Genomic DNA, 57,671 nt, shown 5'->3' with positions numbered 1-57,671 from the left:
AAGTATATATTTGAGTATATACTGACCGATCAAAACCACTGCTCGCAGCACACGAGCGTTCACAGGGGAAGACGATGAATGCCGATACGGTCCGCACAGCGCGGTTGTTCACCAATGGCGGCAGCCAGGCTGTCCGCCTGCCCGCCGAATTCCGCTTCGAAGGCGACGAGGTCTACATCCGGCGTGACGCGCGCTCGGGCGAAGTGGTCCTGTCGCCCAGGGTCCGCAAGAGCTGGGCGAGCTTCGTCGCGCTGCGCGAACAGATGCGCGCCGAGCTGGCTGGCGAAGGATTGGACAGCTTCATGCGGGACCGCGCTCAGCCCAGCGGGGATCCGCAACGCGATCCCTTCGAGGGGTGGCACGAATGAGCCTGGTCTACATGCTGGACACCAACATCACCAGTGCGGCGATTCGAGGTGACCCGGCGGTTGGTGCCAAGCTGGACGCGCTGCCGCAGGAGGTCTGGTGCATCTCGGCGGTCACGATGTCGGAGCACATCTATGGCCTCGCCAAGCGACCCGAGGCACGACGCCTGGCTCGCGTCGTTCACGAGTTCCTGCAGGTGGCCGAGGTGCTTCCATGGGATCGGCTTGCCGCCGATGCGCATGGCCAAGTGCGCGCTGAGCTGGAGCGCGGCGGCGTCCCCTTCGATCACTACGACGCGATGATCGCCGCGCACGCGCGCGCCCATGGGCTCATCGTCGTGACGGACAACGAACGCCACTTCCGCAGGGTTCCAGGCCTCACCATCGACAACTGGCTTCGAGTTTGAGCGCCATCGGAGATGCCGGTCGCACGCGTGCCGCACTTTTGCAAGCTGGCGAAGGCCCTCACGCGGATGCGCAGCAGCGCGCAAGGAAGCCGGCCACCGCCTCGTTGACGGTGTCCGCATGAGTCACCGGCCCCATGTGGCCGAGGGCCTCGAAGTCGATCAGCTCGACGTCGGGCAGCACGCCGGTCAGCAGCCGTGCGACCCCGCGCGCCGAGGCCGGCGATCGCGCGCCCGTCATGTAGAGCACCGGCATGTCCAGCGCGGCGAAGGCCTGCAGCGGCGTCGGCTCGGTGAAGAGCGCGTGCGCCCAGCCCGCGACGTTGGCCATGGACTGCGCGATCGGTGCCTGTCGCGCCGGCGGCATGCGCTGCCAGCTGCCCTCACCCATCCAGTAGTCGATGAAGCGCCGCGCGGCAGCATCGGGATCGCCGGCCTCGATCGCCGCCGCCGCATCGGCCGCGGCGAAGCGGATGCCGTCGGCCGCCTCGTGGCCGGGCGACTCCTGCTCCAACAGCGAGAACAGCGTCGGCTCGTAGACCGCGATGGCGCGCACGCGCACGGGGTTCGCGAGCGCGGCCTTCAGCGCCACGGCGGCCCCGTAGGAATGGCCGACCAGGCAGAAGGACTCGCCCGCGGCGGCGAACACCGGTTCCAGCAGCGCGACCTCGTCGGCCAGCGTGACGACGCGATCGGTGGGCCAGGCCGGACTGCGCCCGGCGCCGAGCGAATCGGGCGCGAGCACGCGCCAGTCCGGCGCCAGCCGCTCCATCAGCCCGCGCCACTGCGCGGAGCTGCTCGCGTTGGAATGGAGGCAGATGACCGCGGGGCCGTCGCCGGCCTCGCGCACATGGGGGGCGAGTGAGGACTGCATGGCGATCCACTGTGGCGCAACGGCGGCGCGGCGTCCTGCCCGCGCGTCCTCGGTGCCTGACCGATCGTCCTTCGCCGCCCGCCGGTTAAGCTGCGCGCGCCATTCGAAGGAGGCCCATCACCATGTCGCGCGACCCCGGCCTGCATCTCAAGAACCCCAGTGCGCTGCGCTACTTCTACGAGGTGGCGCAGGCCGGCTCCTTCCGCCGCGCGGCCGAGCGCACGCACGTCGCGGCCTCGGCGATCAACCGGCAGGTGAAGAACCTGGAAGAAGAGATCGGCGCCCTGCTCTTCGAGCGCGGCCGCGGGCGCAGCGGACTCAAGCTGACGGCGGCGGGCGAGGTCTTCATCCACCACCTCAAGCGCGCGATGGGCGAGCTCGCGACCGCGCGGGTCGAGGTGGACGCGCTGCGCGGGCTGCAGCGCGGCACCGTGACCTTCGGCGTCAACGAGGGCTTCTCGCGCGAGCTGCTGCCACAGATGCTGGCCACCTTCCACAAGGCGCACCCGGGCATCAACTACGAGGTGACGGTGGCGAGCTCGCCGCGGCTGGTGGAGCTGGCGCTCGAGGACGAGATCGACTTCGCGCTGGGCTACAACGCGCCGGCGCACGCGGGCCTCACCATCCTCGCGAAGCGCGACGTCGGCTCCTGCGTGATGGTGCCGCGCCGCCACCCCCTGGCCAAGCGCAGCTGGGTGCGGCTGACCGACTGCGCCGCCTACGAGCTGGTGATGCCCGACGCCACCCTGGCGCTGCGCCACACGCTGGACCAGATGTTCGCGCGCGTGGGCATGAAGCCGCGCGCGGTGCTCACCACCAACTCCTACGAGCTGATGCGCAGCGCCGCTTCCGCGGGCCTGGGCATCGCGATCCTCACGCAGTACCTGTTCGGCCGCGACCCGAACCATCCGGACGCGGCCTTCGTGCCGATCCGCGATCCGCGCATCAAGTCGCAGGTGCTGGTGTGCTGCACGCGCGCCGGGCGCCATCTTTCGGTGGCCAGCCTGTCGCTGATCGCGGAGATCCAGAAGGTGCTGCAGAACAAGCTCTGAGAAACCCTTGCTTGCGTTCGAATTACGAGAACGCAAATCGAACTAATCGATTCTTGCTTGCTGCATTGGCGAAGCCTAGATTCGCGCTCATCCCGTGAACGGCGAATGCGCATCGATGCGATGCGCGGCGCGAACCAAGAAGGAGCGAGACAGGCATGTTCAGAGCCATCCTGCTGGAGCGGCAGGGCGATCGATTCGACGCCGCGCTGCGCGAGCTCGACGAGTCGGCACTGCCGGCGCACGACGTCACCCTGCGCATCGAGTATTCATCCCTCAACTACAAGGACGCGCTCGCGATCACGCAGCGCGGGCCGGTGGTGCGCAACTGGCCGATGGTGCCCGGCATCGACGGCGCGGGCGTGGTGGAGCACAGCGCGCACCCGGAGTTTTCCGTCGGCGACCGCGTGATCCTCAACGGCTGGGGCGCCGGCGAGCAGCACTGGGGCTGCCTGGCCGAGCGCGCGCGGCTGAAGAGCGAATGGCTGGTGCCGCTGCCCGACCGGCTCGACACGCGCACCGCGATGGCGGTGGGCACCGCGGGCTACACCGCGATGCTGTGCGTGCAGGCGCTGGAGCGCCAGCGGGTGCGGCCGGACGACGGCGAGATCCTGGTCACCGGCGCGGCCGGCGGCGTGGGCAGCGTGGCGATCAGCCTGCTGGCAGGGCGCGGCTTCCGCGTGGTGGCCTCCACCGGCCGCGCGGACGAGACCGACTACCTCAAGCGCATCGGCGCGGCCGAGGTGATCGACCGCGCGCAGCTCTCCGCGCCCGGCAAGCCGCTGGGCAAGGAGCGCTGGGCCGGCGTGGTGGATTCGGTGGGCAGCCACACGCTGGTGAATGCGTGCGCGACCACGCGCTACGGCGGCGTGGTCACCGCCTGCGGGCTGGCCCAGGGGATGGACCTGCCGGGCACGGTGGCGCCCTTCATCCTGCGCGGCGTGAGCCTGATCGGCATCGACTCGGTGATGGCGCCGCGCGCCGACCGCCTGAGCGCCTGGCAGCACCTGTCGCAGGAGCTGGACCGCGAACGCCTGGCCGAGATCACGCGCGAGATCCCGCTGGCCGCGACGCTGGAGGCCGCGGGCGCGCTGCTGGCCGGCGGCGTGCGCGGCCGCACGGTGGTGAAGGTGGACGCCTGATGTTCGAGCCGGCCTTCGCTTCCGCCGCCCCGGCCGCCGCGCCGCCGCGCGACCTCGCGCCGCTGATGCGGCCCGCCTCGGTCGCGGTCCTCGGCGCCTCGCCGCGGCCGGATTCCTTCGGCCATTCGGTGGTGAGGAACCTGCTCGATGCGGGCTACGCCGGGCGGCTCTACCCGATCCATCCATCGGCGCCCGAGGTGCTGGGCCTGCGCTGCCATGCCAACCTCGACAGCCTGCCCGAAGCGCCCGACTGCGCGGTGGTCGCCCTGCCGGCCGACAAGGTGCTGCCCGCGCTGGCGCAGGCGGCCGCGCGCGGCATCCGCGCCGCGGTGCTGTTCGCCAGCGGCTTCGCGGAACTCGGCGAGGAAGGCCGCGCGCTGCAGGCCGAGCTCGCCGCGCTGTGCGCGCGCACCGGCCTGCTGGTGTGCGGCCCCAACTGCCTGGGCCTGGCCAACCTGCATGCCGGCATCTCGCTCTACAGCGCGCCGCTGCCGGAGCCACTCGTGCGCGGCGGCGTGGCGATCGCCTCGCATTCGGGCTCGGGCTGCATCGCGCTCGCAGGCACCGGCCGCTTCGGCCTCAGCCACCTGGTGTCGGTGGGGAATGCCGCGGTGCTGGACGTGGACGACTACCTGGGCTTCTTCGCCGACGATCCGCACACGCAGGTGGCGGCCCTCTTCATGGAATCGGTGCGGCATCCGCAGCGCTTCCTGCGAGCGGCCGCGCGCATGCGGGCGGCGGGCAAGCCGGTGGTGGTGCTCAAGGTCGGGCGCTCGGCCGAGGGTGCCGCGGCGACCGCGGCCCACACCGGCTCGCTGGCGGGCTCGCACGCGGCCGCGGCCGCCTTCTTCCGTCGCGCCGGCGTGGTGCTGGTGGAGGACATGGACGAGATGGTCGAGACCTGTGCGCTGCTGGCCGAGGCGACGCGGCGCCCGGCAGGCGACGGCGTGGCGGTGATCAACGTCAGCGGCGGCGAGGTCGCGCTGACCTGCGACCTGGCCCAGGCGGCCGGCCTGCGCTTCGCCGCGCTGCAGCCGGCCACGCTGTCGGCACTGCGCGACTGCCTGCCGCCCTTCGCCACGCCCGGCAACCCGCTGGATGCGACCGGCGCCGCGGTGTTCGACATGCGCATGTACGGCCGCGCCATCGACGCACTGCTGGCCGATCCGGGCGTGTCGCTGCTGGGGGTGTCGCAGGACTGCCCCGTGGGCATGGGCGAAAAGGCGGCAGCCAACTACCGCGCGATCGCCGAGACCACCGCCGCCGCGGCGGCCCGCAGCGACAAGCCGCTGGTCTTCTACAGCAACGTCGGCGGCGGGCTGCATGCGCACACCATCGAGCCACTGCGCGGCAGCGGCGTCGCGGCCCTGCAGGGCGCACGCGCCGCGCTGCTGGCGATGCGGCATTTCATCGACTGGCACCGCTGGCAGCCGGTGGCCACGGCACAGGCCGCGCTGCGTGCCGATCCGGGCTGGGCGGAGCGCCTCGCCACCGGCCGGCCGCTGGCGGAGCACGAGGCCAAGCGCTTCCTCGCGGACCACGGCCTGCCGGTCACGCGCGAGGCCCGCGCCGCGGATGCGCAAGCGGCCGCGCAGCGCGCCGCCGACATCGGCTTTCCGGTGGCGATGAAGATCGACTCGCCCGACATCCCGCACAAGACCGAGGCCGGCGGCGTGCGCCTGCACCTGCGCGACGAGGCCGAGGTGCGCGAGGCCTTCCACCGGATGATGGCCACCGTGCGCGAGCGCATGCCCGCCGCGCGCATCGACGGCGTGCTGGTGCAGGAGATGGTGCAGGGCGGCGTCGAGATGATCGCCGGGCTCACGCGCCAGCCGCCCTTCGGCCAGGCGATCGTGGCCGGTGCCGGCGGCGTGCTGGTCGAGCTGCTGCGCGACAGCGCGCTGGACCTCTCGCCGCTGAATGCGGAAGCTGCCCAGGCCCTGGTGGCGTCGACGCGCGCGGCACGGCTGCTCGCAGGCTTCCGCGGCGCGGCGCCGGCCGACCGCGCCGCCTTCGAGGGGCTGCTGGTGCGCCTGTCGCAGATCGGCGCGGCCTATGCGCAGCACATCGAGGCCATCGACCTCAACCCGGTCACCGTGCTCGCGGCCGGCCACGGCGTGCGCGTGCTGGACGCGTTGATCGAGCTTCGCTCCCCCTCTTCCCATCGATCCCATTGACGACAAGCAGGAGACAACCATGAAGTACCAATGCATCAGCGTGTCGGTGGACCGCTGGGTCGCGACGCTCACGCTCGCGCGCCCGCAGAAGATGAACGCGCTGGACGACGACATCCTGCTGGAGATGCAGCACGCGCTCGACACCCTGGAGCGCGACGAGAACGTGCGCGCCCTGATCATCACCGGCGAGGGCCGCGCCTTCTGCGCCGGCTTCGACCTGAGCCCGCGCGAGGAGCCCTTCACCACGGTGCAGGACTGGCGCGAGCACGTGAAGCTGGGCAACGACACCTGGCTGCGCATCTGGCGCTCGCGGCTGCCGGTGATCGCGGCGGTCAACGGTTATTGCCTGGGCGGCGGCTGCGACCTTTCGATGGTGTGCGACATCACGCTGGCCGCCGACGGCGCGGAGTTCGGCGAGCCCGAGATCCAGTTCCAGTCGGCCCCGCCCTTCGCGATCATGCCCTGGGTGCTGGGCATGAAGAAGACCAAGGAGCTGCTCCTGACCGGCGAGCGCATCGGCGCCGAGGAGGCGGTGCGCATCGGCCTGGCCAACCGCGTGGTGCCGGCAGCCGACCTGATGAAGGAGGCGCGGCGGCTGGCGCTGAAGCTCGCGATGATTCCGCCGCCCGCGATGCGGCTGAACAAGGAAGGGCTGAACCGCGGCTACGACCTGCGCGGCTTCCAGTCGACGGTGGACCTGGGCGCGGAGATCTTCACGCTGGTGCTGATGTCCGAATCGCAGGAGGCGCGCGACTTCTTCGAGGTCGCGGCGAAGCAGGGGCTGAAGGCCGCCTTCAAGTGGCGCGATGCCCGCTTCGCGCTCCAGGGCGAGTCCGCATAGGGGCGCGGCCATGAGCGCCACCGCCAAGCTCAGCGTCATCGCCCCCGGCACCCCGGCCGCGCCGTCCGCCCCGCCGGGCCGCGCGATGATCGAGGTCCAGGGCCTGCACAAGCTCTACCGCACCCGCGAGGGCCGCGACATCGAGGCCCTCAAGGACGTGAGCTTCGACATCGCCGACGGCGAGTTCGTCACCGTGGTCGGCCCCAGCGGCTGCGGCAAGTCCACGCTGCTGAAGATCCTGGCCGGCACGCTGCGCCGCAGCGCGGGTTCGGTGAAGGTGCGGCAGCGGCCGATCGACGGGCCCAGCCGCGACGTCGGCGTGGTGTTCCAGGCGCCGGTACTGCTGCCCTGGCGCACCGTGCTCGAGAACGTGCTGGTGCCCATCGAGATCCAGGGCCTGCCGATGCGCGAGTACGAGCCGCGGGCGCGCGACTACCTGCGCCTGGTGGGGCTGGAGGGCTTCGAGAACAAGTACCCGCACGAGCTCTCCGGCGGCATGCAGCAGCGCGTGGGCATCAGCCGCGGGCTGGTGCACGAGCCGGCCTTCCTGCTGATGGACGAGCCCTTCGGCGCGCTGGACGCGATGACCCGCGAGACCATGAACCTGGAGCTGCTGCGCATCTGGTCGCAGAGCCGCAAGACGGTGATGCTGGTCACGCACAGCATCCCGGAGGCGGTGTTCCTGGCGGACCGCGTGATCGTGATGTCGCCGCGGCCGGGCCGCATCAGCGAGATCCTCGAGATCGACCTGCCGCGCCCGCGCACGCTGGAGATGATCAATTCGGAGCGCTTCGGCACCTACGTCTGCGCGATCCGCAGGCACTTCCACTCGATCGGAGCACTGGACGCATGAACACCGCCACCACCACTCTCATCGACGCCGACCCGCATGACCCGCAGGCCCCGCGCCCCGCGCTCGCGTGGCTCGGCCCACGCCCCGAACTGCCGCTGTCCGCCCTGCTCTTCGTGCTCGTGGTGGGCGGCTGGGAGCTGGCCGTGCGCCTGCTGGAGATCACGCCGCTGCTGCTGCCCGCGCCTTCCGCGGTCGCCGCCTCGCTGTGGGAGGGCATCCGCAACAACACCTTCACCCACCACCTGGGCGTGACCTTCTGCGAGACCATGGCCGGCTTCGTGCTCGGCGCCGGCCTGGGGCTGGTGCTGGGCGGCGTGATCGCGCAGTTCCCGCTGGTGGAGCGCACGCTCTACCCCTACGTGGTGGCCTTCCAGACCATTCCGAAGGTGGCGATCGCGCCGCTGTTCGTGATCTGGTTCGGCTACGGCATGAGCTCCAAGATCGTGATCACCGCGACCATCGCCTTCTTCCCGGTGCTGGTGAACACGGTGGCCGGCCTGCGCGCGGTGCCGGCCGAGCAGATGGAACTGCTCACCGCCTTCACCGCCTCGCGCTGGCAGGTGTTCCGCATGGCGCGCATCCCGCAGGCGCTGCCCTACATCTTCGTGGGGCTGGACGTGTCCATCGTGCTGTCGGTGATCGGCGCGATCGTCGGCGAATTCGTCGGTGCGCAGGCCGGGCTGGGCTACCTGATCCTGCAGCGCACCTTCTCGATGGACACGGCCGGCATGTTCGCGATCCTGATCCTGCTGTCGGCCATGGGCCTCGGGCTGCACTGGGCGGTGCAGTGGCTGCAGCGCAAGGTGGTGTTCTGGGCGCAGGCCGAGCACGAGCGCATCACGGGCGCCTGAGTTTTTCCATCTTCTTCCTCAACCCAAGCGGAGATTCGACATGCAGCAACGATTCGGGCGACAGGGCGTGCGCGGACGGCGGCGCGTGCTGGCGGCGGCGGTGGCACTGGGCCTGGGCGCGGCCTGGCTCGCGCCCGGCCCGGCACAGGCGCAGGCGGCCAAGCCGCTGAAGAAGGTGACGATCGCGCTGGGCGGCGTCACCGTGCTCAACGTCACCTACCCCTGGCTGATGATGCCGGTGGCGCTGGACTACTGGAAGAGCGAGGGCTACGACGTGCAGGTGATCGCCGCGCCCGGCTCGGTGCAGGCGGTTCAGCAGCTGGCCACCGGCAACGTGGACTTCGCGCAGGTCAGCTCCAACGTCGCGATCCAGGCCAACGTGACCAACAACATCCCTGCGCGCGTGGTGATGAACAACAGCGTGATCGACTGGGCGATCGCGGTGCCGTCCGAAGGATCGATCCAGCGGGTGGCCGACCTCAAGGGCCAGCGCATCGGCATCGTGAGCCTGGCCAGCGGCGGCCTGCCGCTGCTGCGCTCGCTGCTCAAGGCCAACGGCCTGGACCCGGACAAGGACGTCAACATCATCCCGACCGGTGCCGGCGCGCCGGCGCTGGAGGCGCTGCGCTCGGGCCGCGTGCAGGGGCTGATGTTCTGGAACGCGGCCATCGCCGGCTTCGAGAACGCGGGCGCGAAGCTGCGGCTGCTGCGCAGCCCCGACTGGGCGCGCATGCCCGACTTCTCGCTGGCCACCTTGCAGCGCACCATCGACCGCGACCTCGCGATGGTGGAGGCGATCGCGCGCGGCGCGGCGAAGGCCAGCCTGTACGCCGTGACCAATCCGGCCTGCGTACGCCAGCTGCACTGGGCGCGCTTTCCCGAGACCAAGCCCACCGGCGGCGACGAGGCCACGCTGGCGCGCTGGGACGAGCACCTGCTGGCCACGCAGGTGAGCTCGATGAAGGCCGCCTTCGAGATGAACGGCGGCAAGCTGTGGGGCCGCGCCACGCCCGAGGCCTTCGGCCGCATGCAGGACTTCATGCTCGACGCCGGCCTGATCGAGCGCAAGCTGGCGCCGGCCACCTTCGTCGTCGGCAGCGAGGGCTTCTTCGAGCGCGTGAACGGCTTCGACGCCCAGGCGGTGGTGCGGCAGGCGCAGGCCTGCGCGAAAAGCTGAGGTCCTGTCCGACGGCGGAAGCGCGCGCACACCGCTAGACTGCGCCCGATCGTCCCGGCCGGCCCAGCGATCAGGCGGGCGGGCGGTTCACGATGGGGTCGATCCCGCCACCCCGGCGGGAGCCCCGGCTTCGAGCGAAGGTGCGCATGGCAGACGCCGCCGGCAGTGTTCCCGTTCCTCTTGCAGGGCCATCCTCGTCCGGGACGGTGCCGGCCCTGGACGACGCCGACTACCGCCTGATGGTGGAGGCGGTGAGCGACTACGCGATCTTCCTGCTGGACCCCGAAGGCCGCGTGCGCAGCTGGAACACGGGGGCGCGCCGCATCAAGGGCTACGAGGCGCACGAGGTCATCGGGCGCCATTTCTCGCTGTTCTATCCGGCGGAGCAGCTGGCGCGCGGGTGGCCCGAGCACGAGCTGAAGATGGCGCGCGAGACCGGCCGCTTCGAGGACGAGGGCTGGCGCCTGCGCAAGGACGGCACCCGCTTCTGGGCCAACGTGGTCATCACCCGGCTGCTGGGCCCCGGGGGCGAATTCCGCGGCTTCTCCAAGATCACGCGCGACCTGAGCGAGCGCCGCCGCCAGGAGGAGCAGCTGCGCATGAGCGAGGAGCGATTCCGCCTGCTGGTGGACAGCGTGACGGACTATGCGATCTTCATGCTCGACCCGGCGGGCCACGTGATCAGCTGGAACGCGGGCGCGCGCCGCTTCAAGGGCTACGAGGCGAGCGAGATCATCGGCCGCCATTTCTCCGTGTTCTACCCGCCCGAGGTGCAGGCCACCGGCTGGCCCGCCGAGGAGCTGCGCATCGCCCGCCGCGACGGCAGCTTCGAAGACGAGGGCTGGCGCGTGCGCAAGGACGGCAGCCGCTTCTGGGCCAACGTGGTCATCACGGCCGTGTACGACGCCAGCGGCGTGCTGCGCGGCTTCGCCAAGGTCACGCGCGACCTGACCGAGCGGCGCCGCGTCAGCTCGCTGGAGGACGAGGGCCGGCGCATCAGCACCTTCCTGGCGATGCTGGGCCACGAGCTGCGCAACCCGCTCGCGCCGATCTCCAACGCGCTGGCGCTGATGAACCGCCTGAAGCTGGACAGCCCGCAGCTTCAGCTGGTGAACGACACCATCTCGCGCCAGCTGCGCCAGGTGGTCCGGCTGGTGGACGACCTGCTGGACGTGGGCCGCATCACCAGCGGCAAGATCCGGCTGGAGGCCCGGCCGGTGGACCTGAAGGACGTGATCGCCGAGGCCCTGGAGGCCATGGGGCCGCTGGCCGCGGACAAGTCGCAGCAGCTGCAGGTCGAAGTGGAGCCGGCGGCCATCTGGATCACCGGCGACCGCGCGCGGCTGATCCAGGTGCTGAGCAACCTGCTGGGCAACGCCATCAAGTTCACCCCGGCCGGCGGCCACGTGCACCTGCGCGCCGGCCGCCAGGGCGAGCACGCGGAACTGAGCGTGCGCGACGACGGCCCCGGCATCGCGCCGCGGGACCAGCAGCGCATCTTCAACCTGTTCGAGCAGGGCGAGCAGGACATCGCGCGCTCGCAGGGCGGCCTGGGCCTGGGGCTGAGCCTGGTGCAGCAGCTGGTCAGCCTGCACGGCGGCGAGGTGGCCGCTTTCAGCAAGGGCGTGCCGGGCGAGGGCAGCGAGTTCGTGGTGCGGTTGCCGATCGGGCCGGCCCCCGCGACCCCGGAAAAACCCGCGCCGGCCTGCACCCCGCACGACGGCCGGCCCTTCGTGCTGGTGGTGGACGACAACCAGGACGCGGCCCAGACCATGTCCGCGCTGATGGATGCGCTGGGCTGCCGTTCGGCGGTGCGCCACGACGGCCTCACGGCCCTGGAGGCGATCAAGCAGCTCGCGCCGGACCTGGTGCTGCTGGACATCGGCCTGCCCGGCCTCAGCGGCCTGGAAGTGGCGGAGCGCGCCCGCGCCGAGATCGCGCACCCGCCGCCGCTGATCGCCGTCAGCGGCTACGGGCAGGAGCGCGACCGGCAGCTGAGCTTCGAGGCCGGCTTCTTCGCCCACCTGACCAAGCCGGTGGACGTGGAGCAGCTCGAGAACCTGCTGACGCGGCTGCTCGACCGGCGCTGAGCCGGCGCCCCGCGTCACTCTCTTCGGCCGTTCGGCACATGGACGCAGCCTGTCCGGCGGCGTAGCATCGTTTTCCCTTGCCGCCCGGGTCGCGGCGACAAGTCCGCGTCAGTGAGGCTTCGACATTCAACGCTTCAACGGAGGTCGGAATGAGCTATCACCTGGAAGGTCGCCTGCTGGAGGTCTGCAACTGCAACGTCCTGTGTCCCTGCTGGATCGGCGAGGACCCGGACAACGGCACCTGCGACACCATCGTCGCGTGGCGCATCGACAAGGGCACCGTCGACGGCCTGGACGTCGGCGGCAACACCATCGCCGCCGTGGCCCATGTGCCGGGCAACATCCTGCAGGGCAACTGGACTGCCGCGATCTACGTGGACGACAACGCCTCCAAGGAACAGGAAGAAGCGCTGCTCAAGGTCTACACCGGCCAGGCCGGTGGGCCGATCGCGGACCTGGCCAAGCTGATCGGCACCGTGGTGTCGGTGGAGCGCGCGAAGATCGGCTTCCACGTGAACGAAGGCAGCGGCAAGCTCTCGATCGGCGACGATTATTACGCCGAGCTGGAGCCCTATCGCGGCGCCACCGGCGGGCAGACCGTGCTGTCGGACACCGTGTTCTCCACCGTGCCGGGCGCGCCGGTCTTCGTCGGCAAGGCACCGACCTACCGCTCGAAGAATGCCAAGCTGGGCATCGACGTCGACATCAAGAACCACAACGCGCTTCAAAGCACCTTCGTGTTCGACGCCTGAGCGCCGGCCACCATGGGCGCGATCGCGGGCGCGGCGCACCATCGCCGCGTGTTCCTGCCGCTGCTGGCCGCGCTGGTCGTGCTGGCCTGGGCGGCGCTGTGGGCCTGGGCGCGCAGCCCCTGGGGGCGCTACCTCGAGCACGAGGACTGGACGGCCTCGGGCCCGGCTGCCTTCCTGTGCCGCACTTTGCCCGGCGGCGAATGGTGGCTGCCGGGCCTGCTCTACGCGCTGGCCTGGGTGCTGATGACGGCGGCCATGATGCTGCCCACCACCCTGCCCCTGTTCAACGTGTTCGACCGGATGACCGCGCGCCGCGCGGACCATGGGCGCCTGATGCTGCTGCTCGGCCTGGGCTACATGGTGGCGTGGGGCGCCTTCGGCCTGATCGCGCACGGCCTGCATGGCGGCCTGCTCACGCTGCTCTCGAAATCGCCGACGCTGGCCTGGCACGGCTGGCTGATCGGTGCGGCCACCCTCGGGCTCGCTGGCGCGTTCCAGTTCAGCCGGCTCAAGCACCAGTGCCTGGACAAGTGCCGCACGCCGCTGGGCTTCGTGATCGAGCACTGGCACGGGCCGGCGCCTGCGCGACAGGCCTTTTGGCTGGGCGCGCACCACGGCCTCTACTGCGTCGGCTGCTGCTGGGCGCTGATGCTGCTGATGTTCGCCTTCGGCACCGGCAGCCTGGGCTGGATGCTGCTGCTGGCCGCCGTGATGGCGATCGAGAAGAACATGCCCTGGGGCCGCCGGCTGAGCGCGCCGCTGGGCGTCGTGCTGCTGGGCTGGGCGCTGGTGGTGGTGCTGACCCATGCCTGAAGCGCGCGAAGGCCGGGCGGGCCTGTCCACCGTCGCGCTCACCGTGGTCGCCATGCTGGCCTTTGCCGCCAACTCGCTGCTGTGCCGGCTGGCGCTGCAGCAGCGCGGCATCGACCCGGCCAGCTTCGGCAGCATCCGGCTGGTGTCGGGGGCGCTCACGCTGGCGTTGATCGTGCGGCTGCGCGCGAAGCCGGCGCCGGCCGTGCGGGCCGACTGGCTGGCGGCGGCGATGCTGTTCGCGTATGTCGCCTTCTTTTCCTTCGCCTACCTCAGCCTGACGGCGGGCACCGGTGCGCTGATCCTGTTCGGCGCGGTGCAGCTGACCATGTTCGGCGCGGGCCTGCGCGCGGGCGAGATGTTCGGGCCACTCGCGTGGTCGGGCTTCGTGCTGGCGGTGGGCGGGCTGGTGTACCTGGTGTCGCCAGGCCTCGCCGCGCCGCCGCCGCTGGGGGCGACGCTGATGGCGGTCGCGGGCGTGGCTTGGGGCGTGTATTCGCTGCGCGGGCGTGGTGTGGGCGATCCGTTGGCTGCGACGGCCCGCAACTTCGTGCGGGCAGCGCCGATGGCGCTGGTGCTGAGCGGGGTGCTGGTCTCGCAGGCCCATGCGGACCCTGCGGGCATCGCGCTGGCGATCGCATCGGGGGCGATCACCTCGGGGCTGGGCTACGTGATCTGGTATGCGGCGCTGCCTCGGCTCAGCGCGCTGCGCGCGGCGACGGTGCAGTTGTCAGTGCCGCCGATCGCGGCTTTCGGTGGGGTGCTGTTCCTGGCGGAGGCGGTCACGCCGCGGCTGGCGATGGCGTCGATCGCGATCCTTGGCGGCATCGGGCTGGTGCTGTTAGGCAAGGCCAGAACGGTGCGAGCTCGCGGGTCGTAGCCAAGAATGCGACGCGACAAACCCGAGCACGCAATCCGAAAACTATTGCCCCATCAGAAATCCGATTACAAAGTGAATGTGGAGTTGGCCGTCGACTTGCCACTGGCAGCTCAAATACCTGCGCGACAAGAAAACAAGAGCATCGGTAGTGCACATGGCCGTGCAGTTCGCTTGAAGTAAAGATAAAACAACTCGTGGCTACTGTGGCATGCGCTCTTTGAGTGGCGCAAAAGTACGAACGGTCTGCCGATTCTGCTGTAATTGGACTCACTTAAATACGGTCTGCAAGCCTATGCGATGCGGCAAAAGAGCTTCGGTGCGGATTGCATTTGCACCGCGTTCAAACTCGTATTCGCACATCGTTGTTGTCGTCCAATGCGACGGCTGCCGCAATGATGACAATCGACACGTCCACCGCCTTACCGTGCTTGTCTATGGCTCCGGCACTGAAGACAAATCTATGAAGTGGCCCCTCGTCCACAGATTCAACGGAGACAAGTGTGATCCAGTCATTCGGCATTTTGCCACTTGGTTCGAACACCACACTCTCGACTCCTTCAAACACTAGGCATCCATCTGGCAAGTCTTCGGCCGTGTAGTAGTCCCATTGCGCCGAGCGAATACGTGAGATGCAGTCGATCTGGATTCTCAATTCGCGTTTCCAGCCATTCATGACGATCGCCTTGCATGCGCGGTCGCCCAGATAGATCGTGCGCAGGAATTCTTCTGGCTTCATTTGCAGCCTCCGTTAGTTGATTGGCCAGTGAGCACTTGGACTGTTCCAAGGCACCGTGTTGCCAAGCGGGTCCAGAGATGATCCTTGGCCGGACATGCCTGGCCCTGTGCCCATTGCATGGCCGTGTCCGTGTGGAGTGCCGTTGGGGCCGTGCCCTTTCGGATTCAGTCGCATGTAGTTCGAACCGTTTGGATAGAGGGTATGGGTATCCACGCCGCCAGGGCCACGAGACACAGTTTGGCCACCGACCGGTTCGATCATCACGTTCCCGCGCTGATCGCCAATGAGCCTTCCTGGCTGCACGCCGTCTCTTGGGCAGACTTGGTTACGCTCGTAGCCGCGCAACAGCAAGCCGAGAATGTTGACATCCCCTTGGGTGTAACCGCTGTCTGGACCTCTGGCAGGCCTGATCGTTTGATATGAGAACGAAGGGTCGTAACGACGAATCTGCGCCAGCAAGCCGTTGACTTGTGCACCTGCGACGCCCCCTGAATAGCTCAACGCTGGAGGGGAGGTCGCTCGCGGAGGCTGTGCCTGTAGTCCGTCAGGGTCAAAGTAGTTGAGTGGACTTCCGCTGACATAGCTGAATCCATTCGAACCGCCCGCCAAGCCAATTGGATCGTACTGTGTGTACCGTCCTGTGCGTTTGTCATAGAACCGGTACCGGTTCTGCGACAGCCCGCTTTCTGCATCTTCATACTGGCCTGGGTAGCGCACATTAAAGACAACCGGCGAGATGTTGGTCATCCCGGGATTCGGCGTGATGCTCAGGTCCGCAAACCTATTGGCTGCCAGCGTCGGCGCGTTGTCGCCAAAGGCCGAGTAGCTCCATTGCCAGACCGCCTGACCTTGGCTGTCGGTGAGTCGCCTGGGTGTGTTGAGGTGATCGCTGTGAACGGCGTACAGGTTGCCGTTGATCACCGCGGCAACCGGCATCGGCCCACTGGCCGTTGGCAGGTAGATGTGCTGCACGCTCCCCGTGCTGTTCGCCCCACCCGTGCCCGTCTCCGCCAGCAGGCTGCCGTCCTCGTCGTACATGAACGCAAAGCCCTGCTTCTCCGCTTCCGTGGTGTTCGGCCCCCACAGCTTCGTGAAGAAGTTCAGCAGGCTCTGGAAGAACCCTGGATCGCTCTCGTCGCCTTCTGCCGGCGGGTACAAGGGCTCTGTCTTGAACACCCGCTGCCCCAGCGCGTTGTGCGCATACCGGGTGGTCGGGCTGGTGTCCGTGGCCCCGGTCGTGACGGCGCTCAACCTTCCTTCGGCGTCGTAGCTATAGGTCCGCAGCCCATCGCTGGTCAGATCCCCGTTGGCGTTGTAGCCGTAGGCGATGTTCGTGGTCGTGCCGCCCGTGGTCTGGCTGAAACCCTCGATGCGGTTGCTGCCCGCCGCGACCGTGTAGCTGCGGCTGGTGCTCTGCCCGTTTTGGGTCTTCGTGCTGGCCGTGCGGTTGCCGTTGGCGTCGTAGCTGAACCCGGTGGCATTGCCCGTCGCATCGAAGCCCGTGATCCGCCCCACCGCGTCATAGCCCACGCTCCAGGTGGTGTTCGTGCTGGCGATGCTGCTGTGGTTCGGATCGGCATCCCCCGGCTGCAGCAGGCTCTGCGTCAGGCTGGTGATGCGCCCGGCCGCGTCGTAGACGTAGCTGGCGAACTCGGTGGCCGTCAGCCGCCCGGCCGTGTCGTAGCTGCGGCTGGCGTTGAGGTTGCTCGCGAAGGCCCAGCTCCACGCGGTGGGCTGGCCCATCGGGTTCCAGGCGATGCCCGTGACCATCGGGGTGCCGTTCCAGTTCAGCTGGCTCAGGCGCCCGGTGGCGTCGTACAGGTGCGTGAGCGTGTTGCCGCTCGGGTAGCTGACGGTGGCCAGTTGACCCGCAGCGGTGTAGCCGTAGCCGACCTGCTGGGCGAGGCCACTGGCCAGCGCCTGGGTCTTGGCCACCACGCGGGCGAAGGCGTCCCGGGTGTAGGTGGTGGTGCCGCTGCGGTCGGTGATGGAAGTGAGGTAGCCCTTGGCGTTGGGGCCGTCGTACACCAGGGTGGTGGTCTTGCCGTCGGCGAAGGTGATGAGGGTCGGGCGGCCCAAGGCATCGCGCTGGATCTGGGTGGCCTGGCCCAGGGCATCGGTGATGCGGCTGGGCAGGCCCAGGGCGTCGTACTCCGTGGAGAGGTTGCCGATGTCGGCGCTCGTCTCGGCGGTGGCGCTGCCCTGGGCGTCGCGGGCATAGCTGGTGGCCACGCCCTTGAAGTCGCTGGCCTGGGTGAGGGCGTCCAGGGCGTTGTAGCTCAGGGCGGCGGTGGCGTTGGCCGCGTTGGTGATGGCGGCCACCCGGCGCAGCGGGTCCAGGCCGTACTGGGAGCTCTGGTTCAGGCCGTTGGTGTCGCTGATGCGTTCGCCGTTGGCGTCGTAGCCGAAGGCGCTGCTCTGGTTGGGGCCGTCGGTGCGGGCAGCAACGCGGTTGAGGTTGTTGATGGCGCGCGCGGTGCTCCAGGCGACGGCGCCGGCGCTGTTCCTGACCTGCTCGGACACGCGGTTGCCCATGGCGTCGAGGGTGAAGGTGCCCGAGTCGCCCCGGTTGCTGCTCCAGCCGGTGAGGCGGTGGGCCGCGTCGTAGGTGTAGCTGAGCACCAGGCCGGTGGGAAGGGTCAGGGTGTCGAGCAGGCCGGTGGGCTGGTAGGTGAAGGTGGTGGTGCCGACACCGCCCACGGTCTGGGTCAGCAGGCGGTCGCGCGGGTCGTAGGTGTAGCTGGTGACCAAGCCGTTGGGGGCGGTGCGGGTCAGCACGCGGTTGGCGCTGTCGTAGGTGTAGAGGGTTTCGTGGCCCAGGGCGTTCACCGCCTTGGTCAGATTGCCCAGGGTGTCGTAGGTGTAGGTGGTGAGGGCGCCGTTGGAGTCGGTGGAGGTGGCGGCCAGGCCCTGGGGGTTCCAGGTCCAGCTCCAGGTGCGGGTGGTGTTGGGGGAAGACGCCGTGTCGGTGATGGCCTGGGTGAGGAGGTTGCCCGAACTGTCGTAGGTATACGCAGTGGTGCGGCCGGACTCGGTGACCAGGACGGGCAGGGAGAAGGTGGGGTGCCACTGGGTCGTGACGGTCTGGGCCTGCGGGGTGCCGGAAGCGCGCGTGACCGACAGAGGCAGGCGGCGGGCCACGTCCCAGGTGGTGGTGGTGACCACGCCCTTGAAGTCGGTCTCGCTGGTGATCAGGCCGTTGGCGTCCTGGACGCGGGAGGCGGCGTCGGGTTCGCCTTCGCCTGAAGGCAACGAGCCGCCGGTGACGGCCAGCTTGCCCTTGGCGGTGCCAAAGCTGAAGCTGCGGCTGGTGTTCAGCGGATCGATGACTGTTGCGGCGCCGGCGACCGGATAGCCCACCTGATATCGGTTCACGCCACCAGACAATTCGGTGCTGATGGCTCGCCCTTGCGCATCGTAGGCGAAGTTGCCCCACCGAACGCCGCTCTCGTCATAGATGCCCGTCAGCGCTCTTGGAAACGATCCGTTCTCGTAGACAAAGTTGCGGATCTTTCCGTCAGGGTAGGTGACCGCCGAAAGGCGTGCGCCGATATCAGCGCCGTACCACATCGTCCTCCCGTCCGGCGTGGCAACGCTGATCAATTGGCCATAGCTGTTGTACCCAATGCTCAGACTGCGGCCGAACGCATTGCTCACCGCAATCAGTTGGCCCGCGGCGTCATAGGCAAAGGTTGTTGCCCAGCCGTTGCGTGCCACTTCAGACATCAGCTTGCCCGCCGCATCGAAAGTCAGGGCAGCGTTGTCTTCCGCGCGGTGGTACTGCCAGGTTGCGCCGACCTTGACCAAGGTGTCGGCGCTGTTGGCAGCCTGCCAAGTCGAGGCGTCCTGCGTGAACACACGCTGTTGGCCTTCTGCGTTCGTGATAGAGGCCGAACTGCCTGACACCTGTAGACGCGTGCTGTAGTTGTGGGTCCAGCCTCTGCCCAATGGTCCGGCTGCCTCGGGCGAGCTGCCGCTCACGCTGCGATAGCTGCGAACGAAGCTCAGAGGTGCAGGCCCACCATCGATCCAATCCACTTCGCGACGAATCTTTTCGCCCGTGGCCGGAACAATCGGTGCGCCAAACGACGTCGCGGCATCACATCTCGGCACCTCGAGCGGAATCTGCTTCTTGCAGACCGGCGAATTGTCGACTGTCGAGTTCGCCGACACGTACCCTTGGGGGCAAGGCGTCTGTGGAACATAGCGCACGACGCCGAATGAGCTAACCAAGGGATTGGCAGTCGGTGTTGCGCAGGAGTACGGATAGTTGCCCCCCGCAATCTTGAACGCCAACTGATAGTTACGGGATTGCACCTGGCCCGCCGCGGGCGGTGGCGCAGGCCAGTCGCTGGTTGCCGTGGCCTCGACGCCGCAGGTCGGTGTCTGGTTTGAATCTCTCCAGGCTTGGTCATAGCCCGTGCGCCATTGGACTGCTTCGTCCTCAGAGGTGAAGTCGGCATACCAGACGAACCAGCCACTGCAGCTCAGTGGCGGCGGGTATTTCACATAGACCGCACTCGCGCAGAACTCCCCTGCCGAAACGCCGTAGCGGGCGGTGGAAGGCGCCACGCACCGATCGGTAGCGGGATCGCAGCATGTTCCAGACTGGGGGCCAGCGCTTGGGACGCATTGCTGTGCGCTCGCAGGGGGTGCCCAGATTGACAGCAACCCCGCAAGCAACACGCATAGACCCAGGTAGCCTTGGATTGCGGATCCCGTAGCGATCCACAAGCGATCCAGAAAGGTGCGCTCACCCCCGCCAGCGCGCAATCTCACTGCTGTCGCCATGAATTCCTCCCGACTTCATTGTTGGTTGTTGGCCGCGCGGATCATAGCCACGCCGCTCACAACCGCACAGCAGGAGAAAGTTCAAAGCTGTTGCACAAGCCTGGCTTGAGCGCGTCACTCCGCCCCGAGCTTGAACAGGCTCGTCGCCTCCAGATCCAGCGCCAGCTGCTCCCGCTGATTGAACAGCCGCCAGCGCCACCGCAGGATGCCCAGCGTCGGCCGCTTCTCCGATCGCCGCGCCTCGATCACGTCGGCGACGAGGCGCAAAGAATCCCCGGGCCGTACCGGGTTCGGCCATTTCACGTAAGCCAGCCCCGGCGATGCGAAAGACTCGGAGCCTTCCAGCGCAGCCTTGGCCACCAGGCGCATCGCGATGCCTCCCGTGTGCCAACCACTCGCGATCAAGCCGCCGAACGGCCCTTCGGATGCAGCAGCCGCATCGGTGTGGAACCACTGCGGGTCATAGGCGTTGGCGAACTGCAGCACCTCGGCCTCGGTGACGACATAGGGCCCGGCCTCGATGACCTGGCCCTCGTGGAATTCGGCGAACTTCATGCCGCCGAGCTTAGTACGTCTCGAGGTGCAGGCGGCCTTCGCGCTTCAGCGAGGCGCCGACGGTGTCCCAATCGAGCCCGGCTTCCACCGCCACGTCGCGCAGCGCCAGCACCACGCCCTCTTCCATGCTCTTCAGGCCGCAGACGTAGAAGTGGCTCTGCCCGTCCTTGAGCAGCGCGGCCAGGTCGGCGGCGCGCTCGCGCATCGCGTCCTGCACGTAGCGCTTGGGCGCCCCGGGCGTGCGCGAGAAGGCGAAGTTGATGTCGATGAAGTCCTTGGGCAGGTTCTGCAGCGGGCCGAAGTACGGCAGCTCCTGCTGCGTGCGCGCGCCGAAGAAGAGCATGAGCTTGCCTCCCTCGAACTTGCCGCTCTTGCGCAGGCGCCGGCGCCATTCGGTCATGGCGCGCATGGGCGCGCTGCCGGTGCCGGTGCAGATCATCACGATGTGCGACTTCGGATGGTTCGGCATCAGGAACGATGTGCCGAAGGGGCCGATGACCTGGACCTTGTCGCCCACCTTGAGGTCGCACACGTAGTTGCTGGCGACGCCTCGCACCGGGTTGCCCTGGTGGTCCTGCAGCACGCGCTTCACCGTGAGCGAGACGTTGTTGTAGCCGGGCCGCTCGCCGTTGCGCGGGCTGGCGATGGAGTACTGGCGCGCGAAGTGAGGCTTGCCGTTGGCATCGGTGCCCGGCGGGATGATGGCGATGGACTGCCCCTCCAGCACCGGGAAGGGCATGGCGCCGAAGTCCAGCACGATGTGGTGCGTCTGGTTCTCGTAGCCGGCCTCGGTGCAGTTGAAGTTGCCGACCACCGTCGCGGTGGTGGGGGTCTTCGGCGGGAACAGGTTGGTGTAGGCATGCGCGGCCGACCAGGGCGGGACGGTGGCGCCGTACTGCGCGGAGTTGAAGGGCACCTCGCCCGGGGCGGCCTGCGGCTGGGGCGAGGCCGCGGGCTGGGCCTGCGCCTGGATCACCACCTCGTCGGCGGAGGCCACGCCCTCCGCCTCGAGCTGCTCGGGCGTGAGCTCGGCGGGGAGCTCGTCCCAGGTGAGCTGCTCCTCGATCGAGTAGGCGCGCGCCACGGGCATGGTGCGCCAGTTGTCGATCGATCCCGTCGGGCAGGGCGAGATGCAGGCCATGCAGCCGTTGCACACGTCGGCCCGCACCACGTAGTTGCGGTCGTCGTGCGTGATGGCGTTGACCGGGCAGGTCGCCTCGCAGGTGTTGCAGCGGATGCAGATCTCGGGGTCGATCAAGTGCTGCTTGATGACGCCGACTTGGATGCTGGCCATGTCCATCGTGAGTCTCCTTGTGCCCCCAGGCGGCCGAGCGCCGGGCCGCCCCAAGCCGGCCGCGCCTCCCCCCCGGGGGGTGGAGTTACACGACCGCAGGGAGTGAAAAGCCGGGGGGCTGTCATTCAACCGAAGCGAACGTACTCGAAGTCGACCGGCTGGCGGTTGATGCCCATCACCGGCGGCGCGATCCAGCCGGCGAACTTGCCGGGGTCGACCACACGGCCCATCAACGATGCCACGAAGGCGAAGTCTTCGCCGGTGGGCAGCCACTCGGCCTTCTTCGCGGCCCATTCGGCCTCGTTCACCACGCGGCCCTCGGGCGACATCTTGATGCCGGCGAGCGCGCCGATCTGGCGGTTGAAGGCCTTGTGCGGCACGGTCAGGCGGGTGGGGATGCCGGCCTTCTCCAGCACCTTGTTCCAGCGGCTCACGCCGGCCACGGAGTCCTTGATGAAGTCGTCGCGCAGCACTTCGTTGAGCGCGTTGAGCATGGGCACGTCCTTCTCGACGAGCTGGCCGTTCTGGACTTCGAGCACCTTGTAGGTCTGGCCCTTGAGCACGTGGTCGTCGGTGCGCTTGCCTTCCTCGTAGCGGCCCTTGAGGCCCGAGCTGTAGAAGGTGGCGGCGTTGCTCGACTGGTCGGCGCCGAAGAGGTCGATGGTGACGCTGTAGTGGAAGTTCAGGTAGCGCTGGATGGTGCCCAGATCGATGGCGCCGGCGGCACGCACCTTGGCCGGGTCGTCGGTCTTGAGCTCGTTCATCACCTGCGCGGTGCGGCTGAGCACGCGCGAGACGCCGCTCTCGCCCACGAACATGTGATGCGCTTCCTCGGTCAGCATGAACTTCGTGGTGCGCGCCAGCGGATCGAAGGCGCTCTCGGCCAGCGCCGACAGCTGGAACTTGCCGTCGCGGTCGGTGAAGTAGGTGAACATGAAGAAGGCCAGCCAGTCCGGCGTCTTCTCGTTGAAGGCGCCCAGGATGCGCGGGTTGTTCTCGTCGCCCGACTGGCGCTGCAGCAGGGCCTCGGCCTCCTCGCGGCCGTCGCGGCCGAAGTGCTTGTGCAGCAGGTAGACCATGGCCCACAGGTGGCGGCCCTCTTCCACGTTGATCTGGAACAGGTTGCGCAGGTCGTACATGCTGGGCGCCGTGAGGCCCAGGTGGCGCTGCTGCTCGACGGAGGCCGGCTCGGTGTCGCCCTGCGTGACGATGATGCGGCGCAGGTTGGCGCGGTGCTCGCCGGGCACGTCCTGCCAGGCCTTCTCGCCCTTGTGGTCGCCGAAGTGGATCTCGCGGTTGGCGTCGCCCGGGTTCAGGAAGATGCCCCAGCGGTAGTCGCGCATCTTCACGTGGCCGAACTGGGCCCAGCCCTGCGGGTCGACGCTGACGGCGGTGCGCAGGTAGACCTCGTAGTTGGTCGAGCCCTCGGGGCCGACGTCGTCCCACCAGTTGATGAAGTTCGGCTGCCAGCCCTCGAGCGCGCGCTGCAGCGTGCGGTCTTCGCCGAGGTTGACGTTGTTGGGGATCTTCTCGCTGTAGTTGATCGTGCTCATGACGGGTCCTTTAACGAAGTGAGTTCGGCGATGAAAGGTTGCTCACGCGGCGAGTGAAACGAGGCCTGTTCGGGAAACACCGCGGAACCGGCTTTGCCGGGTCGCTGGTGTTGCCCCCTGGAAGGGGGTGCGAGAGCCACACGAAGTGGGCGAGCCTGGGGGTCATACCCTGTTCAGGTCGAAGCCGGCTTTCTCGCCGGTGCCGTAGACCTTCAGCGCCCCCTTCTCGCCAACGGCGTTCGGGCGGTTGAAGATCCAGTTCTGCCAGGCGGTGAGCCGGCCGAAGATGCGGGTGAGCATGTTCTCCTGGCTGGCGAAGCGCAGGTTGGCTTCCAGCCCGGTGAGGGCGTCGGGCGACATGGCGGCGCGCTCCTCGATGGCGATGCGGATCTCGTCGTCCCAGTCGATGTCGTCGGGCGCGGCGGTGACCAGGCCGAGCTTCAGCGCCTCGTCGGCATCGAGCGCCTTGCCGGCGGCGGCACGGGCGGCCTCGAGCGGCGCGCTCTCTTCGTAGAAGCGGCGCTGCAGGCGGGTCTGGTCGTTGACCATCGGGAAGAAGCCGAAGTTGAACTCGTCCAGCTGGATCTTCGGCGCGCGCTCGGGCTCGTCGGGCAGGGCCAGCATGTAGGCGCGGTCGGCCGCGAAGGCCAGCTCGGCCAGGGTGCCGGCGAAGCAGGAGCCGGACTCGATCAGCGCGAACAGGCTGCGCGAGGAGACGTCCAGGCGGGCCAGCGTGCGGCGCAGGGCGCCGATGGTTTCGCGCACCAGCCAGTGGTCCTTGTTCGCGAGCAGGGTCTGGTCGCTGGCGAGCACGGCCTTCGCATCGCCCTCGGTCTTGAGCAGCCAGGTGCCGATGTCGAGCTCGTTGGTGCGCAGGTTGAGGATCGCGTCATCGAGCTGGCGCACCATCGCGAGCGGCCACCAGGCGGCGCCGGCGGCTTCGATGCCGGCGACGTCGGTCGGCTGCGCGCCGGTGGGCGCCTTGACGGTCAGCGTGGCGGTGCGGCGGGCGCGGTCGATCTCGACGGTGACGTGTTCGTAGCGGATGCTGTCGGCGCCGTCTTCGCGCTCGACGCGGGTGAGCTGCACGCCCTTGGCGCCGGCGGGGCGCTGGCTGCCCTCGGACAGCTTGGCGGCGCGCTCCTGCACGGCGGCGGCGAACTGGGCCGGCTTGGCGATCGCATCGACCAGGCGCCACTCGACCGCGCGCTGGCCGCGCACGCCTTCGACGCTGGTGCAGAAGATGTCGGCCAGGTCATGGCGCACGTGGCGCTTGTCGGTGACGCGGGTCAGGCCGCCGGTGCCGGGCAGCACGCCCAGGAGGGGCACCTCGGGCAGGGAGACGGAGGAGGAGCGATCGTCCACCAGCAGGATCTCGTCGCAGGCCAGGGCCAGCTCGTAGCCGCCGCCGGCGCAGGCGCCGTTGACGGCGGCCAGGAACTTCAGGCCCGAGTGCTTCGAGGAATCTTCGATGCCGTTGCGGGTCTCGTTGGTGAACTTGCAGAAGTTGACCTTCCAGGCGTGGCTGGAGACGCCCAGCATGAAGATGTTGGCGCCGGAGCAGAAGATGCGGTCCTTGCCGCTGGTGACGATCACCGAGCGCACTTCCGGATGCTCGAAGCGCACGCGGTTGAGCGCGTCGTTGAGCTCGATGTCCACGCCCAGGTCGTAGCTGTTGAGCTTGAGCTTGTAGCCGGGGCGGATGCCGCCGTCTTCCGCGATGTCCAGCGACAGGCGGGCGACGGGGCCCTCGACGCTGAGCTTCCAGTGGCGGTATTGGGTCGGGTCGGTGCGGTAGTCGACGCGGGCGGGATGGGCAGCGGTCTCGGTCATGTCGCGGTCTCCTGGGTGCCTGGGGTCAATGAACAATAGTGCATTTGGCGGTGGCCATGGCATGCATCATCGTGCATGTTTCTGGGCGCGTCAAGCCCGGAACGAAGTTTTTTGCAACTACCAGTTCTGGTAGGTGTCAGCCGCCCCGGCTCATGGCCTCGCGCACCGCCGCGCGCAGCGCCTGGAAGCTGTGGGCGAGGTCCTTTCCGCTGGTGTCCACGCTGAGGTCGGCCTTGGAATAGAAGGCGGCCCGGCCAGCCAGGATGCGGCGCAGGTCGTCCATCGCCTCCTTGCTGGCGGCCATGGGGCGGGTGTCGCCCTGGGCGGCGACGCGGCCCATGTGCTCCTCGGGGGCGGCCTGCAGCCAGACGGTGGTGCAGTGGGTCAGCAGCTCGTTGAAGGTGGCCGGGTCGGAGACGATGCCGCCGGGCGTGGCGATCACCACCTCGGCGTAGATCTGCACGGTTTCTTCCAGCGCGCGGCGCTCGTAGCGGCGGTAGGCGTTGGTGCCGTACAGGTCGTGGATCTCGCGCACGCTGCAGCCGGCCAGCTTCTCGATTTCGCGGCTGAGCTCGATGAAAGGCACGTCCAGGTCGTCGGCCAGCATCTGGCCCAGGGTGGACTTGCCGGCGCCGCGCAGCCCCACCAGCGCGATGCGGCGATTGCGCGCGGGGTCGCCGGCGGCGGTGCCCAGCAGCTCGCCCAGGGCGATGCGGGCGCGGCGCAGGTCGGCCTCGCTGCGGCGCTCCAGCAGCTCGCGGATCAGCAACCATTCGGGCGAGCTGGTGGTGACGTCGCCCACCAGCTCGGCCAGCGAGCATTGCAGCGCGGTCGCCACCTGCTGCAGCACCAGGATGGAGGCGTTGCCGATGCCGTATTCGAGGTTGGCCAGGTGCCGCTCCGACACCTCGGCCGCCTGCGCGACCGCCTTGCGGGTGAGGCCGCGGCGCGCGCGCAGGTTGCGCACGCGCTCGCCCAGCGCCACCAGGAGCGGGTTCTTGGCTTCGTCGGCGGCGGCCGGGGCCGCAAGGGCGGTATCTGCCGGTGCGCTCAGCACCGCCTCGGCTCGGTCATTCATGTCGTCCTGCCCTCCTTAGGGTAAACACCATATATGCACTATATTGCTTGACACCTTTTCGGTCGGTGCTTATGGTTCATGTACAGGCAAGATACTGCACGCGGCGATTTGCCGCAAGTTCCCACCCACGCAGAGCACCACGATGTCCAAGGAAACCTTCCACCAGATCGTCGCCGACGTGACCACGCAGATCGCCGGCCGCCCGCTCAACGACGAGCTCGACCGCTGGCTCAACACGGTGCACGGCCCCGGCAGCGAGAGCTACGAGCGCCTGAAGCAGGCCTGCATCGACGGCGTGGCCGAGGGCTGGCTGTGCGAGCGCGAGGGCGGCGGCATCAAGTATGGCCGGGCCTTCAAGCCCGAGGCGGCGCTGGCCGGCTTCTCGGTCGACGTGGTGGACATGAACGACATCCAGGGGCCGCACCACACGCATCCGAACGGCGAGATCGATCTGATCATGCCGCTGGAAGGCGATGCGACCTTCGACGGGCGGCCCGCGGGGTGGTGCGTGTATCCGCCCGGCTCGGCGCACTACCCCACCGTGGCGCAAGGCCGCGCACTGGTCCTTTACCTGCTCCCCGAAGGCCAGATCCAGTTCAGCAAATGACGCCCTCCCCCAGGCTTGCGCACTTCGTGTAGCCGCCAACCCCCTCACCGGGGGCCACACCAGCGGCCCGGCAAAGCCGGTTCCGCGGTGCTCCCCGAATTGATACCGGAGCCAATGCAAATGACCGAACTTCTCTCCAACCACGTCGCCGGCCGCTGGCAGGCCGGCAGCGGCGCCGGAACGCCGCTCTTCGACCCGGTGCTCGGCACCGAGCTGGTCCGCGTCGACGCGACCGGGCTCGACCTGAGCGAGGCCTTCGCCTTCGCCCGCGAAGCCGGCGGCGCGGCCTTGCGCGCTCTGACCTACAGGCAGCGCGCCGGGCTGCTGGGCGCCATCGTCAAGGTGCTGCAGGCCAACCGCGATGCCTATTACGAGATCGCCACCGCGAACTCGGGCACGGTGAAGAACGACTCGGCGGTGGACATCGACGGCGGCATCTTCACCCTGGGCCAGTACGCCAAGTGGGGCGATGCGCTGGGCGACGTGCACGCGCTGCGCGACGGCGATGCGGCCAAGCTGGGCAAAGAGCCCGTCTTCCAGTCGCAGCACCTGCAGGTGCCCACGCGCGGCGTGGCGCTCTTCATCAACGCCTTCAACTTCCCCTCCTGGGGCCTGTGGGAGAAGGCGGCGCCCGCCCTGCTCTCCGGCGTGCCGGTGATCGTGAAGCCGGCCACCGCCACCGCCTGGCTCACGCAGCGCATGGTGCGCGACGTGATCGAGGCCGGCGTGCTGCCGGCCGGCGCGCTGTCGGTGATCTGCGGCAGCTCGGCCGGGCTGATGGACCAGCTGCAGGGCTTCGACGTGGTGTCCTTCACCGGCTCGGCCGACACCGGCGCGGTGATCCGCTCGCATGCCGCGGTGGCGCAGCGCTCGGCGCGGGTGAACATCGAGGCCGACAGCCTCAACTCCGCCCTGCTGCTGCCCGACGCGAGCGCCGACAGCGAGGCCTTCAAGCTGCTGGTGCGCGAGGTGGTGCGCGAGATGACGGTCAAGGCGGGCCAGAAGTGCACCGCCATCCGCCGCATCCTGGTGCCGGCCGCGCTCTACGACGCGGCGGCCGAAGCCATCGGTGCGAAGCTGGCCGGCATCACGGTCGGCAACCCGCGCAACGAGAGCGTGCGCATGGGCTCGCTGGTGAGCAAGGCGCAGCTGAACGCGGTGCGCGAGGGGCTGGATGCGCTGAAGGCGCAGGCCGCCGTGCTGCACGACGGCAGCCAGGCCAAGCTGGTCGATGCCGACCCGGCCGTCGCCGCCTGCATCGGCCCGGTGCTGCTGGGCGCACGCGACGCCGATGCGGCGCAGGTGGTGCACGACGTCGAAGTCTTCGGCCCGGTGTCCACCCTGCTGCCCTACCGCGACCTGGGCCATGCGATCGCGCTTGCGCATCGCGGGCAGGGCTCGCTGGTCACCTCGCTGTACGGCGCCGACGAGGCCGCGCTCGGCCAGGCCGCGGTGCAGCTCGCCGCCAGCCACGGCCGCGTGCACGTGATCACGCCCGAGGTGGGGCAGGCCCACACCGGCCACGGCAACGTGATGCCGCATTCGCTGCACGGCGGCCCGGGCCGCGCCGGCGGCGGCGCCGAGCTCGCGGGGCTGCGCGCGCTGGACTTCTACCACCGCCGCGCCGCGGTACAGGCCGCGCCGGGCGTGCTGGCGCAGCTGGGCCTGGCGCAGGCCTGAGCCACGACGACGAGAACACGGGGACCCGAGGAACGACACGATGAGCCTGCCTGCCCAATTCAACTTCGCCGAACACCTGTTCGCCCTCAACCGCGGGCGCGCGCAGAAGATCGCCTACGTGGACGACCGCGGCACCCTGCCCTACGGCCAGCTCGAGGAGCGTGCGCGACGCCTCGCCGCCGCCCTGCTCGCCGCCGGCGTGAAGCGCGAGGACCGCGTGCTGCTGCTGATGCTCGACAGCAGCGACTGGCCGGTGAGCTTCCTCGGATCGCTCTACGCCGGCGTGGTGCCGGTGGCGGTCAACACGCTGCTGACCACCGAGGACTACGCCTACATGCTGGCCAACAGCGGTGCCAAGGCCGCGCTGGTGTCGGGCGCGCTGCTGCCGACGCTGGTGGATGCCCAGCGCAAGAGCGGCCAGGCGCTGCAGGCCCTCATCGTCTCGCAGCCCACCGGCGATCTGCCCGAGGGCGCACAGGAATTCGAGGCGGCGCTCGCCGCGCACCCGCCGCTGGCCGAGCCCGCCGCGACCGCGCCCACCGACCATGCCTTCTGGCTCTATTCCTCCGGCTCCACCGGCAAGCCCAAGGGCACGGTCCACACCCACGGCAACCCGTGGTGGACGGCCGAGCTGTACGGCAAGCCGGTGCTGGGCCTGGGCGAGAACGACGTCTGCTTCTCGGCCGCCAAGCTCTACTTCGCCTATGGCCTGGGCAATGGCCTGACCTTCCCGCTCTCGGTCGGCGCGACCGTGCTGCTGATGGCCGAGCGGCCGACGCCGGATGCCACCTTCAAGCGCTGGACGGGACAGCACAAGCCCACCGTCTTCTTCGGCGCACCGACCGGCTTCGCCGGCATGCTCGCCTCGCCCAACCTGCCGGCGCGCGAGGCGGTGTCGCTGCGCATGTGCTCCTCGGCCGGCGAGGCGCTGCCGGGCGAGCTGGCGCAGCGCTTCAAGCAGCACTTCGGCTGCGAGATCATCGACGGCATCGGCTCGACCGAGATGCTGCACATCTTCATCTCCAACCGGCCGGGCGACATCCGCTACGGCACCACCGGCCGCCCGGTGGAAGGCTACGAGATCGAGCTGCGCGGCGAGGACGGCCAGCCCGTGCCCGTGGGCGAAGTGGGCGACCTCTATATCAAGGGCCCCAGCACGGCCGTGATGTACTGGGGCAACCCCGAGAAGAGCGCCGAGACCTTCCGCGAGGGCTGGACCAAGAGCGGCGACAAGTACTCGCGCGATGCCGACGGCTACTACACCTACGCCGGCCGCAGCGACGACATGCTCAAGGTCAGCGGCATCTACGTCTCGCCCTTCGAGGTCGAGGCCACGCTGATGCAGCACCCGGCCGTGCTCGAGGCCGCGGTGATCGGCAAGGAAGATTCGGACGGCCTGACCAAGACCAAGGCCTACGTGGTGCGCAAGGCCGGCCAGCACGTGACGGACGAGGAGCTCAAGGCCTTCGTCAAGGAACGGCTCGCGCCCTACAAGTACCCGCGCTTCATCGAGTTCGTCGACGAGCTGCCGAAGACGGCGACCGGCAAGATCCAGCGCTTCCGTCTGCGCGAGCGGGAGAGGTCGGCGTGAGAGGGCAACCCCAGTTCGCCGCCATCCAGTGGCGGGGGAGAGAGGTGCGCGTCGAATACGTGCAGATCGCACCGGAACGCAGCGCGGCGCCGCTCGTGGCGTTCCTGCACGAGGGCCTGGGCTCGATCGCGATGTGGAAGGACTTCCCCGAGCGCCTGTGCGAGGCCGGCGGCTTTCGCGGCCTGGTGTTCTCGCGCCCGGGCTATGGCCAATCGACGCCGCGCGAGCCCGACGAATTCTGGGACGTGGACTTCATGCACCGCCAGGCGCACGAGGTGCTGCCCGCCTTCTTCGAGGCCATCGGCCTCCAGGAAAAGCCCTGGCTCTTCGGCCACAGCGACGGCGGCTCGATCGCGCTGCTGTACGCCGCGCGCTTCCCCGACCGGGTGACCGGCCTGGTGGTGCTGGCGCCGCACATCTTCGTGGAGGACGTGACGGTCGCCAACATCGAGCTGGCGCGCCAGGCCTACCTGGAGACCGACCTGCCGAAGAAGCTGGGCCGCTACCACGCGGACGTGGACTCGGCCTTCTGGGGCTGGAACCGCATCTGGCTGCACCCGCCCTTCCGCGACTGGAACATCGAAGCCGAGCTCGGCACCATCCGTTGCCCGGTTCTTGCTATGCAAGGCATCGACGACGAGTACGGCACCCTGGCCCAGATCCGCGGCATCGCCCAGCGCGTGCCCGGGACGAAGCTGGTGGAAATCCCGGACTGCGGGCATTCCCCGCACCGCGACCAGCCCGAAAAGGCGATAGTGGCGGCCGTTTCGTTCATCGCCGCACCCCCGGGGAAGTCTGTATTTCAGCCATAAATAGTTTAGCGCTAAAGTACTTTCATTTCCCCGAAGTCGTTCGGGCGGCCGATGGCCTTCGTTCCAATCACCAACCCAAGGAGATCTCCATGACCACCCGCATCGCAGCACGCACCACCCTGACGGCCCTCGCGCTGGCCTGCGTCGCCACCCTGGCCAACGCCCAGCAGGGCAAGCTCAAGGTCGGCCTGATGCTGCCGTTCAGCGGCACCTACGCCGCGCTGGGCGTCGCCATCGAGAACGGCTTCAAGCTCAACGTCGAGGAGCACGGCGGCAAGCTGGGCGGCCGCGAGATCGAGTACATCAAGGTCGACGACGAGTCCGACCCGGCCAAGGCCACCGACAACGTCAACAAGCTGATCAAGCGCGACAACGTCGACGTGATCATCGGCACCGTGCACTCCGGCGTGGCGATGGCGATGGCCAAGGCCGCCAAGGAAAGCGGCACCGTGCTGATCGTGCCCAACGCCGGCGCCGACGCGGTGACCGGCCCGATGTGCGCCCCCAACATCTTCCGCAGCTCCTTCTCGAACTGGCAGCCGGCCTATGCCATGGGCGAGGTGGCGGCCAAGCAGGGCAAGAAGACCGCGATGACCATCACCTGGAAGTACGCGGCCGGCGACGAGTCGGTGGCCGGCTTCAAGGAAGGCTTCGAGAAGGGCGGCGGCAAGGTGCTCAAGCAGCTCACCGTGCCCTTCCCGAACGTGGAGTTCCAGGCCCTGCTGACCGAGATCGCGGCGGCCAAGCCCGATGCGGTGTATTCCTTCTACGCAGGCGGCGGCGCAGTCAAGTTCGTCAAGGACTACGCGGCGGCCGGCCTGAACAAGACCATCCCGCTCTACGGCCCCGGCTTCCTGACCGACGGCACGCTGGAAGCGCAGGGCGACTCCGCCCAGGGCATGCTGACCACGCTGCACTACGCGGACGGCCTCAACACCCCGCGCGACAACAAGTTCCGCACCGAGTACGCCAAGATGTTCAAGCTGCAGCCCGACGTGTACGCCGTGCAGGGCTACGACGCCGCGCAGATGCTGGCCATCGGCCTGGCCGCGACCAAGGGCGACATCGGCAAGAAGGCCGAGTTCGCCGCCGCCATCGAGAAGGCCAAGATCGACAGCCCGCGCGGTGCCTTCACCGTCGGCAAGTCGCACAACCCGGTGCAGGACATCTACCTGCGCAAGGTCGAGGGCAAGGAAAACAAGGTGGTGAACATCGCCGTGAAGGGTCTCGCAGACCCCGCGCGCGGCTGCAAGATGTGACCGGCATCCCATCGATCGACTGACTGACTGAAAGCGACGACCTGCCGTGGACTTCGGTACCTTCCTCGTCCAGTGCCTGAACTCCGTTCAGTACGGGCTTCTCCTGTTCCTGGTGGCCTCGGGACTGACCCTGATCTTCGGGATCATGGGCGTGATCAACCTGGCCCACGGCAGCTTCTACATGATCGGCGCGTACATGGCCTTCGCGCTCGCGCCGCTCTTCGGCAACCAGTTCATCATCATGCTGCTGGCCGGCGTGGTGCTCACGGCGCTCTTCGGCTACGTGCTGGAGTGGGCCTTCTTCAGCTACCTCTACCAGCGCGACCACCTGCAGCAGGTGCTGATGACCTACGGCCTGATCCTCGTCTTCGAGGAACTGCGCTCGCTGCTGGTGGGCAACGACGTGCACGGCGTGCCGGTGCCCTCGTGGCTGGACGGCAGCTTCGCGCTCGGCAGCCTGATGAGCTACCCCTGGTACCGCCTCTTCGCGTCGGCCGCCTGCATCGTGCTGGCGATCGGCCTCTACTACGTGGTGAACCGCACGCGCCTGGGCATGATGATCCGCGCCGGCGCCAGCAACCGCGACATGGTGCGCGGCCTCGGCATCGACATCCGCCAGCTCTACCGCATCGTCTTCGCCGCCGGCGTGGCGCTCGCCGCGCTGGCCGGCATGATCGCGGCGCCCATGTCCTCGGTGTACCCCAACATGGGCGCGAGCGTGCTGATCATCTGCTTCGTGGTGGTGGTGATCGGCGGCATCGGCTCCATCACCGGCGCGCTGGTGGCCTCGCTGCTGGTGGGCTTCGTCGACACCTTCGGCAAGGTGTTCTTCGCCGACCTCGCGGGCATGGGCATCTATGTGCTGATGGCCATCATCCTGATCTGGCGGCCCGAGGGCTTGATGGGTCGCAAGACATGAAGACGTTCTCTCACTATCTGCCGCTGGTCTGCGCCATCGTGCTCGCGGCACTCGGCCCCTTCCTGGGCCCCTACCTCGGCGACTTGGTGGTCAAGGTGATGATCCTCTCGATCTTCGCGCTGAGCCTGGAGCTGCTGGTCGGCATGACCGGGCTGGTGAGCCTGGGCCATGCGGCCTTCTACGGCATCGGCGCCTATGCGACCGTGCTGGCCTCGGGCAAGGAGGGCGGCAACATCGCCCTGCTGCTGCCGCTGGCGATGGGCTGCGCGGCCGCCTTCGCGCTGGTCACCGGCGCCCTGAGCCTGCGCACGCGCGGCGTGTACTTCATCATGGTCACGCTGGCCTTTGCGCAGATGGCCTTCTTCGTCTTCCACGACACGCCGGTGGGCGGCGGCAGCGACGGCATCTACATGTACATCCGCCCGGTGCTGGGCGCGCTGGACCTGGAGAACAGCAAGGTGCAGTTCTACTTCGTGCTCGGCGCGCTGGTCTTCACCTACGGCCTGCTGGCGCTGATCCGCCGCTCGCGCTTCGGTGCGGCGCTGGCGGGCATCCGCGTCAACGAGCAGCGCATGCGCGCGGCGGGCTTTCCGGTGTACGGCTACAAGCTCGCGGCCTTCGTCATTGCGGGTGCGCTGGCGGGGCTGGCGGGCTTCCTCGTCGCCTCGCGCGACGGCGTGGTCAACCCCGAACTCCTGGCCTGGCACAACTCGGGCGAGGTGCTGCTGATGATCATCCTCGGCGGCCTGGGCCACCTGCGCGGCGCGGTCATCGGCGCCGTGGCCTTCACGCTGCTGAAGGAACTGCTGTCCACCCATGCCATCGTCGGGCCGCTGGCCGACCACTGGCAGCTGACGCTGGGCCTGTCCATCATCGCCTTCGTCGCGCTGCTGCCCAAGGGCATCGTCGGGCTGCGCGTGCGCCTGGCGCCGAAGAAGGAGGCCACGGCATGAGCAAGCTGCTGGCGGTCGAGACCCTGACCCGCCGCTTCGGCGGCCTGGTCGCGGTCAACAAGGTCACGCTGGACCTGCACCTCGGCGAGGTGCACGCGGTGATCGGCACCAACGGCGCGGGCAAGTCCACGCTGATCAACATGCTCTCCGGCGAGATCGAGGCCTCCGAAGGGCGCATCACGCTCGACGGCGAGGACATCACCGCCCGCGCCCAGTTCCGCCGCGCGCTGGCCGGCGTGGGGCGCAGCTACCAGCGCACCACCATCTTCCCGGAGTTCACCGTGCTGGAGAACTGCCGCCTCGCGGCGCAGGCCAACTCGCCGAAGCCCTGGGCGATCTGGCAGTCGTCGGACAGCTGCACCGACAGCAACGCCGCCGCGCGCGAGGCGCTGGAGGCGGCGGGCCTGGCCAACGTGGCCGCCCGCGTCGCCGGCACCCTGAGCCACGGCGCCAAGCGGCAGCTGGAAGTGGCGATGTGCCTGGCCACCAAGCCGCGCGTGCTGCTGCTGGACGAGCCGCTCGCCGGCATGGGCGCGGAGGAGACCGAGCGCATGCTGAGCCTCTTGGCCAACCTGAAGACCACCCACGCGATCCTGCTGGTGGAGCACGACATGGATGCGGTGTTCCGCATTGCCGACCGCATCACCGTGATGGTCAACGGCACCGTCATCGCGAGCGGCGACCCGGCCTCGATCCGCGTGAACCCCGAAGTGCGCACGGCCTACCTGGGCGAGGACCATTGAGATGCTGCAGATCGAAGGCCTGAACACCTACTACGGGGACAGCCACATCCTGCGGGGTGTGGACGTGAACCTGCCCGCCGCGACCTCGGTCGGCCTGCTGGGGCGCAACGGCATGGGCAAGACCACCATGATCCGTTCGCTAATGGGCTACGTGCGCCCGGCCTCCGGGCGCGTGAAGATGGACGGCCAGGACGTGACCGGCTGGGCGCCCGAAAAGATGGCGCGGCGCGGGATCGGGTATGTGCCGGAGGGGCGGGGGATTTTTCCGAACCTGTCGGTGCGCGAGAACCTGGTGATGAGCGCGCGGGCGGGGATCGATGGGAAGCGGGAGTGGACCTTCGATCGGGTGATGACGACGTTCCCGCGGCTGACGGAGCGGCTGTCGCATGGGGGGCAGCAGCTGTCGGGCGGGGAGCAGCAGATGCTTTCGATCGGGCGGGCGCTGATGACGAATCCGCGCTTGCTGATTCTGGATGAAGCGACCGAAGGGCTGGCGCCGCTGATCGTGGCGGAGATCTGGCGGGTGATCGGGGAGATCCGGGCGACCGGGATCGCGACGCTGATCGTGGATCGGGACTGGCGGAAGGTGCTGGGGAATACCGAGCAGGCTGTGGTGATGGAGAAGGGGCGGATTGTGAGGCAGGGGCCTTCGGCTGGGTTGTTGGCGGAGCCGAAGGTGTTGGAGGAGTTGTTGGGGGTGTGAGGCGCTGAGAGATACGCCTTAGGTCAGATGCTCCAGAAAGGTCGACCTCCGCAGCACGTTGTCTCGGTGAAGTTCCAGCAAGCGGCGTTGGCCTGTCGAGAAGCTATTCGCCATGGGCGGCGTCCCGGTTCTATCCCCATCCGCAGCGTGGGAGGACGCTATGGTATTAACGCTGCTCGCCCACCATGCTCTTCCCGTCCCTGTGGGGGTTCATGGTGCCAGCACCTTGGTGCTTTCCTCGCCGAACTGGCTGATCACGCGCACCGCCAGCTTTCGTCCTCGCTTGAGAGGCACAGGGTGCGAGCGAAAGCCGTACACGCGCTCGAAGGCCTCTTCGTCCAGTTCCACCTTCAGCATGCGCTCGGCGTTCTTCTTCACGCTGGCGGTGGCCAGTGCCGAAAGGCCGCGCTGAAACTTATCGAACTCGTCCTTGTCGCCACCGCAAAAGAAAACTTGTGTGGGCACGAAGTTGGAGCCGTCGTAGTCGGCATCCAGCATCCAGTAGCTGATGTCTGATGCGCTGCGCGCCGTCACCTCGTCACGGATCGGGTCGTAGATGTCCAGGCCGCGTATTTCCACCTGCACCTGACCATCTTCCCGCACCAAGGCGATGTCCGGCTCGCCGATAGTCACGAAAGAAGCAGCCTTCTTGTCTTTTTTGATCAGGCCCTCCTGCATTAGGTCGTCGTGCATGCGTACCTTGGTCACCTCGAAACTGCCCACGCGGCGCGTGACGGAGCGGTTTTCGATGTCGCTCTCGAAGCCGAAGCCCAGCGCCAGTAGCCAATCCGCATCGCCGCGCCGGCCGCAGGCACGTACCGCCTGATTCACCGCCACGCGACTCACAGTGCCGAACTGCGGCCCGATGTGGAGGTAGGCCTTGCGCTCGCCTGCTGCGGTGTCATACCAGCCTTCGGCATGCAACGCGCCGTCGGGGTCGTTGATCAGCTCCACGCGCGTGAACACCGCCGTCTCGCCCTTGGCACCGTTCTTCACACCGGCCGACTTCAGATGTTCGAAGATGCGGTCAACGAAGCGTTGTGCGCTATCGGCGTCGCGCTCGGCGGTTGCCATGTCACCAGGCGCTAGCGGCTCGTCGGCCTGCAATGTCTCAACCGTGAAAGGGCCGGCCACGCGCAGCTTCTTGCGGTCAATCTCGGGCTGATCGTACAGCGTCTTAGTCTCGGGCGGTTCGTCGTTGGCGAGCGACTTGAGCGTGACGTGCGGCACCGTCTTGTAGACGAAGCCGTGCCGCACGTCCTGCCCCGTAACATCGACCAGCCGGTACCACGGGTAGGTGGCCGTCATAAGCCGCGTCTTGGCGATGTTCAGGGCAATGCGTGATGTGTCGGTGGTGATCCAGCGCCGGCCCCACTGCTCCGCCACATGAGCCGTGGTGCCGCTACCGCAGGTAGGGTCGAGCACCAAGTCCCCGGGATCGGTGGTCATGAGGATGCAGCGCTGAATGACTTTGGTAGCAGTTTGCACAACATACCGTTGATCCTCAGTGAAGCTTCCGGATCCAGTATCAACCCACAAATTTGACAAAGGCACGACGGGGTTGTCTTCCAGCAGGCTCGCAAATCTCAGACTCGAGCCCGCGACAAAGAGGCGTTTTTGACCAGCAAGCCTGTCTAAGCCATGAGGAACGTCGACACTCCAATGGCGGTCATGAGGCGGAATAAACTGCTGCCCATTGAAGGAGTAGGCAACGGTTCGAGTTGCGCTATGGTCCTGGGACGTCAGCGATACAGACTGACAAAGCTTTGACCCCGTCGGCAACACCCCAGAGAGGCTTGATAGAGAACGAACCTCTCCTGTTGGGAGCAGAGCGAATCGAAATGCCCCCCCACCTTCATCGCCGATACCGCGCTCGAGAAACAGCGGCCTAAACTTCATCGTGCTCAGGTCTTTTGCGTACCAGATCAAGAAGTCGGTGGTAACCGTCAAAGTGGCCCCGGCCAACCCACCTGTCTTCTTGAAGGGAATCGTGGCATGAAAGTTTTGACTTCCAAATACCTCATCCATCAACGCTCGCACGAGATGCACGTTCTCATCGCTGATCTGCACAAAGCATGAGCCTGATGCGCTCAGCAGTTCCCGCGCCACCAGGAGCCGGTCGCGCAAATAGTTCAGGTAGGAGTGGATGCCCAGCTCCCAGGTGTCGCGAAAGGCCTTGATGACTTCTGGCTCGCCCGAAAGGTTTTCGTCAGCGCCGTCCTTCACGTTGCGATCGTTCAGCCGCATCTGCCAGTTGCTGCCGTACTTAATGCCGTAGGGCGGATCGATATAGATGCACTGCACCTGCTCCGCCATGCCCTCGCGTTCGAGCAGGCTGGCCATGACCAGCAGGCTGTCGCCCTGGATCATGCGGTTCTGCCACTTGTTAGGCTGCTTGTAGTAGCTCAAGGGCTTGTCCAGCTCGTCCATGGCGAGCGGGTTACCGAACAGTTCGTGGGTGAACAGCTCGTTCTGCGCGTCGTCGCGGCCGCGCAGCCTATAGAGACTGGCAATGATTTTTTCGGGCGCGATGTGCTCGTGGCGGTACAGGCTGCGGATGTCCACATCAAGTTCGGCCTGCGCATCGTCGGGCCCATACTTATCCAGCCAGTACAGCTCGGGGTCTTGCCCGCGCCGGGTGACGGGGTTGAGCGGCACGCGCTTCTGCGTGGGCAAGCCAGCAATGGCGTCGGCCTCGGCGCCCTTTTCTTCGCTGCTCGGGATGTAGGGGCGCTCCACCGGGGCCTGGCCCTTGTCGTGGTGCAGCGCATCGACTGGCTTGTAGCTGCCAATGACACTGTCTCCGGCGCTGGCCTTGGGCAGCTTTGGATTCTTGCGGGTTGCCATGGCTACTGGGTCCAATCTTCGGTCTGCAATCCCGGCACGCGCGAGAACTCGCCCTGATTGTTAGTGACAACCGTAAGATTCAAGGCCAGAGCATGCGCGGCAATCCAAGTGTCGTTGTTGCCTATTGGCGCACCACTTGTTTCGAGATGCGCGCGAACCTCGCCGTAATACTGTGCAATGCGTTCGCCAGATGGGTCGGCCGCATCCGGACCAACACAGCGCACGTGCTCGGTGAGGCGGCGCGTCAACTCCGCAGCCTTGTCGCGCTGGGCGTGCTTTGCAGTCCAGAGATGCAACTCGCCTAGGCTAATCATGGACATGGCCAGATCGCTGGCCAAGATGCTCTGTGTCTTTTCACGCAGGCGGCGCACCTGTTCAGCGCGCCGAGGGTCTTTGGAGTCCCTTCCGTGGACTGCGCCCCGCAGGGCAATCAGCGCATTGGTGTCCAACAGATATTTCATTCTTCTTGCTCGGGGTCGTGTCGTTGCTGTGGTAATTCATCCTCACGCACAGGTGGGAAGAAGTCATCTGGAAACTGCGTCAGCAGTTCAATCACATCCCATGCAGTGGCTTCGTCGATTTCCACCTGCTGGCCGATACGGTCGATCGCCGGATCCAACTCGTTCTTCAGCCGCTCGATGTCGGTGATTTCGAGGAAGTGCCAGGACAGGCCGCCGAACTGCTCGCGCTGCGCATTGACTGCGGGCAGCCAGCGCTGCAGGGTGTAGTAACGCTTGAATTCCTTGTCCTGCGCGAAGCCAGTGATTTCGACGATGAGGTTGAAACGGCGGCCACCGGGCGTCTTGATGCGGCACAGGAAGTCGGGGACGTAACGGCGCTCCTTGCCGGCTTTATCGGTGTAGGGAATCTCGAAGCCGAGGAAGGCATTCTTGACGTAACTTTCGATGGCCTCGGTCTGCTCGAAGGTCTTGGCTGCGATCTGCTCCCAGCTGTCGGTGTCGGCCACCACAAAGTTGACCGGGCTACGGCGCGTGGCGTACACCGGACGCGCGGTACTGGCCTGCACGTTGGCGGTGCTGCCGCGCGGGTTGTAGCGGTTGAGCAGGGCGATGACGTGTGGCGTCTTGCCTGCCGATTGCGCCGCCTGGCGATGCAGCCCGGCGGCTTCAATGCCGTGGTAGATGCTGGCGGCCACCGCCTGCTCGTCGTAGAAGAAGACCAGGCGACGCAGCGTTGCGTCAGTGCTGCCAACTAGTTCGATCTTGCTGGCATACCATTGCCCAGCAATGCGCAGAACGTCCTGGAAGTGCTCGAACTGCACCGCGCCCAGTTCGTTGCGGAAGTAGCGTGCCAGCGTGGCGCGCGCGGCCCAGTACACCACTTGCTGGTCGCGCAGCTCCTCGAGCTTGATGCGCAGCTCTTGCGTGTCGGCAGAAAAGGCATTGCCCAACGTGGTCTGAGTCGGCAACTTGGCCAGATTTACCTGGAAGGCGGGGGTACCGGAGAAATCGGCCTCTAGCGCATTGGTATCGAGAGCGAGCTTGTAGCCCTGCACGTTGGGGAATTCAATGGTCAGCTCGGCTCGCTCAGGCAACGCGTGCAGGTACCGGATGTCCTGCGGCGTCGGCAACTCGGGCGAACCGCCTTTGAAGAACTTGAAGGGCACGCCGATGATGTGGGCGTATTCAGGCGGGAACTTGCCGGTCTTAGGGTCGGTAAAGTATTCGCGCCGGCGTAGCGCGCGGCCCGCAACCTGCTCGCACAGTAGTTGCGAGCCAAAGGCGCGAATGCCCACGATGTGGGTCACGGTGTTGGCGTCCCAGCCTTCGGTGAGCATGCCCACGCTGACCACACAGCGGACATGCTGGCCGAGCTTGCCGTCGCGGCCCACGGTGTTGACGACCTCGCGCAGCAGGTCGGCGTCGGTCAGCGCCTCCACCGAGCGGTGCGGATGCGTGAGGCGGTATTCGCGCTTGAATGCCTCGATCTCGGGGGCGAAGACCTTCTTGAAATCGTCGTTGACTTGGCCGGAGTGTTCCAGCGCATCGGAATCGATGAGCAGCGTGGGTGGGCGTTGCTTGGGCCGGAGTGTCTTTGCATCGAAGTTGGAGAACAAGTCGAGCACGCCACGCACTACTCTTGAGGTGCCTTGGCCGTCAACTGTTTCATAACCGGCAACGAGCTTGTAGACCTCACGCGAGACGGTCGTGTTGCTGCATACCACGATGAACACCGGCGGCGCGCTGAACATGTCTCGTCGCCGCTCGCCCTGCTCGCGCAGGCCCTTGTCATAGGCCGCATAGTGGTCATAGAACTGATGGAGCGCCTGCTTAAGCAGGGGCGGGAGCTCCGGCGGCGGCTCAAAGACGGGCGTGTTGTCGCCCTTGGCCTTGCCTTTGCCGCGGGGCTTGGCCTCCTGCCGATCGTGGCGAGCGCTTTTGTGAGGCAATCCTTCCTTGCACGCTTCATAGAGATTGCGCAGCGTGGGTTCGTCCAGCGTCTGCGCGTTGTCCTCTACGGGCAGGAAGGGAATCTTGACCAGACCCGACTCGATGGCCTCGATGAGGCCGAAGTCCGACACCATCCAGGGGAAGAAGGAATATGCGGGCCAGCCCGATCCGGCGAGGAAGTAGGGCGTGGCCGATAGGTCGTACACGCTGGCAACCTTCCAGCGGCCAGCCAGCTCACGCAGGCCCGAGAACCAGACGGCGGCGCGCTCGTTCTCTGTAGCGCTGGCCTCTTCGTCGCTGTCGCGGCCCTTGGCGCGCGGCAGGTAGCAGTGGTGCGCCTCATCATTAACGACCACCATGCGCCGGCCGGGTTTGAACCCAGGCAGCACGCGGCGCAGTACGTCTGCTGGGCTTTCGAGGGCAGGAGTCTTGCGCCCGTCGGCACCGATCTTGCCGTCGAGAGGGCTTCTCTTGTTGCCCCCGATTTGCCGCGGCTCGAAAGCGTGAAAGTTCGTTATGGCCAGGCGCGCATTCAGGCCGGGCAGCAGCACGGCGAAGGCGGGAGGCACGAGGTGCCGCTGGCGGTAGTAGTCAGCCGCGTCAACGTCATGCTCGGCCTGCGTATCCACGCGCAGCACGGACAGCCGGTCGCGAATGGTGATGCCAGGTGCAACGATGAGGAAGTAGTCCGCATAGCGCGTGTCGTTGCGGTATTCGCAGCGATTGAGGTAGTGGTAAAGCAGCAGGCACGCCATGACCACAGTCTTGCCGGTGCCGGTTGCCATCTTGAAGCAGATGCGGGGCAACACGCTGGTCGCGTCTTCCACGGATTCGTTGGCCAAGCGCAACTGCCGCAGCACGTGAGAACCGGCGTTGGACCGAGCGGCGACCTCGTTGAGCCAGATGGCGGTTTCCACGGCCTCGCGTTGCGCAAAGAAGAGGCGCTTGTGGCTTGGACGCTCCGGGTTAAGAAACCAGTATTCGAGCAGGGCGAGGGTCACACGGCTGGTGACGCCTTCGTAGCCGCTGGCGCGCCAGGCATCCAGCTGTTCGCGCACCAGATTGACCAGATGGCTGCGGTACTGCCCCGCCAGGTCGTTGACATCGAACATGCTGGCCTGCGCCTGCCGGCCCAAAGGCACCTGGGGCGTGGTCGGCGCGAAGATACGGCGACCGGGCAGCGGCCGCGCGTAGTCGAGGCTGCCATCCTCCGCCGTAGCGTAGTGTTGCGCGGGCGGATCATAGGGCCCGTTAAGGATGGGAGACGAGCCCGCAGAGGCGGTGAAGGAGTTCTTTTTGACTGCCATGGTGCGTTGAGCCGATTATCACGGCCCGCAACTACACGAGCAGCCACCGATTGCCGAAACGCATCGAATCGAATGTCGACCCAACGGCGACAAATGCAAGATGTCGGTCACGGCGACATCGCCCCCGAACCTGGCATCGATGCCAGCAGGAAGACGACCAAGGCGCCAGGCAATACAGCAAATGAGCATTCTAGTCCGTGGACTTATCGTCATCACTTAATGACGATCGCCAGGTGAAAAATGACCCATTGGAACTGCTTGGACTGCGCATTCGGGAGAAGCGCAAGTCGATCGGCTGGACGCAGGAAGATTTGGCCTATCAAGCCCAAATCGACAGGTCCTATATCGGCGGAGTCGAACGCGGCCAACGCAACGTGACCTTCAACGTACTCTGCCAGTTGTGCCGTGCCCTTCGTTGCGATGTGGCAAGTTTGACTGAAGGTATTCCGAGGGTTGCCAAGTGAATGGCTTGGTGCCTTGAGTCTCTTTGACGGGGCGATGCCCCCACATCGCCTGACTGGTCAAGTACCGGCGACCCGGGATCGGGAGTCATTGCAGTGACGCCGCCCATTCGCTCAAGCAAGTCGCTTGACATCCCCGGATAGCTGTCGTTCAGACAAGCACCTCACCTCGGGGCAGGTTCCATCGAGATCTGAGAACTCGCACTGTTCGTCGAGCCACCTCAAGCTCTGACGAAAATGGGTATTATAGTCACCATTTCATTCGGCCCCACGTTCGGGCTTTAGGGCTTCGTATCGAAGAAGGGTCGATGGCAGAAAAATTCCTGGGTGCGCTCCGATGATTCACGACAACGAGCGCACCTTGCTCCGTCGCATCGCCAGCGGGCCTCTTCCTTGCGTTTTGACGGGTGACGAGAACCTGCTTGCCGTCAGCGCGCTGTATCAAGCGGGTCAAGTGGATGCAGTGGTGCGTGTCGTCGTCGATCCACTGGGTGGTTTTCCACAGGTCGGTGTGGTCGTCAGTGAGATCACCCCTTCAGGTTGGTTGCTGCTCCAAGACTCTCGATCGTAGTAACGCACCCTGACCGTCCAAATATCGCCCAGAGGCGACAAACGCAAGATATCGGCCACAGCCGATATCGCACGCACCTCGCCCAAGCGCCGTCAGAAAAACGACCTCACAAAGCCCCCCGCGATGTGACTTACTTTCCAGCTTCCCCGACGCGTTGTCCCCACAAGGTGTTACTCCACCCAAGCCCGCTGCTAACCTGCCCCCGCCACCGCCCAGCGATGGCCGTGCAAAGGGCACACGCCACGACAAGCCCTCGAGGAGACAAGCGACATGAAACGATTTCTCGTCCCGATCGCCTTCGTACTCGCGGCGATTTCGCCCGCCTGGGCCCAGGACATCGTGATCGGCCAATCGGTCCCCCTGAGCGGCAACAACGCCGACATCGGCCGCGACATGCGCGACGGTGCGCTCGCGGTGTTCGCGCAGGCCAATGCCAGCAAGGAGCTGGGCCGCCCCATCAAGCTCATCACGCTGGACAACGCCAACAACCGGCAGCGCGCGCTCGAGAACTCGCAGCAGCTGCTCGGCCAGCACGCCGCGATGGTGCTGTTCGGCTACAACTCGGCGACCAACAGCCTCGACGCGCTGCCGCTGGCGGAGCAGAACAAGGTGCTGTTCTTCGCGCCCTTCAGCGGCTCGATGAGCCTGCGCAAGCACCCCAACGTCTACACCATCCGCGCCTCCTACCACGACGAGGCGGCGAAGGTGATGGAGGCCAAGCGCACGGTGGGCTCCGACAAGACGGTGATCCTGCATTACGACGACGAGGTGGGCCGCAGCAACTACGAGGCCTCGGCCGCCGCGTTCACCGAGGCGGGCCTGCCCAAGCCCAAGGGCGTGGCGACGAAGCGCGGCGCGGCGATGGATGCGGCCACGATCGATGCGCTGCAGAAGGACACGCCGCACTACGTGCTCGCGACCACGCAGTTCAGCCAGGTGGGCGACTACCTCAAGGCGATCGAAGGCAAGCCGCAGCAGATCCCCGTGGCGGCGCTGTCCTTCGTCAACCCCGACGAGCTGGCCGAGTCGCTGGGCGGGGTGGCGCGCGGGACGGTGGTGTCGCAGGTGATCCCGTCGCCGCGCAGCTCGAACCAGGTGGCGGTGCCGGTGGTGAAGAGCTGCGCCGAGGCGCTGACGGCGTTCAACGGCGGCAAGCTCAACTACACCTCGCTCGAATCGTGCATCGCGGCGAAGACGCTGCTGGTCGCGCTGAAGAAGGCGGGCGGCGCCAAGGCCACGCGCGACAGCGTGCTGCAGGCCATGGGCACGCTGGGCCGGGTGGACCTGGGCGGCTATGCGCTGAACTATTCGCCGACCAGCCGCCACGGCAGCACGATGGTCGATCTGACGATCCTCTCGCGCGGCAACCGTTTCGTGCAGTAACAAGGGCGCCGCTTCGGGCGCGCCTGCTGCATGATCCCGCAGCAGCAGTCCCTCACGCCCCGAGGGACGCAGCCGCAGCGAAAGGACCGTGCCCATGTCAGCCCAGCCGACCGCCATCATCGAGCACCTGGAACCGGGCTTCGAAGCCGCCGATTCCACGCGCAGCAAGGATCGACGGCAGCACGCAGAGAGCCAGCTCGACTTCCTGTACCGCCAGATCGACACCACCTGCAGCAAGCGCCTCGCGCTGGCGAAGTGGTACCGGCGGCTGAACTTCGGCTACCAGATCTCGGCGGCCGCGCTGTCGGCGCTGGTGACGGTGATCACGGGCTTCCAGTCGCTGGCGACCGACCGAAGCATCATCGCCAGCAACGTGGTGCTGATCCTGAGCGCGATCATCACGCTGATCACGCTGGCCGGCGGCTTCTACATGCCGCGCGAGCTGTGGGTGGTGATCATGGGGCACTGCGGCGACCTGGAGAACCTCAAGGCGCGGCTGGAGTTCGAGGAGCGCAGCCCGACCTTCGAGGAACGCCGGACCGAGATCGTCGAGGAAGGCTTCGAGGAATACCAGCGGCTGATCGACGCCTACGAAGAAAAGTGGAAGGCGATCCGCGAGAAGGGCAAGTAGGCAGAGGCGGCCTCAGGCTGCCACGGCCTCTTCCTCATCTCGCACGGCGGTCCGCGTCGCCACTTTGCGCGCGGCGCGCTCGTCGCCCATCGCCCTGACCAGCGCCCGGTCCCCTGCCCGGCTCGCGGCCTCGATGAGGGTGAGGTGCAGCAGGTCTCGCTGGGCATGGCTCCCGCCCAGCGGCGTGCTCGCATCGAGCACGGGCAGCAGCAGCTCGACGCAGCGCGCGTACTGCCCTTGCGCGAAGGCCCGCAGCCCGTTCGCGGCCGGCAGCGCCACGTCCCAGTCGTGCGCGCCCGGGTAGCGTGGCGCCTCGCCCATCGCCTGGATGCCGGCCGCAACCGCCGCCTCGTCGCCGGCCGCGGCCAGGGTCATCACGGTGTGCATGTCGTTGAACGCGTTGCAGCCCCACGCGGCCTGCGCGGCCCTTCGCGCGGCCAAGGCCTGCCAGCGCTGCGATACATCGACCCCGCGCAGCGTCAGCCGCCACAGCAGCGCCGTCGCGTCGTTGAGGTTCAGCGCCACCGCCTCGGGCGCGGGCGTGACCGCGGCGTCGTAGAGCGCCAGTGCCGCGCCCAGGTCGCCGGCGCCCATGTGCATCAGGGCCAGGTGCCAGTGGTTGTGCACGGCCATCGCGCAGTCCGTCGCCCAGTCGGCCTGCGTCGCCTTCAGCCAGCGGATGCCGTCGGCCGCCCTGCCCTGCATCTCGCAGACGTGCGCGACCGCGTGCACGGCCCAGCTGTCGTGCGGGTGCAGGTCGACCGCGCGCCGCCCGATGTCCTCGGCCCGCGCGTATTCGTTGCACTCCTCCAGGCCGAAGGCGTACATGCCGAGCAGGTAGCCGTAGCCCTCGTCCTCGGCGCTCCAGCGGGCCAGCGAGCGCGCGACGCGGTCGCGCAGCATGAAGGAATGGCCGAGGAAGAGGTCGCCCGCATGCGCGATCTGCAGCGCGAAGAGATCGCGCGGATGGTCGACCAGGTGACGTCCGAGCAACTGGTTGCCGCGGAGCATGTCGCCGCCGCTCCAGGCGCCGAGCGCGCCGATCAGCGACTTCTCGCGCGCGTTGGCTTTCGCGGCGTGGGCGGCCGCGGCGTCGACGCTGGCTTTCGCCATGCCGAGGAGGGAGCCGTCGCAGGCGCCGAGCACCATGCCGGCCATCAGCAGGTGGCCGGAGACGAAGCCGGGGTCGCGCTCCAGCGCCGGCATCAGCACGGCGATCGGATCGAGCCGGTAGCCGTGGAACAGTTCGAGCGCCCGGTCGTAGGCGGCGAGGGACGACCGGTCTGTGGTGGAGAGCGCTTCGCCGTGTGCATCGCGCAGAGTGGTGGCCATGGTGAAACCTCCTGTGGGGTGTTTGTTGAGCAGATGGCGCCTCGAGCGTAAATTCGCCGCACCTCGACGCGCGAAGCCATTCCGGCAACAAGACTGATGAATCGGCCAACGAGCACCGCCACGGCACCGCTCCCGCGGATCGCCATCGTCGCCACGCCGCTGAGCTCGGCCTCGGTGGTCTACGGCATGTACGACATGTTCAAGTGCGCGGGGCGCGACTGGCCCTGGGTGGTGAGCGGCGAGTACGGCCAGCCGGTGCTCGACCCGTTCATCGTCGCCGCGCAGCCCGACCAGGTGACGGGCTGCAACGGGCTGCCGATCCGCGTCGACGTGCCGATGTCGGACTGCCCCGCGCCGGACGTGGTCTGCGTGCCCGAATCGCAACTGGCGCTCGACCACCGCGAGGCGGGGATGTTCGAGCGCGAGGCCGCGTGGCTGCGCAGCTGCCATGCCGGCGGGTCGCTGATGACGGCGGCCTGCTCCGGCGCCATGCTGCTGGCCGAGGCCGGCCTGCTCGACGGCCACGAGGCCACCACGCACTGGGCCTACTGCGAGACGATGCAGCGCCGTCACCCCTCTGTGCGCGTGCAGCCCCAGCGCGCGCTGATGGTCACCGGCGAAGGGCACCGGCTGGTGATGGCCGGCGGCGGCAGTTCGTGGATGGACCTCGGGCTCTACGTCATCGCGCGCTGCGTCGACGTCGAGACCGCCATGCAGGTGGCGCGGATCCTGCTGATCGACTGGCACCAGGTCGGCCAGCAGCCCTTCGCGCGCGTGACGCGCTCACGCCAGATGGACGATGCGCTGATCGGCCGCTGCCAGGCCTGGATCGCCGAGCACTACGCCGACCCGGCGCCGGTGGCGGCGATGGCGCAGCTGAGCGGTCTGCCGGCGCGCTCGTTCCAGCGCCGCTTCAGGCAGGCGACGGGGATGGCGCCGCTGGAGTACGTGCACACGATGCGCATCGAGGAGGCCAAGCACCTGCTGGAGACGGGCGACCTGCCGGTGACGGCGGTAGCGCAGGAGGTCGGCTACGACGATGCGGCCTTCTTCGGCCGCCTGTTCCGGCGGCAGGTGAACCTGACGCCGCCGCAGTACCGCCGGCGCTTCGGCGGGCTGCGCGCGGCGCTGTCGGGCAACGGGCACGCCGCGGCGCGCGGGTGATCAGGCGGCACAGCTGCGCGCGGCCTCCAGGATCTCTTCTTCCGAGGGCAGCTTGCCCAAGCCGGCCATGCCCTCGGTCTGGCACTCCACGTAGGCCCAGCGCACGATGCCGCTGCGGTCGATCATGAACAGGCCCTTGAGCTGCGGCCATTGGCGCTCGACGTCGCCCTGGTCGGTCGGCGTCATGGCGTAGCCGTCCTTCGCCTGCATCACCTGGCCCACCTGCGAGATCGGCAGCGGCTCGGGCAGGTCGCCGAAGGGGTTGATGCGGATCGTGTCCATCGCCTCCATCATCTGGGGCGTGGGCTCGGGCTTGGGGATGCGGTAGGCGCGGTGGGTGGAAAGCCCGGGGTCGGACGCCATCGCCAGCTTCGTGGGCCTGAACTTGAAGTACAGCCGCGCGTTCTCCGGCGCGGTGGCGACCACCGCCAGGCTGTCGACGCCCATGTCCTTGAGCTTGCCTTCGAAGCCGGCCAGCTGCACCAGCTGGCGGCGGCAGAAGGGGCACCACAGGCCCAGCATCAGGCTCAGCAGCAGCGGGCTGCGGCCGCGGTAGTCGTCGAGCGAAATGATGCCCGGGCCGGCAATCGCCGGGAGGGCGAAGGCAGGCGCCAGTTCACCGGGCGCCACGGGGTTCATCGTCATGGACATGATGAAGCTCTCCTTCCTGCAGGTGCGATCAATCAATCAGCAAAGGAACGGAAGCACGACCAGCGCGTCGGGGTCCAGGCCCGCACGCTGGCAGGTGTCCTGGGCGAGCGCCATGTAGCGCTCGGCCTGCACTGCATCATCGACATCGAGGTACAGGGTGGCAAGCCCCTCGTAGCAGGGAAAGAGTAACTGGGGTTCGTCGCTCTTCTCGGCCAGGGCCAGGGCTTCCTCGTAGTGGCGCAGCGCGCGGGCGGCCTCGCCGTGGCACTGGTAGATCTGGGCGAGCACCACCAGCGAGACGGCCAGGTGGTCGAGCTGGCCGGTGCTGCGGTCGATCTCGATGGCGGTGTGGGCCGCGCCGACGCCGCGCTCGTCGCAGCGGTTGGTGAGCGTGCAGTAGGCCACCGCCAGGTTGGCGGACAGGCGCGACTGCAGGCCGAGGTCGCCGATGCGGCGCGCGGTCTGCAGGCCGCGCTCGCAGGCCTCGATGGCGTGCTGCGGGTGGCTGGAGCTGTAGAGCACGCCCAGGTTCGACAGGGCGCGGCATTCGGCCTGGGGCAGGTCGGCCTCGCGCGCGACGGCGACGCTGCGCTCGAGCTGGGCCACGGCCTCGTCGAGCCGGTCCAGCCGGGCCAGGGCCACGCCCTGGGTGTTGTGCGCCAGCGCGACGGCGGCGCGCAGGTCGCGGCGCTGGTCCTCGTCGGCGGGCGGCTGTGCTTCCAGGGCCTGGAGGTGGGCCAATGCGCGCTGGGTCCATTCCAGCGCGCCGTGGCTGTCGGCGGTGCGGAAGTGCAGCTCTCCCATCATCTCGTAGAGCCAGGCCCGCTCGATGTGGGGCGCGGCGCCGTCGATGAGCGCGAGGCCCGAGGCCAGGCAGGCCTGCGCCTCGGCGCGGTCGCCAGTCTCCCAGCGCAGGGCGGCGATCTTGCGCAGCAGGCGGGCCTGGGCCACGCGGTCGCCGGCCTCGGCGTGGCCCTCGCGCGCCGCCTCCAGGTGGCCGGCGGCCTCGGCGATGCGGCCGGCGGGGGCGAGCACGTCGCCCAAATGTTCGCGCACGGCCAGGCGGTGCGCCGCGGGGGCGCTGCAGGCCTCCAGGGTCTCCAGGGCGAGCTGGTAGTCGCGGATGGCGTCGGCATTGGCGTACGCGCCGCGCGCCCAGTCGGCGGCGGCGACGAGGTAGCGGGCGCCGCGCGCCTTGTCCGTGCCCAGGCGGAAGTGGTGGGCCAGGGCCTGCAGGTCCTCCAGTTGGCGCGGGGTGCTGCCGCACTGCCGCTCCAGGGCCTCGCCGATGCGGGTGTGCAGCTCGGTGCGGCGGCGCAGCAGCAGGCTCTGGTAGGCCACCTCCTGGAACAGGCCGTGGCGGAAGCGGAAGCGGCGCCCCTCCGGCGAAGGCATGGCGGCGAGCAGGCCGGCATCGACCAGGGCCTCGAGCGCCTCCGGCACGGCGTGCGACAGGGTCGCGACGGCGCGCAGCAGCGGCTCGGCGAACTGCGGCCCGATGACCGCGGCCTCGCACAGGGTGCGGCGCGCGGCCGGGGCCAGGCGGTCGATGCGGCCCAGCAGCAGGCCGTGGATGGTCGAGGGCACCTGCGCCGCGGTGGCGCGCGGGCTGCAGACCCAGGCCCCGGCCTGGCGCGAGAGCAGGCCGTCGGCGATCAGCGCGCGCGCCATCTCCTCCAGGAAGAGCGGGTTGCCGCCGGCATGCTCGACGATGCGGCGGCGCAGCGCTTCGGGCAGGGCCTGGGTCGAGCTGCCGAACAGGGCGTCCAGCATGGCTTCGCTGCAGCGCGCGGACAAGGGTTCCAGCCGCAGCACGGTCTGGGCGCCGGCGCCTTCGGCCCAATCCTCCAGCGCGGGCGCGGGGCGCTGGGTCACCAGCAGCATGAAGGGGCGCTCGCGCAGCCGGCCGAGCAGGAAGGACAGCAGCTCCAGGGAGGCGGCGTCTGTCCAGTGCAGGTCCTCCACGATCATCATCACTGCCGCGGCGCCCTGTTGCAGCCGGCGCTCCACGACCGCGAGCACGGCGGCGAAGATCTGCTGCCTGAGCTGCTCCGGGTCCAGGTAGCGGGTGGAGGCGTCCTCGCCCTCGAGGCCCAGCACGTAGCCGAGGAAGGCGGAAAGCTGCTGCTGCTCGGGCTCCCCGGCCCCCATGGCCGCGAGGGCGGCGGTGATTTTCTGGCGCGCCTCGGCCGGCGCGTCCTGCGCGCCCAGCCCGTAGGCGTCGCGCAGCAGCGCGGCCGGCACGCCGTAGGCGCGCTCGCCGAGCGACGAGCAGGCGGCGCGGCGCTGCACCACGGATTCGAGCCGGCCCTCGGCCTCCAGCTGCGTCATGAACTCGGTCAGCAGCCGGGTCTTGCCGGTGCCGGCCTCGGCCACGATGCGCAGCAGGCCGCCCTGGCCGGTGCGCATCTGCTCGAAGGCCTCGCGCAGGCGCTGCAGCTCGGCGCCGCGGCCGACCAGGCCGGTGGCCAGCCCGTGCGCCTGCAGGCCGCGGGTCGGCTGCGGCGCGGCCAGCGCCGCGCCCAGGCGCCAGGCGGCCATCGGCTGGGCGATGCCCTTGAGCGTCAGTTCGCCGGCCGGCTCGAAGCCGAAGGCATGCCGGGTGAGTTCCCAGGTGGCGCGGCTGACCATGGTTTCGCCGGCGCCGGCCGCGTTCTGCAGGCGCGAGGCGGCATTCACCGTGTCGCCGGTGACGGCGTAGGCGCCCTCGTCGTGGGTGCCGAGCTGGCCCGCCACCACCGGGCCGGTGTGCACGCCGATGTGCAGGTCCAGCGGCCGGCCGATGCGCGGCGCCCAGCGCGCGCTCAGGCCGGCGGCCTGGCGGTGCATCAGCAGGGCGGCGTTGAGGGCGCGCTCGGGGTCGTCCTCGTGCGCGACCGGCGCGCCGAAGACGGCCATCACCGCATCGCCGACGTACTTCTCGACGAAGCCGTCGAAGCGCTTGATGGCGCCGGACATCAGCGCGAAGAGCTCGGTCTGCAGCGCGCGCACGTCCTCGGCATCGAGGGTCTGCGACAGCGCGGTGAAGCCCGAGAGGTCCGCGAATATCACGGTCACCATGCGGCGGTCGGACTCGGGCTCGGCAGGCGGCGGGGCCGGGGCCTGCGGTGCGAGCCGCGTCCCGCACTTCGGGCAGAAGGCGAAGTCGCGATCGACGTCGAATCCGCAGGCGGGGCAGGCCATGGCCGGGCCATGGTACTGCGAGGCGCCGGAATCAGATCAAAGGAGCTCCTCGTCGACGAAGGCGGAGACCAGCGACAGGCGCAGCTGGACGCCCCAGCGCAGGTTCGGCTCCTTCGCGAAGGCGATCGGCTCGGCGCCGCCCTTGGCGATCCACTGCAGGCCTTGGCCGCCATTGGCGCTGCGCACTTCGTAGCTGGGCGGCTGGCGGTCGCCGCGCAGCAGGCTGGCCAGCTGGCCGGCGAGCTCGGGGCTGTCGACGATCAGGCCCATCTCGGTGTTGGAGTGGGCAGAGCGGCGGTCCATGTTCATGGAGCCGATGTAGAGCCAGCGGCCGTCCACCACCGCGGCCTTGGCATGCAGCCGGCCCAGCGAACCGCGGCGCTCGCCGACGGCGGCGGCCTTGGCGTCGCCGGTGCCGGGCATCAGCTCGTAGAGAGAGACGCCCATGCCCAGCAGCGCGGTGCGATAGCGGGCGTAGCCGGCATGCACCAGCGGCTCGTCGGTGGTGGCGAGCGAGTTGGTCATGACGGAGACGCGCACGTGGCTGTCGGTCGCCTGCTTCAGCACTTCGAGGGTACGGCGGCCGGGCACGAAGTAGGGCGAGGCCAGCACGACCTCGGAGCGGGCCGACTGCAGCAGCTCGAGCTTGCCGTTCATCACGGCGCCGTCGGCCATCGACTGAGCGTTCACGTCCGCCTTGGCGGGCGCATCGGCGATCACGCGCACGGCGGCCATGTGCAGTTCCAGGCGGCCGGTGGCCAGCTGGGTGGCGACGCTGGTCTGGCCGAGCAGGTCGCGGGCCGTGACCGGGAACTCGGCCACCTCGGCCTGCCGCACGGCGGCATCGAAGTGGCGGCGGGCTTCCTCCTGCGTCAGCGACGCGGCGACCAGGCTCTGGATGGGATAGGCATGCTCGCTGTTCCAGTAGCCGTCGAACACGGTGGACAGGGCCTGCACGGCCGGGCCGGCGGCGAGGATGTCCATGTCGATGAAGTTGGCAGGGCCACTGCGGTCGAAGTACTCGTCGGCGACATTGCGGCCGCCGGTGATGGCGAACTGGTTGTCGGCCAGGAACAGCTTGTTGTGCATGCGGCGGTTGATGCGCGAGAACTCGTTCACCGAGCGCAGCACGCGCTGGGTCACGCCGCCGCTGCGCACCGCCAGGGGGTTGAACATGCGCAGCTCGACGTTGGGGCGGGCGGCCAGGCCGGCCAGCAGCGCGTCTTCGCCGGCGGCGTGCAGGTCGTCCACCAGCAGGCGCACGCGCACGCCGCGGCCGGCGGCGTCGGCCAGGGCGCGCAGGAACTGGCGGCCGGAGGCGTCGTCGGCGATCTCGTAGTACTGGGCGTCGATGCTCTTCTGGGCGGCGCGGGCCAGGGCGATGCGGGCTTCGAAGGCCTGGTCGCCTGCCGGCAGCAGGCGCAGGCCGGAGCGCTGGCCGTCGGCGGCGGGCAGCGAGGCGGCGGCGACGGCGGCCAGGCGGGTGTCGGCCACGTCGGCGCGGGCCTGGGAGACGGGGCGCTGCACGCTGGCCGGCAGGCCGGCGCAGCCCGTCAGCACGGCGGCGAGGGCCAGCAGCAGGGCCATCCCGATCAGGCGCAGGCTGGCGCCGGGGGCGTTCAGCTTGATGTTGCGCGTGAAAGAGAGGGCGGTCATGGGGGCTCCGGGGGGCTTCCTTGGGCCGGCGGAATGGGTTGTGCCGGCCATGCCGCAAATCTAGGGAAGGGCCTCTTTTTCCACGAGGAAGCAGTGCGCAACGCGGATGTGAACTGCGTCACACCGGCGGCCGGGCGCCTCATAATTTCCGGCAGCCCCAGCCCCGCCGGAGAGCCGATGAGTGCCGATGCCCAAGACCGCCTGCCGCAGCACCTGCTGGACGCCATCGCGCCGCACGGCCTCACGCGCAACTTCGCGGCCAACGCCATCCTGATCAACGAGGGCGACACCACCGATTCGCTCTACATCCTGCTGCGCGGCCGGGTGAAGATCTACGCCAGCTCCGACGACGGGCGGGAGCTGGTGCTCTCGGAATACGGGCCGGGGGAGTATTTCGGCGAGCTCTCCATCGACGGCGAGCGGCGCTCGGCCTCGATCAAGGCGATCGAGGCCTGCAGCTGCCGGGTGGTGCAGGGCTCGGAGCTGCGCCAGTTGATGGCCGACCACCCCGACTTCGCGATGCACCTGACGCGCAAGCTGATCCGCATGGTGCGGCGCCTGACCGAACAGGTGCGCAGCATGGCGCTGCAGGACGTCTACGGGCGGATGGTGCGGGTGCTGACGGAGTTGTCAGAGCCGGCCGGCGAGGAGCGCCTGCTGCGCCACAAGCTGACGCAGCAGGACATCGCCGACCGCGTCGGCGCCTCGCGGGAGATGGTGAACCGGGTGATGAAGGAGCTGACCGCCGGCGGGTACATCGGGCAGCGGGAGGGGCGGCTGGTGATTCTGAAGAAATTGCCGGCGGCTTGGTGAATCGCTGGGGACTCCACGCAACGTGGAAGTTGGCGCACGGGGGCACATGGCGCGCCGAATCTGATGAATTCTCGCAAAGCAGTGAGCAGGCGCGCTTGAGTGGATAGCGTGGCCGCCTTCGCCACGGCGGAGTCGCGGGGTGACGGGTCTGTCGACTTACAAGAACGAGAAAAAATCAAAACTTGCACAAACAAAAAACTGAAGATGACTGAATTAATTCTATTCATACTGGCAGACATATTGCTGTGCGGCACCGGCATGTTGATCTTGTGGCTTGCAAGCTTTGGGAGGTTTAAATTAGGCATCCCGACTCGCACAGCCTCCAGTTATTGGGTATTTTCTTTGGTGGGATTGTTGGCGTGGGCAACCATTCTGTTTTTCGCTTTGATTAATCTGGGAGGATAAAATGTCATTGACATCTGCAATTGGAAATTTTTTAGGTAAGCAAGCCTTTGCAAGAGCGCTAAATGAAGTGGTTGGCGGCAAGGTTTTTGGCTTTGGAGCGCTGACTCATTCGCAAGAATTAGGAGGATGGGTTGATGCAAACCGGTTGGATGGCTACACATACAACGAATCAGATGGGCATTGGTATACCAGCCCGCCTTCGCCAGACTATGGATCATTTGGATGGAGCGGACAGGCCTCATCTGGCAAAGAAGCAGAACTAAATACAGCTCGTCGACTTCACGATCTGGGAAATCAAATTGAACGACGCAAACCGATCGAACCCGATCTGCAGCGAGATTTATCCAGCGTGTGGAGACAGCTGCAAGAACGAGAGACCTGGGAGCATTTTCGCGACCTCATCAAAAGGGCTCTCAATACTGGGACTGAACCGACACCTCAAGACTGGAACGATTTCCAGGATTTGATGAACGATCATTTCTTGCCCTTTTATGAGTCAAATTTCAGGGCAATTCCTGATTTGTGTAATCGGGACTATCAGACCGCCCGAGCTTGGCGCCAACCCATTGATCCCCTGATGCTCGACCTTGACGGCGACGGCCTGGAGCTGAAGCGAGCCGACGGCTCCGTCCTCTTCGACCACAACGCCGACGGCATCAGGACAGGCACCGGCTGGATCGGCGCGGACGACGGCATCCTCGTGCGCGACCTCAACGCCAACGGCTCGATCGACTCCGGCCGAGAGCTCTTCGGCATCGACACCCTCAAGTCCGACGGCAGCAACGCCGTCAACGGCTTCGATGCCCTCGGCGATCTCGATTCCAACGCCGACGGCCAGCTCAACGCCGCCGACCTCGCCTGGAACTCCCTGCAGGTCTGGCGCGACCTCGACCAGGATGGCGTGTCCGACGCCGGCGAGCTCTTCCATCTCGATGCCCTGGGCATCAGCCGCATCGGCGTGAACGGCAGTGCCACCAACGCCACCGGCGGCACCCAGGCCGGCAGCACCGTCAACGGCAACCTCATCGCCCAGAGCGCCAGCTTCACGCGTGAAGTCGATGGCGCGCAGGTCGACCGCAGCGTCGGCGCGGTCGACCTCGAGTCGAATCCCTTCTACCGCGAGTTCACCGTCCCTGTGCCGCTGACCGAGCAGGCCCGAGCCCTGCCCAGCATGCAGGGCTCCGGCCGCGCCCGCGATCTGGCTGAAGCAGTGAGCCTGAGTCCGACGCTCGCCACAAGCCTGGCCGCCTTCAGCAGCGCCACCACCCGCGATGCCCAGCGCGCCCTGCTCGATGGCCTTCTCACCCAATGGGCCGAAGGCTCCGACTTCTGGCAGAGCCTGGAAACCACCCTGGACGGCAACGTCACCATCAGCGGCCTGCCCGTGGGCATGACCGAAGCGCAGTACCGCAACCTCTTGGGCGTGCTGGAAGTCTTCAACGGCGAGCGCTTCTACAGCACCGGTGCCAACGGCATGCCCCTGACCGCCGGCACCACCCGCACCAACACCACCGACACCGCCACCAACATCACCCGCGCCGGCTACGGCATCGCACCGCCGGCCGCCCAGCTCACGCTGCTGCAGCAAAGCTACGACGCCTTGAAGGAAAGCGTCTACGGCGCCCTCGTGCTGCAGACGCGGCTGAAGCCTTACCTCGATGCCGTCGAACTGACGATCGATGAAAACGGCATCCGCTTCGACACCACGGCAATGGCCGCCAAGCTGGAGATGAACAAAAGCGCCAACGAGCGCGCCGCGCTCATCGATCTGGTCGAACTCAACCGTTACGGATTGCCCAGCCTGCAAGCCGTGGGTTTCAATGGCTTGGACCTGCTGCGCGGCTGGGTCGAGGCGTTGCCGGCCGCATCGGCGGTGCGGGCAGAACTGGCCAGCCTGAACATCTTCGCCAGCACCACCTCGTACGGCTCAGCGCAGGATGACATCTATGTGGGCGATTCCCAGGCCAACAATTTCAACGCCAGTGCCGGCAACGACGTCGCCGACGCCGGAGGCGGCGACGACTACCTGTTCGGGGGCGAGGGCAACGACATCCTGCACGGCGGCGCCGGCAATGACTATCTCCAGGGTGGCAGCGGTGAGGACACCTTCGATGGCGGCACGGGCAATGACACGCTCATTGGCGACACCGGTAGCGACACCTATCGCTTCGGCCGCGGTTCGGGCCAAGACATCCTGTTCGACTACGACACGACCGCCGGCAACGTCGACACGATCCAGCTGGCCCTGGACATCGCGCCGTCCGATGTGACGGTCTGGCGAAGCGGCAACAGCCTGCTCATCGGCATCAACGGAACCAACGGTGCGGACCGTCTGGAGCTGGCTCATTACTTTTACGAAGACGGCACGTCGGGGTACGCCGTGGAAAGCATCCGCTTTGCCGGCGGCACCAACTGGACCCTGGCTGACCTCAAGGCCAAGATGCTCGTCACCACGGACAGCAGCGAGACCGTGATCGGCTATGCGGGCAACGACACCATCGCGGGGCTGGGCGGTGATGACTGGCTGTATGGCCGCCAGGGCGACGACACGCTGGACGGCGGTGCAGGCGCGGACACCCTGCTGGGCGAGGAAGGCAACGACACCCTTGTCGGGGGTGCACAAGACGATCGGCTGTACGGCGGCTACGGCGCGGATGTGCTGCAAGGCGGTGAGGGCAACGACTACCTGAGCGCCGAGAATGGTGAGGACACGCTCGATGGCGGTGCGGGCAACGACACGCTCGTTGGCGATGTCGGCAACGACACCTACCTGTTCGGCCGGGGCTCGGGGCAGGACATCCTGTTCGACTACGACAGCGCCGCAGGGAACGTCGACACGGTCCAATTGGCCTCGGACATCGCGCCATCCGATGTGACGGTCTGGCGAGGCGGCAACAGCCTGCTCATCGGCATCAACGGAACCAACGGCGCGGACCGCCTGGAGCTGGGCCATTACTTCTACGAGGATGGCACTTCGGGGTATGCCGTGGAGAACATCCGCTTTGCCGACGGCACCAACTGGACCTTGGCCGACATGAAAGCCAAAGTGCTGCTCCCCACCGACAGTGGCGAGACCCTGATCGGCTATGCGGGCAACGACACCGTCGCGGGGCTGGGCGGGGATGACTGGCTGTACGGCCGCCAAGGCGACGACACGCTGGACGGCGGTGCAGGCGCGGACACCCTGCAGGGCGAGGAAGGCAACGACACCCTTGTCGGTGGCATGCAGGACGACCGCCTGTATGGGGGTTACGGCGCGGACCTGCTGCGGGGAGGAGAAGGCAACGACTACCTGAGCGCCGAGGACGGTGAGGACACGCTCGACGGCGGTGAAGGCAACGATACGCTCATCGGGGACCGCGGCAACGACGTGTACCTGTTCGGTCGGGGCTCGGGCCAGGACATCGTGTTCGACTACGACAGCGCCGCAGGGAACGTCGACACGGTCCAATTGGCCTCGGACATCGCGCCATCCGATGTGACG

General features: G+C 67.7%; 45 protein-coding genes. 30 read left to right on the top strand and 15 right to left on the bottom strand.

Features of this window, described 5'->3' with window-relative positions; translation table 11 throughout:
- The first annotated feature begins 74 nt into the window (after positions 1–74).
- Positions 75–368 (top strand): antitoxin, encoded by a 294-nt coding sequence (locus A8M77_RS03955; RefSeq protein ID WP_086920259.1) that lies wholly within the window; start codon positions 75–77, stop codon positions 366–368.
- Positions 369–379: 11 nt separating this feature from the next.
- Positions 380–772, top strand: a complete 393-nt coding sequence (locus tag A8M77_RS03950) for a type II toxin-antitoxin system VapC family toxin (protein ID WP_238136706.1) — start codon at positions 380–382, stop codon at positions 770–772.
- A 58-nt stretch (positions 773–830) separates the two neighbouring features.
- On the opposite strand, the gene A8M77_RS03945 is transcribed toward A8M77_RS03950, so the two are convergent.
- Positions 831–1,643, bottom strand: a complete 813-nt coding sequence (locus tag A8M77_RS03945; protein WP_086920257.1) for an alpha/beta fold hydrolase — start codon at positions 1,641–1,643, stop codon at positions 831–833.
- Between the two features lie 122 nt (positions 1,644–1,765).
- Between A8M77_RS03945 and A8M77_RS03940 the strand changes: the two genes are divergently transcribed.
- The 11 genes from A8M77_RS03940 (at position 1,766) to A8M77_RS03890 (ending at position 14,265) form a co-directional block, all read left to right on the top strand.
- A complete protein-coding gene (locus tag A8M77_RS03940; protein WP_086920256.1) occupies positions 1,766–2,695 on the top strand; it encodes a LysR family transcriptional regulator in 930 nt (309 codons plus the stop codon).
- A 155-nt stretch (positions 2,696–2,850) separates the two neighbouring features.
- On the top strand, positions 2,851–3,834 hold the full coding sequence (gene acuI, locus A8M77_RS03935) for an acrylyl-CoA reductase (NADPH) (protein WP_086920255.1): 984 nt from the start codon (positions 2,851–2,853) through the stop codon (positions 3,832–3,834).
- Positions 3,834–6,011 carry an acetate--CoA ligase family protein gene (locus A8M77_RS03930; RefSeq protein WP_238136705.1) on the top strand — a complete coding sequence of 726 codons (2,178 nt, stop codon included), beginning with the start codon at positions 3,834–3,836 and terminating at the stop codon, positions 6,009–6,011. The genes acuI and A8M77_RS03930 overlap by 1 nt, the downstream gene beginning before the upstream one ends.
- 19 nt (positions 6,012–6,030) lie before the next feature.
- A complete protein-coding gene (locus A8M77_RS03925; protein WP_086920254.1) occupies positions 6,031–6,852 on the top strand; it encodes an enoyl-CoA hydratase/isomerase family protein in 822 nt (273 codons plus the stop codon).
- 85 nt (positions 6,853–6,937) lie between these two features.
- The gene (locus A8M77_RS03920; RefSeq protein WP_086920426.1) at positions 6,938–7,705 is read left to right on the top strand and encodes an ABC transporter ATP-binding protein; all 768 of its coding nucleotides are present in this window, start codon (positions 6,938–6,940) and stop codon (positions 7,703–7,705) included.
- On the top strand, positions 7,702–8,556 hold the full coding sequence (locus tag A8M77_RS03915) for an ABC transporter permease (protein ID WP_086920253.1): 855 nt from the start codon (positions 7,702–7,704) through the stop codon (positions 8,554–8,556). The genes A8M77_RS03920 and A8M77_RS03915 overlap by 4 nt, the downstream gene beginning before the upstream one ends.
- A 40-nt stretch (positions 8,557–8,596) precedes the next feature.
- Positions 8,597–9,733, top strand: a complete 1,137-nt coding sequence (locus A8M77_RS03910; RefSeq protein WP_086920252.1) for an ABC transporter substrate-binding protein — start codon at positions 8,597–8,599, stop codon at positions 9,731–9,733.
- A gap of 146 nt (positions 9,734–9,879) precedes the next feature.
- Positions 9,880–11,823, top strand: a complete 1,944-nt coding sequence (locus A8M77_RS03905) for a PAS domain-containing hybrid sensor histidine kinase/response regulator (RefSeq protein WP_086920251.1) — start codon at positions 9,880–9,882, stop codon at positions 11,821–11,823.
- A gap of 149 nt (positions 11,824–11,972) precedes the next feature.
- Positions 11,973–12,575 carry a DUF1326 domain-containing protein gene (locus A8M77_RS03900; RefSeq protein WP_086920250.1) on the top strand — a complete coding sequence of 201 codons (603 nt, stop codon included), beginning with the start codon at positions 11,973–11,975 and terminating at the stop codon, positions 12,573–12,575.
- Between the two features lie 12 nt (positions 12,576–12,587).
- Entirely contained in the window at positions 12,588–13,388 is an 801-nt protein-coding gene (locus tag A8M77_RS03895) for a DUF2182 domain-containing protein (RefSeq protein ID WP_086920249.1), read from the top strand.
- Entirely contained in the window at positions 13,381–14,265 is an 885-nt protein-coding gene (locus tag A8M77_RS03890) for a DMT family transporter (protein ID WP_086920248.1), read from the top strand. The genes A8M77_RS03895 and A8M77_RS03890 overlap by 8 nt, the downstream gene beginning before the upstream one ends.
- Before the next feature lie 340 nt (positions 14,266–14,605).
- Here A8M77_RS03890 and A8M77_RS03885 read toward each other — a convergent pair whose 3' ends face one another.
- The 7 genes from A8M77_RS03885 to A8M77_RS03855 form a co-directional block, all read right to left on the bottom strand.
- Complete coding sequence (locus A8M77_RS03885; protein ID WP_086920247.1) at positions 14,606–15,001, bottom strand: DUF6258 family protein; 396 nt, start codon at positions 14,999–15,001, stop codon at positions 14,606–14,608.
- A gap of 12 nt (positions 15,002–15,013) precedes the next feature.
- Entirely contained in the window at positions 15,014–19,573 is a 4,560-nt protein-coding gene (locus tag A8M77_RS03880) for an RHS repeat-associated core domain-containing protein (RefSeq protein WP_158100880.1), read from the bottom strand.
- A 333-nt stretch (positions 19,574–19,906) separates the two neighbouring features.
- Positions 19,907–20,347, bottom strand: coding sequence for a MaoC family dehydratase (locus tag A8M77_RS03875; RefSeq protein WP_086920245.1), 441 nt, complete (start codon positions 20,345–20,347; stop codon positions 19,907–19,909).
- A 10-nt stretch (positions 20,348–20,357) separates the two neighbouring features.
- Positions 20,358–21,647, bottom strand: coding sequence for a benzoyl-CoA 2,3-epoxidase subunit BoxA (boxA, locus tag A8M77_RS03870; protein ID WP_086920244.1), 1,290 nt, complete (start codon positions 21,645–21,647; stop codon positions 20,358–20,360).
- Between the two features lie 119 nt (positions 21,648–21,766).
- The gene (gene boxB, locus A8M77_RS03865; protein ID WP_086920243.1) at positions 21,767–23,194 is read right to left on the bottom strand and encodes a benzoyl-CoA 2,3-epoxidase subunit BoxB; all 1,428 of its coding nucleotides are present in this window, start codon (positions 23,192–23,194) and stop codon (positions 21,767–21,769) included.
- 162 nt (positions 23,195–23,356) lie between these two features.
- Positions 23,357–25,027, bottom strand: coding sequence for a 2,3-epoxybenzoyl-CoA dihydrolase (gene boxC / locus A8M77_RS03860; protein ID WP_086920242.1), 1,671 nt, complete (start codon positions 25,025–25,027; stop codon positions 23,357–23,359).
- A gap of 136 nt (positions 25,028–25,163) precedes the next feature.
- Complete coding sequence (locus A8M77_RS03855; RefSeq protein WP_086920241.1) at positions 25,164–26,105, bottom strand: helix-turn-helix transcriptional regulator; 942 nt, start codon at positions 26,103–26,105, stop codon at positions 25,164–25,166.
- Between the two features lie 142 nt (positions 26,106–26,247).
- Here A8M77_RS03855 and A8M77_RS03850 point away from each other — a divergent pair, with 142 nt between their 5' ends.
- The 9 genes from A8M77_RS03850 to A8M77_RS03810 all read left to right on the top strand — a co-directional run bounded on the left by A8M77_RS03850 (position 26,248) and on the right by A8M77_RS03810 (position 35,372).
- The gene (locus tag A8M77_RS03850; protein WP_086920240.1) at positions 26,248–26,712 is read left to right on the top strand and encodes a 4-hydroxylaminobenzoate lyase; all 465 of its coding nucleotides are present in this window, start codon (positions 26,248–26,250) and stop codon (positions 26,710–26,712) included.
- 120 nt (positions 26,713–26,832) lie between these two features.
- Complete coding sequence (locus tag A8M77_RS03845) at positions 26,833–28,392, top strand: 3,4-dehydroadipyl-CoA semialdehyde dehydrogenase (RefSeq protein ID WP_086920239.1); 1,560 nt, start codon at positions 26,833–26,835, stop codon at positions 28,390–28,392.
- A 40-nt stretch (positions 28,393–28,432) separates the two neighbouring features.
- Positions 28,433–29,983: a benzoate-CoA ligase family protein gene (locus A8M77_RS03840; protein WP_086920238.1), complete on the top strand. Its 1,551-nt coding sequence runs from the start codon at positions 28,433–28,435 to the stop codon at positions 29,981–29,983.
- Positions 29,980–30,795, top strand: coding sequence for an alpha/beta fold hydrolase (locus A8M77_RS03835; protein ID WP_086920237.1), 816 nt, complete (start codon positions 29,980–29,982; stop codon positions 30,793–30,795). The genes A8M77_RS03840 and A8M77_RS03835 overlap by 4 nt, the downstream gene beginning before the upstream one ends.
- Before the next feature lie 89 nt (positions 30,796–30,884).
- Positions 30,885–32,054: an ABC transporter substrate-binding protein gene (locus tag A8M77_RS03830; RefSeq protein ID WP_086920236.1), complete on the top strand. Its 1,170-nt coding sequence runs from the start codon at positions 30,885–30,887 to the stop codon at positions 32,052–32,054.
- Between the two features lie 46 nt (positions 32,055–32,100).
- Positions 32,101–32,973: a branched-chain amino acid ABC transporter permease gene (locus A8M77_RS03825; RefSeq protein WP_086920235.1), complete on the top strand. Its 873-nt coding sequence runs from the start codon at positions 32,101–32,103 to the stop codon at positions 32,971–32,973.
- Positions 32,970–33,926: a branched-chain amino acid ABC transporter permease gene (locus A8M77_RS03820; protein WP_086920234.1), complete on the top strand. Its 957-nt coding sequence runs from the start codon at positions 32,970–32,972 to the stop codon at positions 33,924–33,926. The genes A8M77_RS03825 and A8M77_RS03820 overlap by 4 nt, the downstream gene beginning before the upstream one ends.
- Positions 33,923–34,669, top strand: a complete 747-nt coding sequence (locus tag A8M77_RS03815) for an ABC transporter ATP-binding protein (RefSeq protein WP_086920233.1) — start codon at positions 33,923–33,925, stop codon at positions 34,667–34,669. The genes A8M77_RS03820 and A8M77_RS03815 overlap by 4 nt, the downstream gene beginning before the upstream one ends.
- Position 34,670: 1 nt before the next feature.
- Positions 34,671–35,372 (top strand): ABC transporter ATP-binding protein, encoded by a 702-nt coding sequence (locus A8M77_RS03810; protein WP_086920232.1) that lies wholly within the window; start codon positions 34,671–34,673, stop codon positions 35,370–35,372.
- A 210-nt stretch (positions 35,373–35,582) separates the two neighbouring features.
- Here the strand turns inward: A8M77_RS03810 and A8M77_RS03805 are convergent, their stop codons facing one another.
- From A8M77_RS03805 to A8M77_RS03795, 3 genes are read right to left on the bottom strand one after another with little or no spacing between them, the layout of a single operon-like run.
- Positions 35,583–38,219 carry a site-specific DNA-methyltransferase gene (locus tag A8M77_RS03805; protein WP_086920231.1) on the bottom strand — a complete coding sequence of 879 codons (2,637 nt, stop codon included), beginning with the start codon at positions 38,217–38,219 and terminating at the stop codon, positions 35,583–35,585.
- 2 nt (positions 38,220–38,221) lie between these two features.
- A complete protein-coding gene (locus tag A8M77_RS03800) occupies positions 38,222–38,680 on the bottom strand; it encodes a type II toxin-antitoxin system VapC family toxin (protein ID WP_086920230.1) in 459 nt (152 codons plus the stop codon).
- Positions 38,677–41,937 carry a BPTD_3080 family restriction endonuclease gene (locus A8M77_RS03795; protein WP_086920229.1) on the bottom strand — a complete coding sequence of 1,087 codons (3,261 nt, stop codon included), beginning with the start codon at positions 41,935–41,937 and terminating at the stop codon, positions 38,677–38,679. Before A8M77_RS03795 ends, A8M77_RS03800 begins: the two co-directional genes overlap by 4 nt.
- Positions 41,938–42,170: 233 nt before the next feature.
- Here A8M77_RS03795 and A8M77_RS03790 point away from each other — a divergent pair, with 233 nt between their 5' ends.
- The 4 genes from A8M77_RS03790 to A8M77_RS03780 all read left to right on the top strand — a co-directional run bounded on the left by A8M77_RS03790 (position 42,171) and on the right by A8M77_RS03780 (position 44,983).
- Positions 42,171–42,401 carry a helix-turn-helix domain-containing protein gene (locus tag A8M77_RS03790; RefSeq protein ID WP_086920228.1) on the top strand — a complete coding sequence of 77 codons (231 nt, stop codon included), beginning with the start codon at positions 42,171–42,173 and terminating at the stop codon, positions 42,399–42,401.
- 334 nt (positions 42,402–42,735) lie between these two features.
- Positions 42,736–42,969 carry a hypothetical protein gene (locus A8M77_RS35065; RefSeq protein WP_143694541.1) on the top strand — a complete coding sequence of 78 codons (234 nt, stop codon included), beginning with the start codon at positions 42,736–42,738 and terminating at the stop codon, positions 42,967–42,969.
- Between the two features lie 270 nt (positions 42,970–43,239).
- A complete protein-coding gene (locus tag A8M77_RS03785; protein ID WP_086920227.1) occupies positions 43,240–44,352 on the top strand; it encodes an ABC transporter substrate-binding protein in 1,113 nt (370 codons plus the stop codon).
- Between the two features lie 94 nt (positions 44,353–44,446).
- Positions 44,447–44,983 (top strand): SLATT domain-containing protein, encoded by a 537-nt coding sequence (locus tag A8M77_RS03780; protein WP_086920226.1) that lies wholly within the window; start codon positions 44,447–44,449, stop codon positions 44,981–44,983.
- 12 nt (positions 44,984–44,995) lie between these two features.
- Here A8M77_RS03780 and A8M77_RS03775 read toward each other — a convergent pair whose 3' ends face one another.
- A complete protein-coding gene (locus A8M77_RS03775) occupies positions 44,996–46,315 on the bottom strand; it encodes a tetratricopeptide repeat protein (protein WP_086920225.1) in 1,320 nt (439 codons plus the stop codon).
- Positions 46,316–46,411: 96 nt separating this feature from the next.
- Here A8M77_RS03775 and A8M77_RS03770 point away from each other — a divergent pair, with 96 nt between their 5' ends.
- Positions 46,412–47,479 (top strand): GlxA family transcriptional regulator, encoded by a 1,068-nt coding sequence (locus A8M77_RS03770; RefSeq protein WP_086920224.1) that lies wholly within the window; start codon positions 46,412–46,414, stop codon positions 47,477–47,479.
- Here A8M77_RS03770 and A8M77_RS03765 read toward each other — a convergent pair whose 3' ends face one another.
- The 3 genes from A8M77_RS03765 to A8M77_RS03755 are packed head-to-tail and all read right to left on the bottom strand — an operon-like array spanning position 47,480 to position 52,969.
- Complete coding sequence (locus tag A8M77_RS03765; protein WP_086920223.1) at positions 47,480–48,130, bottom strand: redoxin domain-containing protein; 651 nt, start codon at positions 48,128–48,130, stop codon at positions 47,480–47,482.
- 36 nt (positions 48,131–48,166) lie between these two features.
- Positions 48,167–51,313, bottom strand: coding sequence for an adenylate/guanylate cyclase domain-containing protein (locus A8M77_RS03760; RefSeq protein ID WP_086920222.1), 3,147 nt, complete (start codon positions 51,311–51,313; stop codon positions 48,167–48,169).
- Positions 51,314–51,349: 36 nt separating this feature from the next.
- Positions 51,350–52,969: a phospholipase D-like domain-containing protein gene (locus tag A8M77_RS03755; protein ID WP_086920221.1), complete on the bottom strand. Its 1,620-nt coding sequence runs from the start codon at positions 52,967–52,969 to the stop codon at positions 51,350–51,352.
- Positions 52,970–53,146: 177 nt separating this feature from the next.
- On the opposite strand from A8M77_RS03755, the gene A8M77_RS03750 reads away from it, so the two are divergent.
- The 3 genes from A8M77_RS03750 to A8M77_RS37175 form a co-directional block, all read left to right on the top strand.
- Complete coding sequence (locus A8M77_RS03750) at positions 53,147–53,782, top strand: Crp/Fnr family transcriptional regulator (RefSeq protein ID WP_158100879.1); 636 nt, start codon at positions 53,147–53,149, stop codon at positions 53,780–53,782.
- A gap of 108 nt (positions 53,783–53,890) precedes the next feature.
- Positions 53,891–54,187, top strand: coding sequence for a hypothetical protein (locus tag A8M77_RS35060; protein ID WP_143694540.1), 297 nt, complete (start codon positions 53,891–53,893; stop codon positions 54,185–54,187).
- Between the two features lie 466 nt (positions 54,188–54,653).
- A partial coding sequence (locus A8M77_RS37175) for a calcium-binding protein (protein WP_272947420.1) occupies positions 54,654–57,671 on the top strand: 3,018 nt, incomplete at its 3' end.

It is taken from the genome of Variovorax sp. JS1663 (genome assembly GCF_002157355.1).
Classification (GTDB): Bacteria; Pseudomonadota; Gammaproteobacteria; order Burkholderiales; family Burkholderiaceae_C; genus Variovorax.
Note: the sequence above shows the minus strand (reverse complement) of the source record. Positions and strands in the feature narration are given on the sequence as shown.

Excerpts from the sequence above, each read along its gene's own strand:
- A8M77_RS03955 (WP_086920259.1), top strand. The coding sequence starts at position 75 with ATGAATGCCGATACGGTCCGCACAGCGCGGTTGTTCACCAATGGCGGC.
- A8M77_RS03950 (WP_238136706.1), top strand. The coding sequence starts at position 380 with ATGCTGGACACCAACATCACCAGTGCGGCGATTCGAGGTGACCCGGCG.
- A8M77_RS03945 (WP_086920257.1), bottom strand. The coding sequence starts at position 1,643 with ATGCAGTCCTCACTCGCCCCCCATGTGCGCGAGGCCGGCGACGGCCCC.
- A8M77_RS03940 (WP_086920256.1), top strand. The coding sequence starts at position 1,766 with ATGTCGCGCGACCCCGGCCTGCATCTCAAGAACCCCAGTGCGCTGCGC.
- acuI (WP_086920255.1), top strand. The coding sequence starts at position 2,851 with ATGTTCAGAGCCATCCTGCTGGAGCGGCAGGGCGATCGATTCGACGCC.
- A8M77_RS03930 (WP_238136705.1), top strand. The coding sequence starts at position 3,834 with ATGTTCGAGCCGGCCTTCGCTTCCGCCGCCCCGGCCGCCGCGCCGCCG.
- A8M77_RS03925 (WP_086920254.1), top strand. The coding sequence starts at position 6,031 with ATGAAGTACCAATGCATCAGCGTGTCGGTGGACCGCTGGGTCGCGACG.
- A8M77_RS03920 (WP_086920426.1), top strand. The coding sequence starts at position 6,938 with ATGATCGAGGTCCAGGGCCTGCACAAGCTCTACCGCACCCGCGAGGGC.
- A8M77_RS03915 (WP_086920253.1), top strand. The coding sequence starts at position 7,702 with ATGAACACCGCCACCACCACTCTCATCGACGCCGACCCGCATGACCCG.
- A8M77_RS03910 (WP_086920252.1), top strand. The coding sequence starts at position 8,597 with ATGCAGCAACGATTCGGGCGACAGGGCGTGCGCGGACGGCGGCGCGTG.
- A8M77_RS03905 (WP_086920251.1), top strand. The coding sequence starts at position 9,880 with ATGGCAGACGCCGCCGGCAGTGTTCCCGTTCCTCTTGCAGGGCCATCC.
- A8M77_RS03900 (WP_086920250.1), top strand. The coding sequence starts at position 11,973 with ATGAGCTATCACCTGGAAGGTCGCCTGCTGGAGGTCTGCAACTGCAAC.
- A8M77_RS03895 (WP_086920249.1), top strand. The coding sequence starts at position 12,588 with ATGGGCGCGATCGCGGGCGCGGCGCACCATCGCCGCGTGTTCCTGCCG.
- A8M77_RS03890 (WP_086920248.1), top strand. The coding sequence starts at position 13,381 with ATGCCTGAAGCGCGCGAAGGCCGGGCGGGCCTGTCCACCGTCGCGCTC.
- A8M77_RS03885 (WP_086920247.1), bottom strand. The coding sequence starts at position 15,001 with ATGAAGCCAGAAGAATTCCTGCGCACGATCTATCTGGGCGACCGCGCA.
- A8M77_RS03875 (WP_086920245.1), bottom strand. The coding sequence starts at position 20,347 with ATGAAGTTCGCCGAATTCCACGAGGGCCAGGTCATCGAGGCCGGGCCC.
- boxA (WP_086920244.1), bottom strand. The coding sequence starts at position 21,647 with ATGGACATGGCCAGCATCCAAGTCGGCGTCATCAAGCAGCACTTGATC.
- boxB (WP_086920243.1), bottom strand. The coding sequence starts at position 23,194 with ATGAGCACGATCAACTACAGCGAGAAGATCCCCAACAACGTCAACCTC.
- boxC (WP_086920242.1), bottom strand. The coding sequence starts at position 25,027 with ATGACCGAGACCGCTGCCCATCCCGCCCGCGTCGACTACCGCACCGAC.
- A8M77_RS03855 (WP_086920241.1), bottom strand. The coding sequence starts at position 26,105 with ATGAATGACCGAGCCGAGGCGGTGCTGAGCGCACCGGCAGATACCGCC.
- A8M77_RS03850 (WP_086920240.1), top strand. The coding sequence starts at position 26,248 with ATGTCCAAGGAAACCTTCCACCAGATCGTCGCCGACGTGACCACGCAG.
- A8M77_RS03845 (WP_086920239.1), top strand. The coding sequence starts at position 26,833 with ATGACCGAACTTCTCTCCAACCACGTCGCCGGCCGCTGGCAGGCCGGC.
- A8M77_RS03840 (WP_086920238.1), top strand. The coding sequence starts at position 28,433 with ATGAGCCTGCCTGCCCAATTCAACTTCGCCGAACACCTGTTCGCCCTC.
- A8M77_RS03830 (WP_086920236.1), top strand. The coding sequence starts at position 30,885 with ATGACCACCCGCATCGCAGCACGCACCACCCTGACGGCCCTCGCGCTG.
- A8M77_RS03820 (WP_086920234.1), top strand. The coding sequence starts at position 32,970 with ATGAAGACGTTCTCTCACTATCTGCCGCTGGTCTGCGCCATCGTGCTC.
- A8M77_RS03815 (WP_086920233.1), top strand. The coding sequence starts at position 33,923 with ATGAGCAAGCTGCTGGCGGTCGAGACCCTGACCCGCCGCTTCGGCGGC.
- A8M77_RS03810 (WP_086920232.1), top strand. The coding sequence starts at position 34,671 with ATGCTGCAGATCGAAGGCCTGAACACCTACTACGGGGACAGCCACATC.
- A8M77_RS03805 (WP_086920231.1), bottom strand. The coding sequence starts at position 38,219 with ATGGCAACCCGCAAGAATCCAAAGCTGCCCAAGGCCAGCGCCGGAGAC.
- A8M77_RS03800 (WP_086920230.1), bottom strand. The coding sequence starts at position 38,680 with ATGAAATATCTGTTGGACACCAATGCGCTGATTGCCCTGCGGGGCGCA.
- A8M77_RS03795 (WP_086920229.1), bottom strand. The coding sequence starts at position 41,937 with ATGGCAGTCAAAAAGAACTCCTTCACCGCCTCTGCGGGCTCGTCTCCC.
- A8M77_RS35065 (WP_143694541.1), top strand. The coding sequence starts at position 42,736 with ATGATTCACGACAACGAGCGCACCTTGCTCCGTCGCATCGCCAGCGGG.
- A8M77_RS03785 (WP_086920227.1), top strand. The coding sequence starts at position 43,240 with ATGAAACGATTTCTCGTCCCGATCGCCTTCGTACTCGCGGCGATTTCG.
- A8M77_RS03780 (WP_086920226.1), top strand. The coding sequence starts at position 44,447 with ATGTCAGCCCAGCCGACCGCCATCATCGAGCACCTGGAACCGGGCTTC.
- A8M77_RS03775 (WP_086920225.1), bottom strand. The coding sequence starts at position 46,315 with ATGGCCACCACTCTGCGCGATGCACACGGCGAAGCGCTCTCCACCACA.
- A8M77_RS03770 (WP_086920224.1), top strand. The coding sequence starts at position 46,412 with ATGAATCGGCCAACGAGCACCGCCACGGCACCGCTCCCGCGGATCGCC.
- A8M77_RS03765 (WP_086920223.1), bottom strand. The coding sequence starts at position 48,130 with ATGTCCATGACGATGAACCCCGTGGCGCCCGGTGAACTGGCGCCTGCC.
- A8M77_RS03760 (WP_086920222.1), bottom strand. The coding sequence starts at position 51,313 with ATGGCCTGCCCCGCCTGCGGATTCGACGTCGATCGCGACTTCGCCTTC.
- A8M77_RS03755 (WP_086920221.1), bottom strand. The coding sequence starts at position 52,969 with ATGACCGCCCTCTCTTTCACGCGCAACATCAAGCTGAACGCCCCCGGC.
- A8M77_RS03750 (WP_158100879.1), top strand. The coding sequence starts at position 53,147 with ATGAGTGCCGATGCCCAAGACCGCCTGCCGCAGCACCTGCTGGACGCC.